Origin of the sequence: Cohnella pontilimi (assembly GCF_005049045.1) — a bacterium.
In the GTDB taxonomy this organism is placed as follows: domain Bacteria; phylum Bacillota; class Bacilli; order Paenibacillales; family Paenibacillaceae; genus Cohnella; species Cohnella pontilimi.
Map to the genome: position 1 here is coordinate 1 of NZ_SUPK01000003.1, position 57671 is coordinate 57671.

General features: G+C 49.7%; 55 protein-coding genes and 1 pseudogene (1 of these 56 running past the window's edge). 21 read left to right on the top strand and 35 right to left on the bottom strand.

Annotation, left to right across the window (positions count from 1 at the left end; translation table 11 throughout):
- Nucleotides 1-165: 165 nt before the first annotated feature.
- The 6 genes from E5161_RS21070 to E5161_RS06835 all read right to left on the bottom strand — a co-directional run bounded on the left by E5161_RS21070 (nucleotide 166) and on the right by E5161_RS06835 (nucleotide 6389).
- Nucleotides 166-402: a dihydrofolate reductase family protein gene (locus E5161_RS21070; RefSeq protein WP_342773845.1), complete on the bottom strand. Its 237-nt coding sequence runs from the start codon at nucleotides 400-402 to the stop codon at nucleotides 166-168.
- A 164-nt stretch (nucleotides 403-566) separates the two neighbouring features.
- Nucleotides 567-716 (bottom strand): hypothetical protein, encoded by a 150-nt coding sequence (locus E5161_RS21075; RefSeq protein WP_246042135.1) that lies wholly within the window; start codon nucleotides 714-716, stop codon nucleotides 567-569.
- Between the two features lie 90 nt (nucleotides 717-806).
- On the bottom strand, nucleotides 807-1142 hold the full coding sequence (locus tag E5161_RS06820; RefSeq protein WP_246042136.1) for an NAD(P)/FAD-dependent oxidoreductase: 336 nt from the start codon (nucleotides 1140-1142) through the stop codon (nucleotides 807-809).
- 275 nt (nucleotides 1143-1417) lie between these two features.
- The gene (locus E5161_RS06825) at nucleotides 1418-4723 is read right to left on the bottom strand and encodes a family 10 glycosylhydrolase (RefSeq protein ID WP_136776982.1); all 3306 of its coding nucleotides are present in this window, start codon (nucleotides 4721-4723) and stop codon (nucleotides 1418-1420) included.
- Nucleotides 4724-4978: 255 nt separating this feature from the next.
- On the bottom strand, nucleotides 4979-5782 hold the full coding sequence (locus E5161_RS06830; protein ID WP_136776983.1) for a protein kinase family protein: 804 nt from the start codon (nucleotides 5780-5782) through the stop codon (nucleotides 4979-4981).
- Between the two features lie 55 nt (nucleotides 5783-5837).
- The gene (locus E5161_RS06835; RefSeq protein ID WP_136776984.1) at nucleotides 5838-6389 is read right to left on the bottom strand and encodes a glutathione peroxidase; all 552 of its coding nucleotides are present in this window, start codon (nucleotides 6387-6389) and stop codon (nucleotides 5838-5840) included.
- A 300-nt stretch (nucleotides 6390-6689) separates the two neighbouring features.
- Here E5161_RS06835 and E5161_RS06840 point away from each other — a divergent pair, with 300 nt between their 5' ends.
- Together E5161_RS06840 and E5161_RS06845 are read left to right on the top strand one after the other, a co-directional pair.
- A complete protein-coding gene (locus E5161_RS06840; protein WP_246042137.1) occupies nucleotides 6690-7577 on the top strand; it encodes a DMT family transporter in 888 nt (295 codons plus the stop codon).
- 23 nt (nucleotides 7578-7600) lie between these two features.
- Nucleotides 7601-8077 carry a hypothetical protein gene (locus E5161_RS06845; RefSeq protein WP_136776985.1) on the top strand — a complete coding sequence of 159 codons (477 nt, stop codon included), beginning with the start codon at nucleotides 7601-7603 and terminating at the stop codon, nucleotides 8075-8077.
- Nucleotides 8078-8169: 92 nt separating this feature from the next.
- Here the strand turns inward: E5161_RS06845 and E5161_RS06850 are convergent, their stop codons facing one another.
- The 3 genes from E5161_RS06850 to E5161_RS06860 form a co-directional block, all read right to left on the bottom strand.
- Complete coding sequence (locus E5161_RS06850; protein WP_136776986.1) at nucleotides 8170-9276, bottom strand: sensor histidine kinase; 1107 nt, start codon at nucleotides 9274-9276, stop codon at nucleotides 8170-8172.
- A 277-nt stretch (nucleotides 9277-9553) separates the two neighbouring features.
- On the bottom strand, nucleotides 9554-10201 hold the full coding sequence (locus E5161_RS06855; protein ID WP_136776987.1) for a zinc dependent phospholipase C family protein: 648 nt from the start codon (nucleotides 10199-10201) through the stop codon (nucleotides 9554-9556).
- Nucleotides 10202-10264: 63 nt separating this feature from the next.
- Nucleotides 10265-10864, bottom strand: a complete 600-nt coding sequence (locus E5161_RS06860) for a class I SAM-dependent methyltransferase (RefSeq protein ID WP_136776988.1) — start codon at nucleotides 10862-10864, stop codon at nucleotides 10265-10267.
- Nucleotides 10865-11265: 401 nt separating this feature from the next.
- On the opposite strand from E5161_RS06860, the gene E5161_RS06865 reads away from it, so the two are divergent.
- Nucleotides 11266-11742 (top strand): C40 family peptidase, encoded by a 477-nt coding sequence (locus E5161_RS06865; RefSeq protein ID WP_136776989.1) that lies wholly within the window; start codon nucleotides 11266-11268, stop codon nucleotides 11740-11742.
- Nucleotides 11743-11773: 31 nt separating this feature from the next.
- On the opposite strand, the gene E5161_RS06870 is transcribed toward E5161_RS06865, so the two are convergent.
- Nucleotides 11774-12205 carry a GNAT family N-acetyltransferase gene (locus tag E5161_RS06870; RefSeq protein WP_136776990.1) on the bottom strand — a complete coding sequence of 144 codons (432 nt, stop codon included), beginning with the start codon at nucleotides 12203-12205 and terminating at the stop codon, nucleotides 11774-11776.
- Between the two features lie 26 nt (nucleotides 12206-12231).
- Nucleotides 12232-12909 (bottom strand): hypothetical protein, encoded by a 678-nt coding sequence (locus E5161_RS06875; protein WP_136776991.1) that lies wholly within the window; start codon nucleotides 12907-12909, stop codon nucleotides 12232-12234.
- A 125-nt stretch (nucleotides 12910-13034) separates the two neighbouring features.
- Between E5161_RS06875 and pdxR the strand changes: the two genes are divergently transcribed.
- Complete coding sequence (gene pdxR, locus E5161_RS06880; protein ID WP_136776992.1) at nucleotides 13035-14459, top strand: MocR-like pyridoxine biosynthesis transcription factor PdxR; 1425 nt, start codon at nucleotides 13035-13037, stop codon at nucleotides 14457-14459.
- A gap of 299 nt (nucleotides 14460-14758) precedes the next feature.
- Here pdxR and E5161_RS06885 read toward each other — a convergent pair whose 3' ends face one another.
- Both E5161_RS06885 and E5161_RS06890 read right to left on the bottom strand, forming a co-directional pair.
- Nucleotides 14759-15175 carry a VOC family protein gene (locus E5161_RS06885; protein ID WP_136776993.1) on the bottom strand — a complete coding sequence of 139 codons (417 nt, stop codon included), beginning with the start codon at nucleotides 15173-15175 and terminating at the stop codon, nucleotides 14759-14761.
- Between the two features lie 96 nt (nucleotides 15176-15271).
- Nucleotides 15272-15655: a DoxX family protein gene (locus tag E5161_RS06890; RefSeq protein ID WP_136776994.1), complete on the bottom strand. Its 384-nt coding sequence runs from the start codon at nucleotides 15653-15655 to the stop codon at nucleotides 15272-15274.
- A gap of 251 nt (nucleotides 15656-15906) precedes the next feature.
- Here E5161_RS06890 and E5161_RS06895 point away from each other — a divergent pair, with 251 nt between their 5' ends.
- Nucleotides 15907-16827, top strand: coding sequence for an aldo/keto reductase (locus E5161_RS06895; protein WP_136776995.1), 921 nt, complete (start codon nucleotides 15907-15909; stop codon nucleotides 16825-16827).
- Nucleotides 16828-17050: 223 nt separating this feature from the next.
- Here E5161_RS06895 and E5161_RS06900 read toward each other — a convergent pair whose 3' ends face one another.
- Nucleotides 17051-17761 (bottom strand): hypothetical protein, encoded by a 711-nt coding sequence (locus E5161_RS06900; RefSeq protein ID WP_136776996.1) that lies wholly within the window; start codon nucleotides 17759-17761, stop codon nucleotides 17051-17053.
- 138 nt (nucleotides 17762-17899) lie between these two features.
- On the opposite strand from E5161_RS06900, the gene E5161_RS06905 reads away from it, so the two are divergent.
- Nucleotides 17900-18742 carry an alpha/beta hydrolase gene (locus E5161_RS06905; protein ID WP_136776997.1) on the top strand — a complete coding sequence of 281 codons (843 nt, stop codon included), beginning with the start codon at nucleotides 17900-17902 and terminating at the stop codon, nucleotides 18740-18742.
- Between the two features lie 88 nt (nucleotides 18743-18830).
- On the opposite strand, the gene E5161_RS06910 is transcribed toward E5161_RS06905, so the two are convergent.
- From E5161_RS06910 to E5161_RS06925, 4 genes and pseudogenes are all read right to left on the bottom strand, one after another.
- On the bottom strand, nucleotides 18831-20105 hold the full coding sequence (locus tag E5161_RS06910) for a serine hydrolase domain-containing protein (RefSeq protein ID WP_169306597.1): 1275 nt from the start codon (nucleotides 20103-20105) through the stop codon (nucleotides 18831-18833).
- 233 nt (nucleotides 20106-20338) lie between these two features.
- Nucleotides 20339-21640: pseudogene (locus E5161_RS06915) on the bottom strand (glycoside hydrolase family 18 protein); the annotation flags it as partial.
- Nucleotides 21641-21876: 236 nt separating this feature from the next.
- Entirely contained in the window at nucleotides 21877-22599 is a 723-nt protein-coding gene (locus E5161_RS06920) for an SGNH/GDSL hydrolase family protein (protein WP_136777000.1), read from the bottom strand.
- Between the two features lie 36 nt (nucleotides 22600-22635).
- Nucleotides 22636-23688, bottom strand: coding sequence for an SGNH/GDSL hydrolase family protein (locus E5161_RS06925; RefSeq protein WP_136777001.1), 1053 nt, complete (start codon nucleotides 23686-23688; stop codon nucleotides 22636-22638).
- A 159-nt stretch (nucleotides 23689-23847) separates the two neighbouring features.
- On the opposite strand from E5161_RS06925, the gene E5161_RS06930 reads away from it, so the two are divergent.
- Entirely contained in the window at nucleotides 23848-24702 is an 855-nt protein-coding gene (locus tag E5161_RS06930) for an AraC family transcriptional regulator (protein WP_211246715.1), read from the top strand.
- Nucleotides 24703-24724: 22 nt separating this feature from the next.
- Here E5161_RS06930 and E5161_RS06935 read toward each other — a convergent pair whose 3' ends face one another.
- Nucleotides 24725-25312, bottom strand: coding sequence for an NAD(P)H-dependent oxidoreductase (locus E5161_RS06935; RefSeq protein WP_136777002.1), 588 nt, complete (start codon nucleotides 25310-25312; stop codon nucleotides 24725-24727).
- A 122-nt stretch (nucleotides 25313-25434) separates the two neighbouring features.
- Here E5161_RS06935 and E5161_RS06940 point away from each other — a divergent pair, with 122 nt between their 5' ends.
- A complete protein-coding gene (locus E5161_RS06940) occupies nucleotides 25435-25866 on the top strand; it encodes a MarR family winged helix-turn-helix transcriptional regulator (RefSeq protein ID WP_136777003.1) in 432 nt (143 codons plus the stop codon).
- 32 nt (nucleotides 25867-25898) lie between these two features.
- On the opposite strand, the gene E5161_RS06945 is transcribed toward E5161_RS06940, so the two are convergent.
- Entirely contained in the window at nucleotides 25899-27443 is a 1545-nt protein-coding gene (locus E5161_RS06945) for a glycoside hydrolase family 26 protein (RefSeq protein WP_136777004.1), read from the bottom strand.
- A gap of 206 nt (nucleotides 27444-27649) precedes the next feature.
- Here E5161_RS06945 and E5161_RS06950 point away from each other — a divergent pair, with 206 nt between their 5' ends.
- From E5161_RS06950 to E5161_RS06995, 9 genes are all read left to right on the top strand, one after another.
- Nucleotides 27650-28129, top strand: a complete 480-nt coding sequence (locus E5161_RS06950; RefSeq protein ID WP_136777005.1) for a CcdC family protein — start codon at nucleotides 27650-27652, stop codon at nucleotides 28127-28129.
- 604 nt (nucleotides 28130-28733) lie between these two features.
- Nucleotides 28734-29639, top strand: a complete 906-nt coding sequence (gene aepX, locus E5161_RS06960) for a phosphoenolpyruvate mutase (RefSeq protein WP_425456461.1) — start codon at nucleotides 28734-28736, stop codon at nucleotides 29637-29639.
- Nucleotides 29640-29756: 117 nt separating this feature from the next.
- A complete protein-coding gene (locus E5161_RS06965; protein ID WP_136777007.1) occupies nucleotides 29757-30932 on the top strand; it encodes a KamA family radical SAM protein in 1176 nt (391 codons plus the stop codon).
- Nucleotides 30933-30937: 5 nt separating this feature from the next.
- The gene (locus E5161_RS06970; RefSeq protein WP_136777008.1) at nucleotides 30938-32266 is read left to right on the top strand and encodes a YheC/YheD family endospore coat-associated protein; all 1329 of its coding nucleotides are present in this window, start codon (nucleotides 30938-30940) and stop codon (nucleotides 32264-32266) included.
- Nucleotides 32267-32279: 13 nt separating this feature from the next.
- Nucleotides 32280-33440: a phosphonopyruvate decarboxylase gene (aepY, locus tag E5161_RS06975; RefSeq protein WP_211246702.1), complete on the top strand. Its 1161-nt coding sequence runs from the start codon at nucleotides 32280-32282 to the stop codon at nucleotides 33438-33440.
- On the top strand, nucleotides 33440-34606 hold the full coding sequence (locus tag E5161_RS06980) for a 2-aminoethylphosphonate aminotransferase (RefSeq protein ID WP_211246703.1): 1167 nt from the start codon (nucleotides 33440-33442) through the stop codon (nucleotides 34604-34606). The genes aepY and E5161_RS06980 overlap by 1 nt, the downstream gene beginning before the upstream one ends.
- A gap of 17 nt (nucleotides 34607-34623) precedes the next feature.
- Nucleotides 34624-35316: a YheC/YheD family protein gene (locus tag E5161_RS06985; protein WP_169306598.1), complete on the top strand. Its 693-nt coding sequence runs from the start codon at nucleotides 34624-34626 to the stop codon at nucleotides 35314-35316.
- 4 nt (nucleotides 35317-35320) lie between these two features.
- Nucleotides 35321-36070, top strand: coding sequence for a YheC/YheD family protein (locus E5161_RS06990; RefSeq protein WP_136777011.1), 750 nt, complete (start codon nucleotides 35321-35323; stop codon nucleotides 36068-36070).
- 34 nt (nucleotides 36071-36104) lie between these two features.
- Nucleotides 36105-36878 carry a YheC/YheD family protein gene (locus E5161_RS06995; protein WP_136777012.1) on the top strand — a complete coding sequence of 258 codons (774 nt, stop codon included), beginning with the start codon at nucleotides 36105-36107 and terminating at the stop codon, nucleotides 36876-36878.
- A 55-nt stretch (nucleotides 36879-36933) separates the two neighbouring features.
- On the opposite strand, the gene E5161_RS07000 is transcribed toward E5161_RS06995, so the two are convergent.
- Both E5161_RS07000 and E5161_RS07005 read right to left on the bottom strand, forming a co-directional pair.
- Complete coding sequence (locus E5161_RS07000) at nucleotides 36934-37578, bottom strand: hypothetical protein (protein WP_136777013.1); 645 nt, start codon at nucleotides 37576-37578, stop codon at nucleotides 36934-36936.
- Between the two features lie 95 nt (nucleotides 37579-37673).
- Nucleotides 37674-39650 (bottom strand): S9 family peptidase, encoded by a 1977-nt coding sequence (locus tag E5161_RS07005; RefSeq protein WP_136777014.1) that lies wholly within the window; start codon nucleotides 39648-39650, stop codon nucleotides 37674-37676.
- Nucleotides 39651-39898: 248 nt separating this feature from the next.
- On the opposite strand from E5161_RS07005, the gene E5161_RS07010 reads away from it, so the two are divergent.
- Nucleotides 39899-40873 carry a YheC/YheD family endospore coat-associated protein gene (locus E5161_RS07010; RefSeq protein ID WP_169306599.1) on the top strand — a complete coding sequence of 325 codons (975 nt, stop codon included), beginning with the start codon at nucleotides 39899-39901 and terminating at the stop codon, nucleotides 40871-40873.
- A gap of 13 nt (nucleotides 40874-40886) precedes the next feature.
- On the opposite strand, the gene E5161_RS07015 is transcribed toward E5161_RS07010, so the two are convergent.
- Both E5161_RS07015 and E5161_RS07020 read right to left on the bottom strand, forming a co-directional pair.
- Nucleotides 40887-42041: a YheC/YheD family endospore coat-associated protein gene (locus tag E5161_RS07015; RefSeq protein WP_169306600.1), complete on the bottom strand. Its 1155-nt coding sequence runs from the start codon at nucleotides 42039-42041 to the stop codon at nucleotides 40887-40889.
- 36 nt (nucleotides 42042-42077) lie between these two features.
- Nucleotides 42078-42830 (bottom strand): YheC/YheD family protein, encoded by a 753-nt coding sequence (locus tag E5161_RS07020; RefSeq protein ID WP_136777017.1) that lies wholly within the window; start codon nucleotides 42828-42830, stop codon nucleotides 42078-42080.
- A gap of 191 nt (nucleotides 42831-43021) precedes the next feature.
- Here E5161_RS07020 and E5161_RS07025 point away from each other — a divergent pair, with 191 nt between their 5' ends.
- A complete protein-coding gene (locus E5161_RS07025; RefSeq protein WP_136777018.1) occupies nucleotides 43022-43396 on the top strand; it encodes an SET domain-containing protein in 375 nt (124 codons plus the stop codon).
- A gap of 67 nt (nucleotides 43397-43463) precedes the next feature.
- Here E5161_RS07025 and E5161_RS07030 read toward each other — a convergent pair whose 3' ends face one another.
- The 11 genes from E5161_RS07030 to E5161_RS07080 all read right to left on the bottom strand — a co-directional run bounded on the left by E5161_RS07030 (nucleotide 43464) and on the right by E5161_RS07080 (nucleotide 56841).
- A complete protein-coding gene (locus E5161_RS07030; protein WP_136777019.1) occupies nucleotides 43464-45299 on the bottom strand; it encodes a methyl-accepting chemotaxis protein in 1836 nt (611 codons plus the stop codon).
- A 50-nt stretch (nucleotides 45300-45349) separates the two neighbouring features.
- Nucleotides 45350-46429, bottom strand: a complete 1080-nt coding sequence (locus tag E5161_RS07035) for a protein-glutamate methylesterase/protein-glutamine glutaminase (RefSeq protein WP_136777020.1) — start codon at nucleotides 46427-46429, stop codon at nucleotides 45350-45352.
- Between the two features lie 20 nt (nucleotides 46430-46449).
- Entirely contained in the window at nucleotides 46450-47241 is a 792-nt protein-coding gene (locus E5161_RS07040; RefSeq protein ID WP_136777021.1) for a CheR family methyltransferase, read from the bottom strand.
- A gap of 13 nt (nucleotides 47242-47254) precedes the next feature.
- On the bottom strand, nucleotides 47255-48877 hold the full coding sequence (locus tag E5161_RS07045; RefSeq protein WP_136777022.1) for a methyl-accepting chemotaxis protein: 1623 nt from the start codon (nucleotides 48875-48877) through the stop codon (nucleotides 47255-47257).
- 24 nt (nucleotides 48878-48901) lie between these two features.
- Entirely contained in the window at nucleotides 48902-50908 is a 2007-nt protein-coding gene (locus E5161_RS07050; RefSeq protein WP_136777023.1) for a chemotaxis protein CheA, read from the bottom strand.
- A gap of 12 nt (nucleotides 50909-50920) precedes the next feature.
- On the bottom strand, nucleotides 50921-51349 hold the full coding sequence (locus E5161_RS07055) for a chemotaxis protein CheW (protein WP_136777024.1): 429 nt from the start codon (nucleotides 51347-51349) through the stop codon (nucleotides 50921-50923).
- Nucleotides 51350-51362: 13 nt separating this feature from the next.
- The gene (locus tag E5161_RS07060; protein WP_136777025.1) at nucleotides 51363-52331 is read right to left on the bottom strand and encodes an HD-GYP domain-containing protein; all 969 of its coding nucleotides are present in this window, start codon (nucleotides 52329-52331) and stop codon (nucleotides 51363-51365) included.
- Nucleotides 52332-52446: 115 nt separating this feature from the next.
- Nucleotides 52447-52809 carry a response regulator gene (locus tag E5161_RS07065; RefSeq protein WP_136777026.1) on the bottom strand — a complete coding sequence of 121 codons (363 nt, stop codon included), beginning with the start codon at nucleotides 52807-52809 and terminating at the stop codon, nucleotides 52447-52449.
- A gap of 12 nt (nucleotides 52810-52821) precedes the next feature.
- Nucleotides 52822-53277 carry a chemotaxis protein CheX gene (locus tag E5161_RS07070; RefSeq protein ID WP_136777027.1) on the bottom strand — a complete coding sequence of 152 codons (456 nt, stop codon included), beginning with the start codon at nucleotides 53275-53277 and terminating at the stop codon, nucleotides 52822-52824.
- A gap of 227 nt (nucleotides 53278-53504) precedes the next feature.
- Nucleotides 53505-54167 carry a response regulator transcription factor gene (locus E5161_RS07075; protein ID WP_136777028.1) on the bottom strand — a complete coding sequence of 221 codons (663 nt, stop codon included), beginning with the start codon at nucleotides 54165-54167 and terminating at the stop codon, nucleotides 53505-53507.
- Nucleotides 54168-54180: 13 nt separating this feature from the next.
- Nucleotides 54181-56841, bottom strand: a complete 2661-nt coding sequence (locus E5161_RS07080; protein ID WP_169306602.1) for a PAS domain S-box protein — start codon at nucleotides 56839-56841, stop codon at nucleotides 54181-54183.
- 420 nt (nucleotides 56842-57261) lie between these two features.
- Here E5161_RS07080 and E5161_RS07085 point away from each other — a divergent pair, with 420 nt between their 5' ends.
- Together E5161_RS07085 and E5161_RS07090 are read left to right on the top strand one after the other, a co-directional pair.
- Nucleotides 57262-57462, top strand: coding sequence for a zinc ribbon domain-containing protein (locus E5161_RS07085; RefSeq protein WP_169306603.1), 201 nt, complete (start codon nucleotides 57262-57264; stop codon nucleotides 57460-57462).
- Between the two features lie 122 nt (nucleotides 57463-57584).
- Nucleotides 57585-57671, top strand: the 5' portion of a protein-coding gene (locus tag E5161_RS07090) for a hypothetical protein (protein WP_136777031.1). It continues 1647 nt past the right edge of the window; 87 of the gene's 1734 nt are visible here — the first part of the coding sequence; the start codon lies at nucleotides 57585-57587; its stop codon lies beyond the right edge, outside the window.

Sequence of the window (57671 nt, forward strand, 5' to 3'; positions counted from 1 at the left end):
CATGCCCTCTAAGCGTTCCAGGCTACCGGCTCCTCCGTTTCCTTCTTATTCTCACGCTAATCTAAAGGTGAAATCCTGCGAATTCATGAGCTTGAGTGAGAAAACCAAATCATATCGAGGGAGCTTAACAAACTGATGTAGGGTTGTCTGTTTCCTTCGCAGCAGTCAACGAACGGGCGTATAGCGGAGCAGCACGACGCCGGAGCCGAAGGATTTGGTCCCGCTCAGCTTCAGATTCAGTCGATCACGAACTCCCCCCAATAATTGGGGGCCACGTCCGGCAACGATTGGCTGTACGAGGAAGTGATACTCATCCACCAAGCCTAGTTGTGCCAGGGTGGAACCGAGGCCGGGACCGCCGTTAACGACTAGGTTCTTCCCTTCTGCCGTAAGCTGTGGCACCTCCTCGGAAACAGGCCCCTTCAACAAGAAAGAGTTCTGCCACGACACGTGATCCAGCGTCCGCGAGAAGACGTACTTGGGTTTCCGATCGAGCTTGCGTGCGAAGTCGACCATGAATTGAGGTCCGTCGCCGCTGCTGGCAATGGCTGGCCAAGCACTTTCCATCAGCTGGTAGATTTCGCGTCCAAAAGCAGACCATCGGACTGGTCCATCAGGTCCACCGTATACTGGTGGAGCTCCTCATCCGCAATCACCTGCGTGTGGTCACAGCAACCGTCCAGTGTCACATTCATCATCAGGATTACACGTCCCATATGCAGCCTCCTTTTGTCTACATTTTATCATCCAAAAGCAGGCCCGGTTTCTCATGAATTGCTAATGTGCACAGTCCGGGCCCGAGACGATCACGCGGTAGTGAAGAGGTCATAATGAATTCGGGCATCATTTCCTTGCGCATCCTTATATCGAATCCGTTTTTCCCCGCTATCCACGGACGTAACCGTACCTTGCACGAATTCGACTCCTTCTGGAAACCAATGCGTCCAGGGAATCATAATTTCTTCCCCGCCCACAGCAGGCCGGAACAACAACACTTTGCGCACATGACCGGACTGCTTGTCGAACAGAACAAACCGAATCCGCCGTCCGTTCGCCATGCCCCGGGTCTCATCCTTTATCGCTTTGAGCGCGGCAAGCCCTGCATGACCGCCTCCGATGATAATGCATGTCAAGTCGTTCATTTTTCCTCAGCTCTTTTACGTTTTGCACATATAACAATGTAAGGCTCTGATTTGTGACATTGGAAACGAACGAATGAGAAACCTTGCATGAGCCCGTTTAATCAGCCGTTCTTTCGTGCCAGTTTGTTGAGTAATTTTGCACTTTAGTTGAGCGAACCGCACAGTTTACTCAAATAAGCAGTGGATCTGATCCGCCTATGCGCAGAGGCGGTCTACAATTGAAACACCCCGTCACTGCGCATCAGCGCGGGACGGGGTGTTCGCGTTGTATTCGGTTAACCTACTGCGAGTGCCTTGGCAAATCGGATCAGCACAGCGGCATGCTCCTCGGTCAGCTTTTTGCCGGCGAGTGCCTCAAGTTCATGGATGTAAGCTTCATAGTTTTTGTGTTCGAGTTTCTTCAACAGCGAGTTGACGATACCTTCGCCCCCCGACTCTTGCACGAACCGTTCCGTGAGGACAGAGAGGCTGTCGCGCGTTGCCTCAACCGAATACGTCGCCGTTGCCGTCGTTTTATTGCCGGTTTCGTCTTCCGCGGTGACCGTTACATCATGCACGCCTGCCTGCAGATGATATGCCGGAGTATGAACCAGCGGAAATTCGCAAGGATTGTTCACCAGCCCGGTTCCTTCATCGGTTGCCGTACAGGTGACGAGTACCGTCTCATCAATCGTATAAGCGCGGGCCCCTGTGAACTGAATCACCGGCGGGATTGTGTCGAGCGTATTCGTCAGGGTGATCGGATTGCTCGGAGCGCTCTCGTTGTGGATTCTGTCGACAGCGGTAACAACATAGGTATAGCTGCCGCCTTCCGCTGCCGATTGATCGATATACGTTTGACGCGAATCGGTATTTTTCCTTACCGTGGCGAGCAGCTTGGTTGCATCATCCGTGTTGACCGGCGACTCGGCGTCAAACCGGTATACGGCGTAGTAAGCCGTATCGCTGGCCGCCGCATGTTCCCAAACGATTTCCACGCCGGCCGTTTTACGAATTGCCTTTTTAAGTGCGGGCGCATCCGGAGCAACGGCATCCAAATGCGGCATCGCCGGCACCAACGCCGGATATCGATAAAATTCGTTCTTTAAACGGTCCGTAAAACCGAGCAGATTGGCCAGAATAGATTGAGTGCTGAAATATATGCTGCCCTTTACCTGTTCGAAGTTGCGGTCGTACGAGATCTGATTCGGCATCTCATCCGGGTTCAGCCACGCTTCCGCGGAACCGATCCGGTAGGCGGCTTTACCGCTGTACAACTGAACGTTGGTTCCCTGCGTGACCTGGCTCCACCATTCCAGCAGCTTATCGTATGCCGCCGGTGAATACCCCATATACCAGTAGATCTGCGGTGTAATGTAATCAATCCATTCCTGTTCGACCCATTTCTTCGAATCCGCATAAATGGCGTCGTAGCTGCTGAGCCCGTTCGTCTCCGAGCCGGCCGGATCTTGAGACTTGTTCTTCCAGATGCCGAAAGGACTGATGCCGAATTTCACATAGCTTTTTTCATGTTTGATGGATTCGCTGACACTGCGGATGAAGGTATTCACGTTCTCACGGCGCCAATCGGCTTTATTGGCAAGTCCTGAACCGTATTTCCGGTAAGTGGCTTCATCCGGGAAATCGACGCCTGCAACCGGATACGGATAGAAGTAATCGTCAAAATGCACCGCGTCGATATCGTAATTCTTGACCACTTCCATGATGCCGGCTTTAATGAATTCCTGCGCTTCCGGAATGCCGGGGTTGAAATACAGTCTGCCGCCGTAGCTGACAACCCAATCCGGATGCTGACGCGCAGGATGATCCGGTACGAGTTTATCCAGCCGATCCTGGAGGCTGATCCGGTACGGATTGAACCAGGCGTGGAATTCCATATTCCGTTTGTGGACTTCCTCAAGCATGAAGGCAAGCGGATTATAGCCGGGATCTTTGCCTTGTTCGCCCGTCAGCCACTCCGACCACGGACCATACTGCGACGGATAGAAGGCGTCGGCCGTCGGCTTGATCTGCACGATCACCGCGTTAATGCCGGCATTCTTCAATTCGTCCAGCATGGCGATAAAGTCTTGTTTTTGCTGCTCGGCGGTGACGACGCCTTTCACCGGCCAATCCACATTATCCACGCTGGCGATCCAAGCGGCGCGAAGCTCTCTCTTCGGAACTGTCGCTGCCTTGTTTACCGCCAAGTAGTAATCGGCTGTTTTGCCTTCATAAGTCGCCGTGATTCTGGCAGTACCCACGGCCAGTGCCGTGATCAAGCCGGACGAACTGACCGAAGCGACCGAAGGCACACTGCTCGTAAAAGCAACTCCGCTTGTTACGGCGACCGGCTCAGGAAGCCAGGTATAAGTGCCGAGCACCCGGACCTGCTGTATGTCGCCGATCGTCATCGCTTTCAGACCGGGCAGCTCGATTTTCTGCAATACCGGTACCGGTTCGGTGACCGTCAGTGCATACGTTGCGGAAGCGCCATTGTAGGAAGCGGTAATCGTCGTTTGACCGACTTGGCCGGTTGTCACGACCCCGTTCGCATCCACGGAGGCAACAGCAGGGCTGCTGCTTTGATATTGGATGCCGGTGAGGATGGAGACGGGTTCGGTCAAACCTGCATAAGCGGCGAATACTTTAATGCGGTCGCTGCTGCCCTTCTCCAATTTGACTCTTGCCTGCAATTCCAAACGCTGAGGGATCGGTGTTTCCTCCGAAACGATCAGCAGTTGGGAAGACACAGGTGCATCACCATATGTAGCTGTAATGGTCGCCATGCCCGGTTGCAAGGCTCTCACGGTTCCCGAAGCGTCGACCGTTGCTGCCTGCTCGTTGCTGCTTTGGAAGGTGACACCGCTCGTAACTGGAACAGGTTCAACGGAGCCGAGATAAGTGGCGAATACTTTGGCCTGAGCGGAAGTGCCGGCTTTCATCGGCGGCAGTCCGGCCAAGTCGAGACCGTAAACAGTGGTGTCGCTGTTAAACGCGCTTACTTGGTCGAAGTAGAGCGCTCCTTTGTTTTTGTTGTTATCTTTGGTCTCCGCTACGTAAATCTGGTTCAGCTTGACCGGACCGACCATGCCCGCCGGAAGATTGGCCGTAACGTACTTCCAGCCGGACCAGTTCAGACCCGTCGAGGAAGTGAAATCGATGGCCGTTTTGGCTCCGGCGCCATCCTGAACTTGAGCCCGCAGCCAATGGTTGGCCGCATCTCCATACACCCATACGCCGAGCTTTTTCGGTACGCCTTGCAGCGTTCTTCCAGCTGCTCCGCCCGGGTCTCTGAAGTTCAGATAAGCCGCGGAGGTGCCAGTTGTTCCTGTGAAGTCATAGGACAGCTTCGCTGCATAAAACCCATATGGCACCGGCTCCGGCCGGCTGATCGATTCCAGCTTCACTGAAACCGCATTGGCGGAAGACGGAGCTACAAGGGCGAGCGATTCAAAAGTTTCGACGGTTTGTACGGACGCAGGCGCCGCATTCGCATGTGGTAAAGCGCTTCCAAAAGAGAATAAGAAAGTGCCGACAAACAGGATCGCTGCCATTAGGATCGTCGTTGCTTTTCTTCCTGCTGTTCGTTCGTACAGCATTATGACCACTTCCTTCGTTAAAATGAATGCCTCGTCCCTTCACAACCGGTTGTTGTAGACTCACCCCTTTATTTTATGAAACATTATTTCAAACAATTTATACTATAATGAATTTTTATTTCGAAAAAAAGTAACTCACGACCCAATGAGTCATTGACAGGAAGAGGCTTCAGCCCCAGACTTTCGGCAAAAATCGCGCTTAGTGGGTTAGAAAGCGCCCGTAGATAAACGAGTTTAAGAAATTCCAGTTATAGTTCAATCCAACTTGATATACTCGATAATAGGCTTGAATGCCCGATACTGACTGATAAATAATTGATCATTATTTCCTTTGGCAAAAATAGCTGAAACCGCCAAACGAAAAATAATGGCTCGAATAATCATTTCTTTATAAAATTCATCGGTTGGAAGCATCTCGATCTCCGAAAGGCCGCTTCCTTGCCAAGCAATGCAATCACAAACTAAGATGGCTTCCGCATATTCCACCGGGGCAATTGTTGGGGAAAAATCAATGATTAAAGGTGACAAAACTTGGTCAAAAAGAATATTACCCGACAAATCACCATGAACGAGCTGCACCTTATATTGTCTTTTCAGACTCACCTTGCAGAGTAAATCACTTATAATTTCTTTTGCTACATTGGGTATATCCATTGGTAATTTATCGCTTTGCCATGCTATACGGTGCCCCTTGGACCAAGGGTTGACATGATAAGGAAAGTCATGAAACCGTACTGCGGCAAGGTCGCGATGAAATAATCTCGATACAAGAAGCTTTTCTTTTACTCGCCCCATCGTATCCTTCCCTGGCTCATATTGCGTGCAAGCCCATCCATTATGTACAAAAGTACCGAAAATACTTCTGATAGGCTTTGATACCCTGTATCCCTGAGGATCCAGATTGTAAATGACATTCGACACCCATTCTGTTTGCTCTTTGTTATCCACAGGTTTTATTACAGCGTTGCCGACCTTTATTGATGTATTCTGTCCACCACTTAATTGTACAGGATCTCCGAAAAGCATAAATGATTGTAAGATCTCTTTGGATATCCCCATTTTTTCACCTCTAAATAATCGTTCTCCGCTAGTCTAATCACCAAACAGAATATGTTCACTTTAAAAGAAGTGATTCAATAACTGACTCTATATCAAATGGTTCCGTCGTAGTTTCGTATCTATCAAATACATGGCCGTTCCGATCGATCAAAAACTTTGAGAAATTCCACTTGATCCCGTCACCGACGTATATGTCCGGATACTTTTCCTGCAGAAAATTCTGCATCCATTGACCGTCGGAGGTCTGAGTATTGAAACCTTGAAATGGTGCTTGCTGCGTTAGATATTGAAATAACGGATGAGCAGCCGATCCCCTAACCTCAACTTTCTCAAATAACGGAAACTTCACTCCGAAATTGCTCACACAATAATCATGAACTTCAGAGTTTCCCCCTGGTTCTTTCTCGTTGAATTGATTACAAGGAAAACCAAGTATTTCAAACTCCTGCTCATGGTGACTTTCGTAAAGCTTTTGAAGATCAGTGAATTGGCGAGAATAGCTGCACCTACTAGCAGTGTTGACGATAAGGAGAACTTTTCCACGGTAAATTGACAATTCCACTGGCTTACCGCTAATTGAGTTCACTTGAAAATCATAAATAGACATCAGATTTTGCCCTCCTCGTTCTTGTTATAAAAACATTATATGGATAGTAACCATTATTGGTCTAATATATAATAAATATGATCTTGATAGGTTATGACAATATAGAAATAACATTCAATCAGTAACCACTATATGAAGGATCAGTAGCCGCTTTTATCGTAATTAGAACAATAAGAGATGTTGAAATATAGAATATTTGCAAAGCGCTCACTTTCATCCTTCGATTTATATTGAAGGCCGTCCGAAAGAAGCGTATCATAACCCATGTTCGCCTATTTCAGACAGCAAGAAGGCATGAGAGTGAAGAAATCGCCAAACATACGCACTGCACTAATGATCTCGTTCCTGGTCCTCGTATGGGGAATCAACTGGCCGTTAACCAAATACGCGTTGTCTTATATGCCACCCGTACTATTCTCAGGCACGCGCACTTTGCTAGGCGGTCTCCTGCTGCTACCCGCCGCTCTTCCAAGAGCCCGCCGACTGCAGTTCCGTGCGACCTGGCCGGTTTATCTAATCTCAGCTTTGGTGAACGTCGTGCTGTATTATGGGCTGCAGACGGTCGGATTGGAATACCTGCCCTCGGGACTGTTCTCCGCGATCGTGTTCCTTCAACCCGTACTAGTCGGCATTTTCTCCTGGATGTGGTTGGGCGAGTCGATGAACGTGCTTAAAATTGCGGGACTCGTGCTGGGATTTGTAGGTGTAGGAGTCATTTGCGGCGGATCGGGCGGTTTGTCCGGTCATGTCTCCGCCGCGGGCATCCTGCTTGCGCTCGGATCCGCGCTCAGTTGGGCGCTCGGCACGATTTACATCAAAAAAACCGGGCCGAGGGTGGATCATATCTGGCTCGTCACGCTTCAGTTGACGATCGGCGGTTTATTTATGACGGCACTTGGCACCCGGACGGAAAGCTGGGTCGAAGTGCGTTGGACGCCGTCTTTCACGGGGACCTTGCTTTTCATTTCGGTTTTCGTTATCGCCATCGGCTGGCTAGTCTTCTATAAGCTGATGGAGGGCGGGGAAGCGAGTAAGGTTGCGTCGTACACCTTTCTCATCCCGCTTGTGGCGATTCTCGCAGGAACGCTGTTCCTTCACGAACCATTTACCGTTTCCTTGCTGGTGGGTCTCGTCCTTATCCTTATAAGCATATATTTCGTGAACCGCCCCCGCCTGCAAGACGCATGAATTCATGAAAAGGAGGCCCCACTATGTTGAGTTTTGAAGAGAAGCTTGCCATTGCGGATTCGTTCCCCGAATTGCAACGCAAGGACGTGTCTCTTGGACGCGTAAATTACCATTATGATCAAAGCGCCACCGATAAAAAAACAGTCATTTATCATTTCCACCCGAACGGCAACGGATATGTCTACGCCGGTGAATTACATGATATCCATTCAGATGACAAAGGCCTTGTGAATATACGGGAATTTACAGCCGAGGAGCTTCGCTCCTTGATCGAACGTTCAATCCGTTCGCTTAGCTTCTCCGGAGCCGGTACACCTGCACCAACAGGACAAGCCAAGGAAGAAAGATGGAAAAACGGCAAGGGACAAATACTTGAACTCAAATTCGAAGACGAGGATCAAATGTGGTACATTTTCTCCGGATTGAACCTGGATGCGACTTTCGATACGTACGTGGAAGCAAAGGAGTATCTCGAAGAAGAAGGTTTCCAACGCTCGTAATTGTTGCTTTCTCTGTTACCCTCCAGCCTAACCCAATTCTTTTGACATAAATGAATGATTTGGAAGTACCCGTTATCGTTCAATCCGCGTCCTCACGTTACGGAGGCTGCAAGATCATGATTTGCTGTCACGGCGTTCGATTCTTTCGAGCCCGATTCATCAGCATGAAGGGGCGAGTGTACTGGGATAATCAGAGAGAATCGGCTTCCCACGCCTTTCCTGCTATCGACCGTAACCGTGCCGCCAAGCAATTTCGCCAACTGCAAACTGACGGAAAGACCGAGACCGGTACCTCCATATTTTCGATTCACGGCCCCCTCTTCCTGGCGAAACGCTTCGAAAATATCCTGGTGCTTATCCGCGCTGATTCCGATGCCGGTGTCGGTCACGGTGAAGATCAACCTATCGTCAGCGGCAGCCACTTCGAGACAGACGCTTCCTTTTTCGGTAAACTTAAAGGCATTCATCAGAAGATTTCGAAGAATTTGGCGGACTCTCAGCACATCCGTCATGACCCCGTTGGGAAGGCCAGGACTTGTTATGATCTCAAAATGCAGTCCCTTGTGCCTCGCTATAGGTTCAAATTCGTACATGATGCCTTCAAATAGGTCATCCAGGGAAGCCCATTCCGTATTCAACTCCATCTTGCCTGCTTCAACCTTCGAGAGGTCTAGGATATCGTTAATAATACTCAGAAGGTCTTGGCCCGATGAATGGATGCCGCCCGCATAGCTAACTTCCTGCTCCTTGTAAGAGCCTTCTTCATTTTCTTTAATCATTTGGGATAGCAGAATGATACTGTTGAGTGGAGTTCTTAATTCATGAGATATGTTAGCGATAAACTCTGATTTGTATTTGGATGCCGTGAGCAGTTGGGCTGCTTGCTCCGCCAGCTCAGATTTGGCGGTGCGCAGCTCTTTGGTCTGCCGACGGAGAATGAGGTTCATCTTCCGAAGCTTCTGGCTGAGAAGCTGTTCTTTATAGAATTCACTGATAATAAACACAAAAAACAAACTCATTAGCAGAGTAGCCGGATAGCTGAAAGGAGCGACCGAGGTCAAATAATAATCTCTGGGCAAGGCTCCGAAGGTAATGATGCAGATTACCTGCAAAGAAATGATGGAGAAAACCGATATAATCGCTTTCTTCTTATAAGGCCATCCTTTGCCTTTAAACCATTTGACCAGCAATGCTCCCATACATCCGAGAAGAAACGCTGAAGACGGCCCATTGGAAGAATAGGAGCGCCTTCTCGTAATTTTACTGCTTAGAGAGATCTTTAAGCCTCGTTACCTCATCCTCGAGGCGACTTATTCGCCTGTTAAGTCGGTAGATAACAGGAATGAACAAAATAAGTATGATAATAAACCAACCGTACTCACTCATTTTTCCCACCCGCCTTTTCGTGATTTAGACCTCAACCTGAAGCATCTTTCGTTACATACGATGGTCCGATGAAACGCCCAGGATAACATGTTACAGATACCCTGCACGCTCAAATAAATGGATTAGACGACTTGCTGCATCGTTTATAAAAGTTCGTACTGAACTTTCAGTGATATATTGAGGTTGGATGTGAGGTTCTTTAGAAGTATCGTTGTACCAATCAAGGACTCTATGCTTCCACTTCTCGACTTCATCTTCCGAAAGCATCTCAGGAACCGGAATGGATGGGCAACTGTGCAGAGACCCCCATGCTTGCGCCCTCCAATCTTCGTTCCGAAATAAATTAAAATCGATTTGGTCGGTTTCCATATAATATAAAGTGCGGATATTATCAATCTGTTTATTTGCCGTTTGACTTTCGAAGTCGCGATAAACTGTATGAGACCAGATTAAATCAGTCAAAACGTGCGACATATATCCTTTGGCGAACATGCTCCATTCCTGATTGTCGGGAATAGAATCAACAAAATGACTCATCTTACTGTAAAAAAGATCTTCCACCGTGTAATCATCGTTGAAGTCGAAATGTGTTTTCTTTTTGTCCGCCCTAGTCGTGTTTTCTCGCATGTGAATAGCATCTGGTGAGATACTTCCCAATAGGAATATTGGATCTGGTTCTAAGCCTTTTTGTTTAAAAATGCTTTGAGTTATACTCATATGTACCATAGGCAAAGGCATAATCGTTCCCTCACTTTAACAATTCCCTTTATTGTTTCGTAATGTTATAGATTGAAATTGAGCTCACCTTGGACTGCACCACATTAAGTGAAGGATTCCGGACATGTAGCGCTCCGATTTCTTCACTTTAATTGGGGACTCAGCTAAAAGCTTCATTATGTCCCGGTTATGGTGACAGCCGAAAATTGCATAAGCAATTGGATCCAGTGCCGTCTGGGCAATTGAAATCGCTTTGTTTGAACTCGTTCCATGCTCCATCAACAGGATTTGGCCCCCGGGCTTGCACCAGCGGTTCATGTTGTGAAGCACCTTGTTCGGATCCCTGTAGGCACATAATGTCAAAGTTGAAACAACAGTATCGAATGCTTGGTCATTCAGAAGCAGAGAGTCGACATCCCCCTGAATAAATTCCGCATTTAAACCATAAAGTCGATCATTCGCGTCTTTTGCCTTTTCCAGCATAGACGGGCTGAAATCTACCGCTGTTAACTCCACTTCAGTCGGATAAAAAGGCAAATTACTTCCTGCTCCTATTCCTAGCTCTAATACTTTTCCCCTGGCTGAACTCAGAAGCCGCCTACGGTGAACGCCGAATTCAAACCGCTCTCTTTTTTTGTCATACTTGTCGGCTTGCTTCTCAAATTTTTTAATAATCGGATCCACTTTCTCATGCCCCCATCAGTATACTAGGTTGATGCCGCCGTACGCTGCCTTTTCTGGATCGCATTCATGCCCATGAGTATGTAAATTTTTTATTGAAAAATGCGATTCGGCTTCCCTCACCGGCATTGAAGAAATTATCCCGAAAATAGAGATTCATCTTGATCGCCCCCTTTAAAATGGATACGCTATGGCGAAATAAAAAGTTACATAAATTTACCAAGTCACCTTCTCAACTCTTGTATGAATATCTTCTCAAACGGTGATGAGAGGTTTATAACAGATTTTTTAGAAAGCGTATTTTTCGCTTTTCCTGCGTGATTTTCGTTCTTTTTGGAAAATTAGTGAAACCCCTCAATGTGTTATGCTTGCTTGGAAAATAAAACATCATCGGAGGAATGAGCATGCGCATTTCGAAGTTCTTCAAACATGTCTCAATTACCGCTGTAATTGCATCCATAGGATTTGGCACCGCAATCGCACCCGCTTCGGTGGAAGCGGCAACAGCTAAAACTATCAAACTCGTGAGCACTGGTAAAAAATATTTAGGTGTGCCGTATCGGTTTGGCGCACCGAGCGGTAAGTCTTCTGTATTTGATTGCTCCTCGTTTACACAATTTGTTTATAAAAAAATGGGCTTGTCCATCCCGCGCAGTTCAACAGCACAGGCCCGTATGGGCAAAAAAGTAACCAAAGGTTACATAAGCACCGGTGATCTTATTTTTTATAACACAAGCGGGAAAGGTATCAGCCATGTCGGAATCTACGCCGGAAACGGTAAAATGCTGCACGCCTCAAGCTCTCGAGGGGTTACGATTTCGAGCATTAAAACGAGTTACTGGAAATCAAAATATGTAACCGCACGTCGTGTGATTAGATGATCAATCTGCTCATTAAACTAATTGAAGGCTGCTATTCGTCCGAATTAGCAGCCTTCAAAATTAAGCTCTTAATATTTTTTCTCCACACTCCTCCTGAGCAAGGAAGGAATCCACAATTTTGATAAAACTCGTGATGTATTGAATCGTATGTCAGTGTTACGATCTCAATCCCAATACGTTCTGCCTCGAGAAGTAGTCTCTTCACTAGGGCTTGACCAATTCCTTTTCTCTGATGTGCCGGATGCACGATTATATCTTCCATGTATCCGTGTTGCAATCCCATTCCTGCTATATAACCAAATGCAATAAGCACGTTGTGTTCATCCCTAAGTCCAGCCCAAAAATTACAACGGTCAAATAAAGTCGGATAATCAGAGTGTCGACCATCCCACCCCACCTGTTCTCTTAAAGCTGGAACTTCGTCGGGTTCTATTGGGAGATTTATAATAATCTCTTGATACATGACCATGTCTCCTTCTAGGCCAGGTTTCATGAATTTGACCAAACACGAAGGGGACCAAGTGATTGCCATCCGGCAAGAAGGGCCATCTCTAAGTCTTTACCGTGCTCATATCCCACCATGGGCACCCCCGGAAATTCAAGTGAGGCTGCTTTGATGATGTCTGCCCACAGTTGCTTATCCACTCCTTGCGCAGAGAACACATTTGATATGCCCATTGTATCTGCTCCTAAATTCGCTATAAATCCCGATATACCGTCTCCTTCATTTTGAATGAAGATTCTCACGTCATCTCGGTTCAAAAGGCTTGGTTTTATGACATTTTCGGAAGCGTGCGCCAAATTCCACTTTTCTAATTCGTGTTCCGTCGTAACGACCCGCCATGCAGATGAGGTGTTTTCATCGAGGTGAATAGGGGCGTGATAGATCCACTCTGCGGAAAACAGCAGTTTAAAGCCGAGTGGTGTTAATTCCACATTCGCAAAACTATCTTTAATGGCACGGATTTCTCTGCTTCCAATGAAGTCCTGTATTTCTTGAACTGTCATATTTTTGTTCAGCGTAATCATATCCGGATAATAAGGAGGAGCATTCGAAAGTACCCCCCACAAGTGGCCCGAAGTTTTGCCAGCTACTCCATGGGATTGGCAAACCAAGTCACACCAAATGACGTTATTTTGTATTGCAGCGTCAATCCTATTGAGCACTTTGCTCCCCCCATTATAGATCAACTTTCGTTATCGGTTTTCCAATTCCTTCATGTGCCTTATAATAAATCTGACAGCTTGCAAGGAATCGGTTTTTATCTCTTTTCAAAGGCAGTGATCCTCCGATGTTCGAGATCCTCCTGTCAGATTCATCAGGCAACCCTCTCTATCTTCAGCTCTATACGCAAATCCGGAACCACATTCGAAGCGGTGTCATTCGGAACGGCACCCGCCTGCCTTCTACCCGGTCGCTGCAGCAGCAGTTGAACATTAGTAAAACCCCCATCGAAACCGCGTTTCAAATGCTATTGTCCGAAGGCTACATCGTCAGCAAGCCGCGATCCGGACTATTTGCGGTCAACCCGCATGAAAATAGGACGACTTCGGATCATTCCGTTGACTTGCAGCAACTAGGAGGTGCGCAATATCCTCGGACGCCATCCTCCGCCGCTCCGGAAATCCAGATCGACTTTAGGCCTGTCGGCGTGGACATTGACATGTTTCCTGTCCGCATGTGGCGAAAAACCCTCCATGAAGCCATCGAGAATCATTCGGCCGACATCGGCAAATACGGCAATCCCCAAGGGGAATATGCTCTGCGCGTCGTACTGGCCGATTATTTGAGGAAATCACGGGGCGTCGTCTGCTCACCGGAACAGGTCGTCATCGGCTCGGGCTTTGCGTACAGTTTCGGCCTGATTACCCATCTCCTGAAAGGTATTCACAGGATCGCCCATGAGGAACCCGGGTACGATCAGGTCAGGGAATTGTTCATCTTGAACGGATTTCATGTGCTCCCCATCCCCGTCGGTGCGAAAGGGATGTCGCTGGAAGCCCTGGAAGCGAGCGGAGCCCAGGCCGTCTATGTTACGCCATCGCACCAGCTTCCGACTGGGGCGATTATGCCTTACGCTGAGAGAGAATATTTGCTCGAATGGGCCAAATCCGCCGAAGCCTATATTATCGAAGATGATTATGACGGGGAATTCCGGTACTTCGGCAAACCGATTCCCTCGCTTCAGAGTCTTGACCGCACCGGCAGGGTGATTTACATGGGCACCTTCTCCAAAGTGTTCACCCCCGCCATCCGGATGAACTATACAGTCCTGCCGTTGGAATTGGCTCAAAGGCTGCCGGAACTTCTTCACATGCTTAACGCCCCATCGCGTGTCGAACAATGGGCGATGACGTCGTGGATCGAAGAGGGGCATTGGTATCGTCATATTCGGAGAATGCGCAACACGTACCGGAGGAAGCATCAACGTTTGTTGGAGCTCATCAAGACTCATTTTTCCAACCATGTTGAAATAACGGGACACAGCGCCGGGCTTCACATCCGAATGGAGCTGAAAACCCGTTTGACTGTCGAAGAATTGCTAAGATTGGCCGCTGAATACGGAGTGAAGGTGTATGATTTCCAGCAGTCGTGGATCAATTGGGTTGAGCCGGAGTTTCCGGAGATTTATCTCGGATTTGCGGGTATGAAGGAAAGCGCCATGGAAGAAGGTATTTTAAGGTTGAAAAAAGCTTGGGCAGGCGCTTGGTCGTAAAAATGCTCGAAGGTAGACCATCCCCCTGCAGAGTCAGTTTTGACTCTCGATCGAATTCTCGTAACTTCTGTTCGTAATTTTTCTCCAGTGCATAGGTGTACGTGTGCCACAGCATCGTATTGCTCACCCTTTCCTCAAAGTATATTTCATTCGCTATGATTACAATAAAATAAAACTGACCCTCCATCGATGGTCAGTTTCGAACAACATTTAAAGACAGATCATCGTTTGAATGAGCTCCAATTATAAAAGGCTAAGTGGAAGCACCACTTAGCCTTTAAACATACCTTTGTTCGATTTTACTCCTGAGAGAAAGCGCTCATGTCCATATATGCGATTTCCCAAAGATGTCCGTCCAGGTCCTCGAAATTTCTGACGTACATGAAGCCGTGGTCCGCCGGTTCTTTGGACTGCTTGCCTCCGGCGGTCAATGCCTTATCCGCCAGTTGGTCAACATGCTCCCTGCTGTCGGCGGAGAGTGCGATAATCCCTCCAGCGGCGCTGGCGACATCAGCAATCGGCTTGTTGATGAACGTTTGGAAATACGACTCAACAATCAGCTGAACGAACGTATTGTCATTGATCACCAAGCAGGCCGCTTTTTCGTCGGAGAACTGGGGATTGAATTCGAAGCCGATGCTGCTGAAAAATTCCTTCGTACGGTTCAAATCTTTCACCGGCAAGTTTACGTATGTATAGTTCGATTTGTAAGCCATCGCTCAGGTCACCTCCTTCCTCTCAACTTACTTTATTTACTATGATCAATTTAAAATAATTGTGACCTTTCATGGAGGGTCAGTTTTGTTAAATATTTAAAAGACAGATGTAAGACGTAGGCTCTTGAGCGCATCACGCTTCAGATACAGGAGGACAACGACAAACACCAAGGTTACCAGTGGAAACGCGGCATCCGCCACGCGGCCTGCGGCAAGGTTTGTCACGGTCGCACCGATCATGATGGCGATCATTACGATGAGCGATGCTGCCGCCGCCTTCTGACTGCGGAAACCGGCGATAAGAATGAGCGCGGCCAGCGTTTCGAACACTCCGACAGTGTAGATCAAGGCCACCGGCGTACCCAGCTTGTCGGTAAACATCTCCCTGATTTGATCGGAAGCCGAGAAGAGCTTCGAAGCTCCGGCAAACAGAAAATCCAACACCAATAAACCTTGCAGAATCCGTACCGTCCATTTCATTGTCAAACACTCCTTTTGTGTTGTTTGTTCTTGATATCACCTTAAAATAAATCTGACCCTCCTTGAAGGGTCAGTTTGAAACGATATTTAAAGACAGTGCAATGCAGGTTCCTATTCGTTCATTAAAGTGTTGATTGGATTTCGGTAGCCTCCTTGGGCCATCATCGGTTTCAGCGAAAACACCCGGTTTGTTTTTGAGCGAACAGAGTCTTATGATATTTGTGAAACGATTATGCGGAGAGGTGACGAGGGTGAAGTACAGACGCTTGGGGAAAACGGATCTGAAAGTTTCGGTTGTGGGAGTCGGAACGTGGCAGTTCGGCGGTGCTTGGGGCAAAGACTTCAACCAGCAAGAGGCGGATGTGGTTCTGGCCAAAGCCAAAGAGCTCGGCATTAACCTGATCGATACGGCGGAGTGCTATGGGCCTCATCACATGTCCGAGAGCTTCATCGGCAATTATTTGTCGCGAGATCGCCGGGAGGATTGGGTGGTCGCGTCCAAGTTCGGACACTCGTACCAAGAAAGCTGGGGACACGCCTGGGAAGTCGATCAAGTTCGGCAACAGCTTGAAGAATCTTTGAAAGCGCTTCGTACCGATTATATCGACTTATACCAGTTCCATTCGGGCTCGGATGAAGTCTTCGACAACGATGCTCTTTGGACCATGCTCGACAAGCAGCTTCAGGCCGGTAAAATTCGTCACCTTGGCATCTCGATCGGCAGCAATGACAACCTCCACCAAACGGCTAAGGCCACCGAGTTGAATGTCGGAGCCATTCAGGTGGTATACAACCGATTGGACCGTAAGGCAGAAGAGCGGGTGTTTCCTTCGTGCATGGAGCAGGATCTCGGAGTTTTGGCCAGGGTGCCGCTGGCGAGCGGTTACTTGAGCGGAAAATACAAGCCCGGCGCCACCTTCGACGACAACGTCAGGAAGGGACACAAACGGGAAGAGATCGACGAGAAACTGCGTGAAGTAGAACGGATTAGGCAAAATGAGCTGCCAGAAGGTGTTGACATGGCGTCATGGGCATTAGCCTGGTGCTTACAGCATCCCGCTGTCACATGCGTCATTCCCGGCTGTAAAAGTCCGGAGCAGGTCGAAGCGAACGCCAAGGCGGCGGAATTGGACATTGTGAAAACCGATCATCCACAGGCTTGGCGCGAATAGAATTGAGATAAAGAGACACTCCTCGGGTGTCTCTTTTTCTATTTCCCGCGTTTACTTTATGAATGGGCCGGCGTGACAGAGGGCGTTGCGCTTGGGACTGGCGTGGGAGTTGGCGGCGCGTCTGCCGGCTTGGCGAGCTCATAGCCAAAAAATAAAACTGCCGCGAGGCACAACGCAAGGATAATGAACATTTGTGTCTTTGACATAAGCTCACTCCGTTCCTTTAAGGCTGAAGCAGCATCCTAATTTGGGGGTCGACAATTCGGGTATCCCAAGGCGAAAAAAACACATTTGTACCATCATCGGCAATTGTGAATGCATTGGCAATCGGCTCACCGGTATAAAAAACCATGTGATAGTACGTCGGATCGCGTTCACGATTCTGCGGAGTGTAATTGGGGGTGTCTTTCCCGCTATCCAGCAACTGAATAAATCGCTCTTTGTCACCACCGGCCAAAGTTTTATATGGGGTTGTTTCCTCTAGTTGATAAAGCTCAATTTTCTCCACTTTATCTTTGGGTACATCTTTGTAGCTGCGCCGCACTTTTGGGGCAAAGCCATCTTCCAAGAATAAGCGATATCCGCCAATGCGCGTTTCATCTTTAGCGGCAATCATTTCATTTACCTCATAACCTTCAACGCGATACAGTTTAGTCCCTATTTCCAAAAATGCGGCGTCCCCGTCCTTCGTTATATACCCCGGATTCGTGACGACATCCGCGACTTTGAACTTCACTTCACCGACAACCTCATGAGTCACCAAATTCGGATTCTGAATGACCATTTCCCAAGATGCGTAATACGAATTCCCATTCAGCTTGATGAAATCAACCCAGTCAATCACGGCGTTTCCTTTAATCGGATTTGTAGGCATGCGGGAGCAGCCGCATAGGGCGATCAGTGCAATCAAAGCGGACAGCATTTTAATTTTCACACGAAGACACCTCCTTTTCTTTTGACGCGTTTTGAGAAAGTTATGTTCCAGTTACCTGGAAATTGATGTTGTTAATTGTTGTATAACTTTTGTAAGATATATACATATAGGGGTCGAATATCAAGTGGGGGCACCGTTATGAATACTTACCCTGGAGACTTTCAGACTTATACCGCTCGAGATGGCGCACATCTTCCATACCGGTTCTTTGAAGGCCCCTCGGATGTCGTACTTATTTTTATACATGGCATTACGGAACCCAGCCTCTACTTAAGGGAATTAGGCCAATATGTATCCGGTCAGAGGCAAGCCACCGTATACCTTCCCGATTTGCGCGGGTATGGCGATCTCCCTATTCGACGCGGCGATATTGACTACATAGGACAGTTTGACGATGATTTGGAAGACCTCTTCCGCTTTGTTCAGCAACGACATCCCGGTGCGCGGATCCTATTCGGAGGCCATTCTGCGGGAGGGGCAACTGCGCTCCGACAAACGATACGTCCGATTCATCAGGACATCGATGCCTATCTCCTGATTTCACCTGCACTCAGCCCCAATGCGCCGCTTGACCGTAAAGGCGGATCCGGAAATGAATCCAATGTGAGCATCCCCAAATATCTTTCTTTAATGTTGCTCAATGCACTTGGCATACGACGCTTAAACCACGCAGTGGTATACCGTAGACACACTCCGGTTGATCAATTACATGGGACGGAATCGTGCCGTCTCAGCTATCGGCTCGCCATGTCGCGCATGGTCGGGAATAACTACGGAAAGTATTTGTCACAGTTGACCCAACCCACCTTCGTGATCGTGGGAGCTGATGATGAAGTATTCGACGCCGAAGCGTATAAACCGCTGTACAATAAATTTTGCAAGGCTGAAGTCCGAATCATTGACGGCCAAAATCACGACTCAATCGTAAAGACAGAAAAGGCACTCTCGATCATGGGAGGCTGGCTGCAAGCGATCCGATGAAAGAATACGAGCCTGGGACGTATCGTCTCAGGCTCGGTTCTATTATTTAGCGCGATATTTCTTTTAGGGTTTGGTTCAACATGAATGACTAATGTTGTTCACCGAATATTCGATACGACAATTCCCGTAACTGTTCCGATTCCTGCCTGGCCCCCCTTTCAAACAAAGTATCCGCGATAAATTGAAGCTCAGGCTCGGACACTAGATAACGATCAAGTTGAGACGGCTGAATACTGCGGAACCTCTCCGCAGCCGCCTCGATGCCGTGTGACATCGTCCATCCTGCCAAGTCATGTGCAAGAGATTTCTTGATGTATGGAACCTCTTCGCCAAGAAGGAAATCCAAAACACTTTGCCACACAACTTTGAGTCCTTGATAGTCCGAATTTGTCATCACACAAACGGCAATGCCCTTATCCGGCAGTATCACCAGATGGCTTCGAAATCCCGTATCCCTGCCCGCGTGGGATACTAATCGGAGTCCTTTGTACTCGCCAAGAAACCAAGACAGGCCGATACCTTCCATCTCCGGCCCATAACCGGTATCGGCATACTTTCTCCACATCAAGTCATAGCAATCCGCAGATAAAACTTCCTGTTTGAGTTGAGCGATTGCGTAACTGCACATGTCTATGGCATTGGCATATAAGGTAGAGCTTGGACCATGTGCGCGATTATAGGGAAATACATCACTGACCCTGCCTCCGTACCCATTCTCTATGCCAAGTACATGAGGCGTCGCCAAAGAAGTGTCCGAAGCCTCTTGCTTAAGGAAGGTGCCATCGCGCATGCCAGAAGGCAGCAAAATATTTTCCCTCATGTATTGCTCGAAAGATACACCTGTTACTTTCGCAATTAAGTCCCCAAGTATCTCATAGCCGATGTTACTGTAATAAAAGTTTGTGCCTGGTTCCCATAACAAATGGCGGTCCTTGACGCTCTTCACATATCGCTCCAGGCTGAGCTCATCATACTGGGGTCGATCCCACTCAAATTCGTCTTCGTCCGGCAAGCCCGAAGTATGCGTCAACAGTTGTCGGATTGTGATTTTACGATATTGTCCGTCCGAGAGTGTAAAGTATGGGAGATGATCGACAACATAGTCGTCCAATGTTATCTTGCCAAGCTCCACCAGTCGCATGATGCCCGCCGCTACCAATGTTTTTGAAACCGAAGCCATATGATATAAAGTTGTTTCGTTCACTGCCTCACCAGTCTCGATGTTTTTCACACCAAAACCTTTGGCATAAAGCATCTTATTATCATAAATAATGCCCACGGATAGCCCCGTGACCGGTTCCTGTTCCACAAACTCCGCCAAAACACGATTCAGTTTTTCTTTGATCCGCTGATGGTCGCTCATCGTACCCTCCATGAAATGAACAATATATATCCGGCTGCGAATAAGTTATACCAACGGAATCACCTCTTCTTATACTTCTTATCCAGTATATACCAAGAGAGGGCCGATAGAGGGTAATAAACGTTTTTAGTTGAACAAGCCTGAGACAAACCGTCTCAGGCTCGTGTTTACCTTATTCACTCATCCTGATCTTCGTCGCCGTCATCATGGCCGCCATGCTTTTTCTGCGATAAGAGATCGGCCGCCAGTTTGCTGAGCAACGTGTTGTTGCGGTCGCCGCCAAGCTCCCAGAACATCGCGCCTGCCAGCTTGTTGGAGGCGATGTAGGCCGTCTTGTGGCCGACAGATTGTTCATCGTCATAACTGATGAAGGTTCCGTTGGTTGGATTGTACAAGAAAGGAACTTTGGATTTGTCGTTCCAGTAACGGGTATAGCCGTTCTTGTTAATATACTGGTCCTGAAGAACGCTGAAGTTCACGGATCCGGCTGCCGCCGAACCGCCTGCACAAACCTGGTATTCCCCGTTATTCAGCGCCGGGCACCCATCCCACCCGTGGCCGTAGAAAGGCATGCCTAGCACCAGCTTGCCCGCCGGCACTCCCGCGCCCAGATGCTGCCTGACCGCGGAGTGTACGCTGCCGCTGTTCACTCCGGCCGCCTTTGCAGCAGGATCGTCGTACAGCGGAGCATTATGAGCGCTTGTCTTTTGCCATGTGCCGTTAAAGTCGTAGGTCATGATGTTGATCCAATCGACCACTTTTGCTATTTTCTTTAACTCGGTATGGTTCACAAAGCTCTGAGAAGCCCCGCTCGCGATGGTCAACAAGTAATGTTTACCGTCCGCCTTACCGGCTGCATCCAGCTTTTTCCGTACGTTCTGCAGCAGAAGGGTATAATTCTGCTTGTCTTCCGGCCGTGCGCTGTTGCCGTCCAGCCCGCCACCGACCGGATACTCCCAGTCCAGATCGACGCCGTCGAAATGATATTTGCGCAAAAAGTCCACGGCCGAGTCGGCGAATTGCTCCCTCGTCTGCGCGCTGGCCGCGACGTCCGAAAACCGGTTCGACCAAGTCCACCCTCCGACGGAAATCAGCGTTTGCAAGTGCGGATTCGCCTGCTTCAGCTTCATCAATTGACTGAAATTGCCCCTTATCGGATCCGACCAAGTCTCGCCTTCATTCGGTTTCTGAACGTCTATCCAAGGGTCGCCCAGCACGATTGAGCCGTTGGGCATAGAGATGTCTCCGTTGACATCCTGGCAAGACCAGGTTGCCCCCGCATTCGGATTGCCATGTTGATTATCCCAGCAAATATCCGCGAACGCGTAGTTGATATGGGAGAGCTTCTTAGCGTCAATTTCCAGTGCCTGATAACCGGAGTAAGCGCTCCAAGAAGTATAGTAGCCGACAATTTTGTAATCTTGTTTTTCACCGCCTTTTGCCGCAGCAATAGACACCGGTAACATTGATAGAATCATAGTGAGAATCAGTACGATACTCCTTCTTTTCCGGATTGTGGTCGGTTTCAGGATCATCCAGTCATCTCCTCTCATTTTGGTTCATTCCGAAACAGCAAAGAAACCGAAATTCCATTGCGATCGGCATCACCTCCTGAAGGAGTTAGAAGGGAAGTGGTTACACTAATTCTATTTTATTCCAAATCTACTCTAGTTTAAAGAGGAACGCCCATTCCATTGCCTGCCAAAAAAAAAGCTCATGCTGAGCGGGCCTGCGGCCCTGTTCACATGAGCTCTTGCCTACCTAGAAATGGTTATCGATTCTTGTTCATCGCTTTCCAAAATTCTTGCGCAATGACTTTATATCCTTCTACATTCAAATGGTTATCTTCCGGATTCGGCATGTATTTTTGATAGTGTTTATCGATTCGATTCCCGGTGGGCACATACGTATCACCATTGGCCTGAGTACGACTTTCGATTTCCGAGTTCAGCGAGTCATTCAGGGGCACAAGAAACGCTTGAACTTGTTCGGGATAATAAGCAAACGGATTATAATAACCCATGACATACACATCTACATTCGGGTTCAACCCATCGATCGTGCTCAGTATCGTTTGCAAATTCACACTCGCAGCCGCGATGCCCTCATAAGCTTTGGACGGGTCCGTCAGTAGCTTGCGAAACATATCGTTGGCGCCAATGTCGATCGTGACGATCGTGCTTTCTTTGATTTCTTGTCTGATCATTTCATTATGCAAAATATCGTTTTTTAATTGTTCGGAAGTGTACCCCGTGACCGCAAAATTGTGATATTCGACCGCTTGATTTTGATATCTTTCCAGATGTTCCTTTACAAAGTCCGCATAACTGAGGTCCACCGTTCCGTAAGGCGTATACCCTGCCGCGATAGAGTCCCCTAACGCCACATAATGTACGGTTTGCACCCCTTCAGGCTCCTTTTCTTTAGCGAACGCGAATGGAACGGTACAAAAAATAGCGGCTGCGGTAAGCAAACTAACGGTGATCTTTCTCATCTCAAATCCTCTCCCTTCTTATTTGTCGCGCTTTTATTAGCGCGATTGCTGCTTTTTCATGACTAAAGCTATCGCCCGGGAATACTCATCGGCCAGGAATCGGTATCCTTCCTCACTCGGATGGATGCCGTCACGGGAAAGATATTTGGCGTAGTTGTCGTCATTCCACTTGCCGGACAAATCGATGAAGGTGCAATGTTCAACGAGGGAGCAAGCGTTCTTGATATCCTGATTGAATGGGTCCAGCGTCTCATCGGTCATGCCCCTGACGGATATAATCCCGCTGGCAAACACATGCGCGTTCGGCAGGGCGTCCGTTATCGACTTCAGATATGCCTCGTAGTCTGCCTGATATTCGCGATGAGAGGATGCGCCCGAATTGATATCCCGCATGGCATTGATACCGTAAACCGCTAGGACATAATCCGGCTTGTAGGCAATCACATCGCTTTGAACCCGCCTTAAGCCGCTTTGTTCGCCGCCGACGTTAACGTCCGTTCGTCCGATCCCCGTATTTAAACTTTCCATATCCAATTTATCGCCGACCAAGGAAGAGAACGAGACGAAGCCTTTGTTGTCGAGGCAGCATCCTTCCGCGTAACTCGCACCAGTGACGACGATTTTTTTCTTTTGTTCGATCGGCTTTCTCACGTCAGCACGCCGGTCGATGTATATCCCACCGATCTCATGATTGGAAGCTGAAAAGGCGACTTCAATTTTGTGCCATCCCGTCAGGTTCGCATAAATGGGAAGATAATGCCACGACTGATCCTTCGGAACAGCATGTGTAACGGCAAGTTTTCCGTCGATCGAAATTTGGATTTCTCCCCCGCTGCCCCGTTGTTTCAGCGTCGCGTGCCCGCTGTTCGTTTCGATTTTGGCCCGCGAACCCGTAAGCATTCCGACCATGACCTTTCCCAAAGACGGATCCACCGATGCTGTCCATGGTCCATTCGTGTAAAGCCAGGAGGCGTCGTCCGGAGCCAAAAATCGCTCTTTGCTCATGCGGCTGGAGACTCCGAATGCCAAAATCAGCAGCATGCCCAATGCCAGTACACTCAGACTCACAATCATGACGAGCCGGTTCATCGCACGCCGCCCTCCTCTTTGCAGCTCCTCATTGATTCATGCTACCATGCACGACAATTTCGATCCTGTCATTTTGTGCTCGTCGCGAACAGGTTTCTTCTTCTCTTGAAATGGCATAAAATAGTAGAAATGAAACGAGATCAGGCGGGGGCGAGAGAATTGGACGGGTTGGAACGGATGAGGAATGCGTTGGAGTTCATGGAGCGGAATATGGACCAGCCGTTGGATGTCGAAGAGATCGCCAAGGCCGCCTATTCATCTCCGTTTCACTTTCAACGCATGTTCCATATGTTGACGGGAGTAACGGTCGCCGAATATACCCGCAAACGCAAATTGACGCTGGCGGCGAACGAGTTGGCGACATCCTCCGCCAAGGTGATCGATGTCGCCCTGAAATACGGATACGAATCGCCGGAAGCTTTCTCCAAAGCCTTCCGCAAGCTTCACGGAATCACTCCGTCGCAAGCCAGGCATCCGGGAGCTTTCCTGAAGGCTTTTCCGCGCATTTCATTTCAGCTTGTATTGACGGGAGATCAAGAATTCATCTACAGGATCGAAGATAAACCGGCATTCGAGGTCCTCGGAAAATCCGTAAAATTAATTTGCGGGGATGAAAGCTATTCGAGGCAAAGCTTTTGGAGCGACTGTGAGCGGGACGGAACGCTCCGTAAGCTTGTGGCTGCAGAGCCGTATCCAGGCTTGATGGGGATTACGATGGATGTGCGGGAGGATTTTACTTATATGATTGCCAGGGAGGCAGCCGGAACGGCCCTCATGGAAGGATTAACCTTGCGAACGATTCCGGCTTGTACCTGGGCGATTTTTACGTCCGTCGGTCCGCTTCCGGAGGCCATACAAAGTGTGATCCGACGCATTTTCCAGGAGTGGTTTCCGGCAACGGGGTATGAGCATTCAGGAGGGCCCGAGATCGAGGTCTATCTCCCGGGAGATTCAAAGGCAGAAGATTACACCTGTGAGGTTTGGATTCCGATTGTGAAACAAGCTGAATCCTAGCCGTTCAGTTGCTCCCATGAGGTCATTGCGCTACTGTTCGAAAATAACAATAGATTTTATTTAATTTCTTATCATGGCGTCCTTTCGGGCTTTCCATATTGCCGAATTCAAAAAACTTCACCTTCTTGATGCCAACATAATGAAAAATAGCTCTCTTCATTAAAACTTTGTGTGCGTTATTCAGCCAGAACAGAGGGTAATGCGCGGGACCCCTCATCGTCGAAACACAATCCACGGTCTTTCCCTTCAAGAGTCCTTCCGGCAGAAGCCCGCCTTTGCTCCTGTAGGCGAAGTTTGAAGCAAACACCCGGTCAATAAATCCCAAGAGTATCGCAGGCGGGCGTCCCCACCAGATCGGATAGACAAAAACAATTTTATCTGCCCAGCGGATAAATTCTCGATACTTTTCAAGCTCGGGATCGGCATGCATATCCCTTCTTCGTTTGTTCTCATTGAACACAAGAACCGGATTAAACTTCTCTTCGTATAGATCCAGCACTTTTATTTCCTTCACTTGAGGATTCTCACTCAATCCCCGGATGACATTTTGTAAAAATGAATAACTTAAACTCTGATGATTAGGATGAGCATAAATAACGAGCGTGTTCATGACACACACCTCTTTAGTTATCATTTGATAAATAAATCGTAACACCATATTCATTTTGTTGTCAAATGATAATTGTTTTATGATAACTATTTTGGTACGGTTACAAGTAAGAGGTGGTATTTATGGACACAAAAAAACTGTTTCAAAAGTTCGTAGCCTTTACTACTGCGGTCCATCGGGTAAAGCATGAAATGACCAAAGATGTGAGAACCGGCGAGATTACCCCCGTTCAATACGACATTCTTGAATACATAGCGGTCAGTCAGCCTGTGACGCTTAGTGAGATCAGTGATTGTCAACATTTGTCCATGCCGAATGCCAGTCGTGAATTGAAAAAACTCGCCGAGAAAAATTTGTGTGAAAAATTTGCCGCATCCGAAGATAGACGAAAGCAATATATCCGCCTTTCTAAAAAAGGGGAAGCCATGATGAACAAGGTCTTTGAATCGGTAGAAGCCCGTTTCCTGGAACGGATTAAGCACGCCTCCGAGGAAGACCTGAAAGAAATAGAGCACGCGTTAGATGTGCTCCATGCGAAAGCATTTTATTCATAAAATAAAAAGGCTGCCGAAGCAGCCATTAGCATTCATGCCTTCTTATAAGGAAATTCCTTCGTCACGAGAATGCGGAACTGCTTGTCCAACACTTTCACCGTAAGCTTGCCCGAAGCCGGCAGCGCGTCAAAATCCACTTTCATTTCAAACGGCGGCGCGTATGCCCGCTTTAGGAGCAGCTTCGAACCAGAGTACAGGTGAACTGCATACGGTTGCTCCCCTAGCGGCAGCTTCACATATGTAAATACATTCACCTTGCCGCTCAAATTCTGTGCTTCGGATATGGGTTTGTACGTCACCGGGTTGTCCGGCATCGCCCCAGTTTCCACCTTCGTAAGGAAGTACGGCATCGAGGTGAATTTCTTGTACGCCTCCAGCATGGGCGGGCTGTCATGAAGGTCGTAGTTGTTATTCTGGTTGTCGTAGTTGGTCGTCCGCTTGTCCAGGTCGAAGTACGTGATCGCCTTCAGCCGGGGATACAGTCGAGGCATGTAGGCGTACATGTTCGCGAGCTGCCACACGCCCCAAGGCGTAAAATCCTGGCCGAGCTGATAGCTGTGGAAGGAAACCGCGCCTTCGGATACCATCATGGGCTTCTTGGAGTATTTCTCGTACAGTGGACGCAAATAGTCGATCGGGTTCCCCCCGAGCTTAAGCGCTCCGCGGGAGTACGGAATCGTGTAGAGAGAGAAGCCGACCCAGTCCACGTATTCGTCGCCCGGATAGTAGGGATCGATGTTGTCGCGTGGCAGGAAGTTCGGTGCCCATACCATCGCCACATTCGGCGCCTCTTCGGCCATGATGTCATGGACGAGCCGCCACTTCTCGACATACTTTTTCGGATCTCCATGCCATGGCGTCCAATCGCCGTTCATTTCGCAAGCGAAACGGAGAAAGACAGGTATGCCGGCCGCATTGGCTTCGCGCGCGAATTGGCGCATATACTCGTCGTCCTTCACTTCGTCCAGGCCCTTGTGCGGCTCCCACCCGATCTGCAAAGCACCGCCGAGCTGCTTAACTTCTTCTGCGTATTTCACCGGAAAAGCGTGTCCGCCTTCATATAACCGATTGAAGTGCGTATACGTCAAGTAAATCGCATGCTTCTTGCCGAACGCTTCCTCCGATTTACTCGGGCTGCCGGAGAACGTCTTGCCCGCCGGATACAATCCGACATAAGCGCCGGCAACAGGCTCGAATTTCTCCAACGCACGATTTTGTGTAATCGGTACCTCCGCGTACGTTTGAACGACCGTACGAATGTGGTCCGCTCGGATCGTGTTGTAGATGCCCCACTCCGGCTTCCCGTACTTTTCCCAGTATCGGGCGTTCAGATCGTAATATTGGGCTGCCTGGTCATAGATTTTACGATTGTCGTAATGGACCGCGATTTGTTTGGCATATCCGGCCGCTATGTTCCAAGCTTTCTCGTTAACGGCCTTGTTCATGCGGCTGATCAGGGTTTTCGCTTCTTTGTCGGGATCTGCTTTTGCCGTTACTTTTGAATCTATAGCAGATGTTGAGAAAATGGCTATGGCACAAAGTGCGACGGTGAAAATGGAATAGAGTCTCTTTTTCATGGCTGAATTCTACCTCTTTCTCCTCGTGTCCGGCTCCGTTTAAGAACGCTTCGTTTTGAAGTTACCCATAGGTCATAACGATTCTAACAAATAGATGGTTGCATCCTATGACTCTCTACATCTCGATCAAATGACGTTTGTCACTATTCAAAGACTGTCTCCTCCATTAAGATAAAAATATCCAATTCAACGAGGTGGCCGACTGAATGAACGGAACCGGTATTTATGTGATGATCGCTGCTATTGCAGCTTTAGTATTATGGAGAAGAACGAGAAGCATGTATCGTCCGATACGCGGCAGCGGAATCCGGCTGTTGATTCCAATGTTATTCATGCTTCCCGGTATGTCGCTTCTGCTGAACCCGAACGTGCATGAACCGGCTTGGGCTTTTGGCGCAGCATTAGGCCTCGGCATCGTGTTCTCGATTCCGCTGATTTGGACGACCGATTACGAAGTGAGAGAAGACAAGCTGATTTACGCGAAGAAAAACTGGGGATTTATCGCAGCTTTCATCGGCATTTTGATCGTTCGCTTTACACTTCGCCGGGAGCTTACCGACATCGATCCCGAAGGCATGATGGCATTATTCATGATGGTAGCGTTCGGCTATATCATTCCATGGAGAATTGTTTCGTTCGTCAAATTTCGGCGCGTGTTGAACCAGTTGAACGGAGTACACGAATAGGAACGGTACGGCAACCACTTTGATGTGTGGCTGCCGTTTTTTATTTTAGATGTACAGATGAACGGACAATAAATTTGGCCATGCCATACTTTATGAATGTGATGAAAAGACATCACAACCTGCCATTAATATGGAGGTGGGCGCGAAACCGCAGAGGCAGGACAAATAACGTCAGCGGATTATGTGCAAGAAAAGAGGTGAAAGCATTTATGTCTGGTCACTCTCATCGCCATTGCCCTCCGACGGCTAAGGTTGTAGGCAAACCGAAAGTGATTTTCCAAGATCAATTTCATGAGCAATTGGTTGAAGTGATTCATCCGGTCGAGATCGTTCTCCGGCATCATTTTGTACCCGTTCACACTCACAAATTTTCGTTCCACGTCAGAGAGGAAGTTTGCCCTCCTCCGACAGAACATCCGGCACACATCAAAAGGAACAAAAAACGATAATAAAAAAAGACAGGCATCCGATTTTCGGGTGCCTGTTGTCGTTGCGGGGATATCGAAAATTTAAACATTTGGACGAAACACCATGCAAGGAGACAGACCGTTACATATCTCTAAAAAATGAACCAAAACGGTTCGAGGCACGCTCGAGGAAAGGAATGAACTTATTGAATAAATCCACACAACTAAAACGAATGATTCAGTCGCAAAACCCGGATTTCATCATGGAAGCCCATAATGGGTTGTCCGCAAAAATCGTGGAGGAAACCGGATTTAAAGGCATTTGGGCCAGCGGCCTGTCGATTTCCGCTTCGATGGGCGTAAGGGACAACAACGAGGCTTCTTGGACGCAGGTGCTCGAGGTACTGGAGTTCATGAGCGATGCGACGACGATCCCGATTTTGCTTGACGGCGATACAGGCTACGGAAATTTCAACAACGCAAGACGATTGGTGAAAAAGCTGGAGCAGCGGCATATTGCGGGAGTTTGCATTGAGGATAAGCTGTTTCCGAAGACGAACTCCTTCATCAAAGGAGATGCCCAGCCCTTAGCCCCCATTGATGAATTTTGCGGCAAAATCAAAGCGATGAAGGATACCCAGACGAATGAGGATTTTGTCGTTGTCGCGAGAGTGGAGGCTTTGATCGCGGGGCACGGAATGGATGAAATGCTGAGAAGAGCGGAGGCTTACCGTCAAGCCGGCGCCGACGCCATTCTTGCGCACAGCAAAAGATCGGACATTGCCGAAATTGAAGCGTTCATGCGGGAATGGAGCGGCAGACTGCCGGTCGTCATCGTGCCTACGAAATATTACCGAACCCCTACGCACCGCTTCTACGAGCTGGGCGTTAATCTCGTGATTTGGGCCAATCACAATTTAAGAGCGTCGGTTCAGGCCATGCAAAACATCACGCAGCAATTATTCCGTGAGCGAAGTCTTGTCCAAATCGAAAACAACGTCTCCCCTCTCGAAGAAATTTTTCGTTTGCAGGATGCAGAAGAGCTTCAGGCGGCTGAAGACCGGTATTTAACCGCCGCGGCTGCACCGGAAGAGGACGAATGACGGTGTTCGGATTGCGGATTCTTGGCTTTTCCACCAATGACTAACACATGACTGTCCTTGCTTGCATTAATTGAGAGCAAACTCAAGTTTCCTTGCAGGAGAGGAGAATTCCATTACATGCCTGTAAAATACTTCACCGATCTGGACGAGTTACCCGGGCTAAGTGACGGTGAGAGGGCAGCATTAAAGAAGGTAACGGAAAAATTCGTTTTTCGGCTCAATGATTACTATCTCAATTTGATCGACTGGTCGGACCCCGATGATCCCATCCGCAGACTGGTCATTCCGAACGCCAATGAACTTCAGGAATACGGCCGTTGGGACGCTTCGGACGAAGACACGAACTACGTGGTCAAAGGCTGCCAGCACAAGTATGATACAACCGCCTTGTTGCTCGTTTCGGAAGTATGCGGCGCCTATTGCCGATTCTGCTTTCGCAAGCGGCTGTTCCGGACCGACGTGAAAGAGGCGATGCCGGACATTCAAGCCGGACTCGACTATATTGCGCAGACACCTCAAATCAACAATGTTTTGCTGACCGGCGGCGATCCTCTCATTTTGGCGACTCCCAAGATCCGCGGCATTTTGGAAGCCTTGCGGTCGATCGAACACGTGAAAATCATCCGGATCGGCTCCAAAATGCCCCTTTTCAACCCGATGCGGATCTACGAAGACGAGGAACTGCTCGATACGATCCGGACGTACTCCACGGAGGAAAAACGGATCTATGTCATGGCGCATGTGAACCATCCGAGAGAGATCACGCCGGAAGCGAGGAAATGCTTCAAGGCGCTTTACGACGCCGGAGCGATCGTGGTGAATCAGACTCCGGTGCTCAAAGGAATCAACGACGATCCCGCCGTGCTGGGGGAATTGCTGGACCGGCTTTCCTGGGCGGGCGTCACCCCCTATTACTTTTTCGTCAACAGGCCTGTCGCGGGCAACCGGGGATTTGTTTTAACGCTCGAAGAAGTGTACCGCATCGTGGAAGAGGCGAAATCCAGAACGTCCGGATTAGGCAAACGGATCAAGCTGTGCATGAGTCATACTTCGGGGAAGATTGAGATTCTGGCCATTGATGGCGGCAAGGCCTATCTCAAATATCATCAATCCCGTGACCGCAATTATGGAAAGCTGATGGTTCTGGATTGTCCCTCGGATGCCGCCTGGTTCGACGATTTGCCCGGCAACGAGCAATATTGGACCAAACCGGCCAAAAAAACGAACGAAATCATCTCCGTGAACGAAATGCCGGATATGCCCCTGAAAAAAAATAACGATCGATCGAGGTGACGCGAATGTACCTAACCAACGGGTCATCTATCACCGCTCGCCCGATCGTGGGCGTGTATCTGGGCAGCGGCTCCATGTCGATCAGCGAAATCCGCGATCACGAACGGATTCAGAAACTGGTCGAAGCGAACAAGGAAGCCAGGACGACGCTCACCTTTTTCACGTCCAAAGACGTAGACTTCACGGGCCGGCAAATTTCAGGAGCTTACTTCGACGAAGCGGACCGTAAGTGGAAGAGGAACCGGTTCCCGTTTCCGGATGTGATTTATGTCCGCGGAGGCGGAAGCGGAACCGACGAGCTGTTGAAAAAATTCGACGATCTGGGCATCAAACGAATAAATCCAATCCACGCCTTCAATAAAGGCGAACTCTACAATTATTTAAGCAAAGATAAATACTTGCGCGCTCACCTGCCTCAAACCATACCTGTCAAAACAATGAGCGATGTGAGAAGTACGGTTCTGAAGCTGCGGAAGGTGTACGTGAAGGCAGTTCGCGGGAGAAAAGGCCTTCAAGTGATGCGCGTGGATACGCTGCCCTCCAAATCCGGATACCTGTACAGCTACTCGATCATCGACAAACTGGTCCGCAGAAAGACGCACAGTATGGATGGCCTGCTGAGGGCCGTCCGATCCTTTTTCGGAGATCGAACGCTTATTGTACAGAAGGCGATCGAGCTTGTAAGGGTCAATAATAGTCGTCTCGTCGATTTTCGTGCGGAAGTGCAAAGAGACAAAAATAACGAAATCGATATTGTGGGGGTATGCGCGCGGGTCGGCAAAAAGTACTCCCCCATTACCACCCATTCCACCGCATATCGTTACGAGGATTATCTTTACAAGCTGTATCCCCGTTACACCTCTAAACAAATACGACGTTTGAAAAATAAAATCGATGATTTTCTGCGTCAGGTTTACTTGGCGGTGGAAAAAAACTACGGGAGATTCGGAGAAATCGGCATCGACTTCGCGCTCGATACCAAAGGCAAGCTGTGGCTGATCGAATGCAATGCCCAGTCGGCCAAGGTTTCCATCGCCAAAGCCTATGGAAATAAATCCAACCGCGTGTTCCTCAATCCGCTGTTGTATGCGAAAAGGATCGCCGGCCGAAGCGCGAACCCGCCAAGTGTACCGAGGAGCCAAGGAGCACGGGGCGGCCGCAGCGGCAATCCCGGCAGCAGAAGCAGCTACGCGAACAGAAGTCGCTTGAATAAAAGCACGTACAGTAACCGAAGCAGCTACAATAACCGAAGCACCGCCGCCAATCCCGGCAGTCTCATCAACCCGGGCAACCTGAATAACCCAAGCAACCCGTTAGGCAACTGGCTGCTCTAGGACGGTGCGAAACATGATCAATACCAGAAGCTTTGGGAACGAAATGAAAAGGCTGGGCTTCGACTTTTACACCGGCGTTCCGTGCTCCTTTTTGAAAAACTTGATCAATTACGCAATTAACGAATGCGAATACGTCGGGGCGGCGAACGAGGGGGACGCGGTCGCCATCGCTTCGGGGGCTTATCTCGGGGGCAAGAAACCGGTTGTTCTCATGCAAAATTCGGGGCTGTCCAATGCGGTTTCGCCTTTGGTCTCCCTCAATTATCCGTTTCGGATCCCCGTTCTCGGGTTCGTAAGCTGGCGAGGGCAGCCGGGTTACCCGGATGAGCCGCAGCATGAGCTAATGGGACAAATCACGACCAAAATACTGGATTCCATGCAAGTCAAATGGATGTACTTGTCCACCGATATGCGCACGGCCAAAAGACAGCTCTTGCTGGCCATGCGGTATATCGAGAAAGACAATCCCTTTTTCTTCGTGGTGAGAAAAGGAACGTTCGAGCAGGAGCCGCTCCAAAAACAATTGCGCCCCTTCAATTATCCGAGAATCTCGCATGCCTCGAAAGCGGAGAATGAGTTCCCTGCCCGCCAGGAAGCGTTAAGAATCATCAACGGATGGAAAGACGGCAAAACGATTCAACTCGCGACAACCGGATTGACAGGCCGGCAGCTGTACGAAATTGAAGATGCCTCCAACAACCTCTATATGGTGGGATCCATGGGGTGCGTCAGTTCCCTCGGCCTTGGGCTTGCGCTCAGCAAACCGGATTTCGATATTGTCGTCATTGACGGAGACGGTTCGCTGCTCATGCGGATGGGGAATCTGGCCACGATCGGGTACTACCATCCGCCGAACATGATTCACATTTTGCTGGATAACAACGCGCATGACTCTACAGGCGGACAGCAAACGGTCTCCCACAACGTGAGCTTTGTCGATATGGCTTCCGCTTGCGGCTATGCGAATTCCCTTTATCTCCGCAGCTTGGATGACCTGGACGCGTGCCTGCAGAAATGGAAAAACAAGAAGGGATTAACCTTTGCCCATCTCCAAATTTCCACGCGCAACGAAGATCCGCCGCGCCGCCCGGCGGTTAAACCGCACGAGGTCAAAGAACGGCTTGCTTCGTTCTTGAACCGCGGCCACCTCGAAGCTGAAGGAGCGGAAAGCTGATGCTGACTGTGCGGAGGAACATTTTGCTCACTCCCGGACCCGCGACCACAACCGACTCCGTCAAGCTCGCCCAAGTCGTGCCGGATATTTGCCCGAGAGAGCAAGAATTCGGCCGGCTGATGGAATCGGTTTGTACGGATCTGACGCACATCGTCGCAGATTCGGGCAGCTATTCGGCTGTTGTGTTCGGAGGTTCCGGCACGTCGGCGGTCGAATCGATCTTAAGCTCCGTCGTCCACGCCGGCGATCTTCTTCTCATCGTGAACAACGGCGCGTACGGCCGGCGGATGTGCGAAATGGCCGAAGCCTATGACCTGGACTCCATCGTTTTCCACAGCCCCCCGCATGTCGCGCTCGACTTGACCGCGCTTGAATCGACGCTTAGAAGCAGCCGGCGCAAAATCACTCATCTGGCTGTCGTCCATCACGAGACGACGACCGGACTATTGAACGACATTGCCGCGATCGGCGAGTTGTGCCGAAGGGAATCCGTCTGTCTGATCGTCGATGCGATCAGCTCTTTTGCGGCCATCCCGATCGACATGCGCCAAATGGGCATCCAATACCTCGCCGCCAGCTCGAACAAAAATGTTCAAGGGATACCCGGTCTCTCGATCGTTGTCGCGGAAACGGAGCTTTTAGAGAACAAACGGCAGCATAAACCTCGAAATTACTATTTAAATTTATACGACCAGTACCGCTTTTTCCTTGAAACGCGCCAAAGCCGGTTCACCCCGCCCGTTCAAGCTCTGTATGCACTGAGGCAGGCCATCGACGAGCTTAAGCGGGAAGGGATCGAGCAAAGGTATTTGCGCTATCAGAAATCGTGGCAGACGTTAATCGACGGCATTACGCGGCTGGGCTTGCCCTATATCGGCAGTGACCGGCTCCATTCCAAACTGGTCACGTCGATCTTCGAACCGGAGGCGCCAGGGTACAGCTTTCAAGAGATGCATGATTACTTGCATAGCCGAGGCTTCACCATATACCCCGGCAAGCTCGATCAATTCCGTACTTTCCGAATCGCGAATATCGGCGATATCACGAGCGACGATATGCAGTCCTTTTTGAACCTGCTGGAAGCCTATCTCCGGCAAATCGGATTTATACCGGGTGCCCTGAAGGGGGTGATCGCATCGAACACACGGTCATCAGAAGCAAAATGAAAAAGGCGCTCCCCCTCATGAACGACCCCTTCATGAAGCGCTATGTGCCGGATACCGATTGGTTTGGTTATGACAGCCTCGACAAAATGATGCGGCGATATGACTCCGTCTATATCAAGCCGGATGTGGGGAGACAAGGCGGCGGCATTATCCGGGTCAAAAAGCTGAGCGCCAAACAATGGGAAATCTCTTCGAAACAAACTTCGAGCCTGTTCGCACCGGACAAAGTCTATAAGCAAGTGAAACTGCTCCTTAATCCCAAAAAGAAATACATCGTGCAGCAAGGAATTGATTTGGCGACTTATCACCGCTGCCCATTCGACGTAAGGGTCGTGCTGCAGAAACCGCTGGGCTACTGGCGGGCAACGCTCATGTCCGCCAAAGTAGCTCCCCGCCCCTCCTCTCTCGTTACAAATGTCGCCAAGGGAGCGAAGGACCACAACGTTTATAAGGTGCTTAGAGGACTCGACCAATCCTTGAGCAGCTCGAATATTATGAGGGACTTGATGGATATTTCGCACCAAACCGCCCAAATCTTGAACTCCCGCTATTCTTTTAAAATTTTGGGCTTGGACTTGGCGGTTGATAAGAATGGCAAAGTATGGTTTATCGAAGCCAATACGATGCCGGATAACGCAGGATTGGAGAACGTTGACCGTTCGCTGTACAGCAAGTATCTCAAAGCCAGAAAACTAATGCGCAGCGGGTGATGGGATGGCGTTAGAGCAACATCATGTGAAAAGTAAACTCGCGGTGGCCTATCAGCTCACTTACACGCCCGGGCTGTCGGAATATATTCCCCCTACGGAGTTATTTAGGGAAAGCGCCTTTCGGCGGATGATCAAAAAATACGACAATCTCTATCTCAAACCGGACCGGGGACGAAAATCCAGAGGCGTGTATCGGATTGAAAGGGACAGCGGACAACGTTTTAAAATCCGTCGGGGAACCCATACGGAATACGTCCATGCGGATGACTTATGGAGAAAAGTGCGGTCTTTGACGGGAGACGACCGTTATGTGATCCAGAAAGCTGTGGACAGCGTGACGAAGGACGGCCGACATTTCGATCTCCGATGCCACGCTCTAAGAATAGACGGGAAATGGAAGGCCGTCGGCATGTGCGGGCGCCTTGGGGAGAAAGGAAGCGTCGTGACGACCTCTCATTACGGAGGCACCCCGACGTATCTCGATACCCTCTTCTCCCGGCATTTGAATTACTCCCGCAAGGAAATATCCGATATGAAGCGCCGATTGGAAAAATGCGTGGTTAAAACAGTAAGCAGAGTCAGCCAAATGTACCCGAACCTCAAAGAATATGCCGTAGATATCGGAGTTGACCGGAAGAAAAGAATATGGATCTTCGAAGTCAACATCGAACCGGCGATCGAAGGGAATTTCGGCAAGCTTCCGGATTTAAGCCTGTATCGAAAAGTGAAAAAGCTGAGAAAAATCGCCAAATAACCGAGCCTTATGCTCAACTTAAAGGAATGGTGACATGGCCTCCAAATGGGATCCTTCCAAGTGGGAGATACAGGAATTGTACTCCCGCCATCCCGAGCTCCGTAAGCTTTTGCCGCCAATGGCGATCCTGACCCCGCATTCGCTTTCGAAATTCCTGCACAAATATAAATCCGTGTACATCAAAGGAAGACACGAGCATACCGGCTCAGGAATCATTAAGGCTTGGAAAACGGAAACCGGGTATCGTTACGTCCGCGTGAAAGGCGCACCGGTGGACGTTCGCTCGATCGATGAATTATATGAGAAGGTCAAAGACGGGCGATCCGCACGATCGGTTCTCATCCAGAAGACGATCGACTTGGCTACAATGGATGGAAGACCGTTTTCCATCCGCGTCCAGGTCATGCGGGACCGCAACCGTGTCTGGCGATACGCCGGCATGATCGTGAAGGTTGCGGGAGAAGACAGCGTGGTGACCAATGTCCGGCGGGGCGGAGGGTATGCCGCGACAATCGAGCACGCTTTAGCCCGCTCTTTGGGCTACGGCCCCCTCAAGACCCGGCGTGTGAAGCGCAAGCTGATCGATTACGGCTACCAATTAGTACGCTATGCGGCTAAAAAAGGCATTCGAACGCACGAAGCGGGTCTTGATCTAGGAATCGACCGCGACGGGAACATCTGGGTCATTGAGGCGAATCTTGCTTATCCGTCTTATAAATTGTTCGACCGGTTGGAGGATAAAACGTACTATCGCAGAGTGAACCGCTTGGCCGCGGAGTATAAACTGGCCAAAAGAAAATCCCGTTGAATGCCAAGAAGCCGCCTTAATGGCGGTTTTCTTGATTTATCGACCTTTATCGTGATCAATACGATTCTCCGGCCATCATCTGCGAAACTTTCTCCCGAACGCTGTGTGCCAGCTCCGACGCCCTGACGGAGACGTTCCATTGCGCCGTCGATACCGACGATCGGGCAACCATCAACCCTTGCTGTGTGGCGACCGCAATGGTCCGCGAGGTTTGCTCCGTGAGGTTCACCGTGGCCGTATGCCGGGGCCCCGCCGCTCTGCGCAAATTGTCAATCGCTTCGGGGAGCCTCTGCCAGAGCCGCACAGTGGCAAGCATGCAGCCGACCATCAGCGGGAAATACGGTGTCCTCCCTCTTCCTGCAGCCAATATCTCAGCGGCCCCGAGCGCTGTATTCAGATGGTAACTCATCGGGACGAGGAACCGGCCGTGAAAGATGTTCAGCTCCGGCAATCCCCATACATCGGGGAGATAGCGAAATTCGGAGCTGATTCCGCACGCCAACGCCAACGCTCTGGAGGCGGTTTGAAGATGTTGATACACGTTCGCCATCGCTTGGCGAAACGCCGGCGTGCCCAGCGGCAGCGTTTGAAGTTGCGCGAATAACACGCTGATTTCCCGGTTCTCTTGCGTCAATTCCGGCTGCGGCCGCAAATCATATACCCGGTCGAACTCCGGATCCAAAGCTTGCGAATGATTCATAGACGTCTCTCCTCTTGCTGAAGTCTCTTCGTAGCAGGATATGCGTCTAGATTTCGCCGGAACCGGGCATGCACCCATTATTCGTCAACTTTCGCCTATGAATGATTGAGTCTCCGCTGAAACCAATGCAAAATCTGCTCAAGGCGGATCACCCGGTGCCGCGGTTTTCCTTCCCGCGACAGCTCGTGCGTTTCCGTAAGAAAACGGAGCATCCGCACATCCCGTCCAAGAAACTTGAGTGCCGTATAAAACTGCTCGCCTTGCTCAATCGGTACTCGAAAATCGCGGTCGCTATGAATCAGAAGCAGCGGCGTTCGTACATTCGCCACGTAAGTAATGGGAGACTGCCGGAGATAGGTTTGTGGAATTTGCCACGGGGGAGCTCCAAAGTCATCCACATGCAAATATCCCCCATCCGACGTGCCGAAGAAACTGTACAAATTGCTGATGCCCCGCATCGACACCGCAGCCTTAAACCGGTGGTTTTGCGTCACAATCCAATTCGTCATGTACCCGCCGTAACTGCCGCCTGCGACGCCAATACGGTCCGGGTCCAGCATGCCGCGCGACACGGCCGCATCCACTGCGCTCATGAGATCTCGATAGTCGAGGTTCCCCCAATCCCCCCCGATGGCGGCCGCAAATTCCTCGCCGTAGCCCATACTCCCTCTCGGGTTACTGCTGATCACGGCGATCCCGTTGGTCGCCAGGAGCTGAAACTCGAAAAAGAAGACGTAACCGTACATGACGGTAGGGCCGCCGTGAATTTCCAACACAGCCGGAACTTTGTCCGTCGGCCGGATTTGAGGGGGATAATGGATCCAGCCTTCTTCCCGCGGCCCGCCCGGCGAACGAAACGTGAAGCGTACCGGCTGCACCGCCACCGTACGATCCAACCACTCTTGATTGATCCGGGTTAACCGGCGTTCCTGAATACGGCCGCCGCGGATGTCACCGATCCAAATGTCATTCGGCAGCGTCGGAGCGGTAACCGCAAAAGCGACGCGTCCGTCGTCCGAACTGAAGCTGTAATTGTAGATCACGTACGTTCCGCGAGTCAGCGGGACCGCCCTTCCGTCCGACACGGAGAACCGCCAAAGATGAACGGCTCCGTGAGCACTCACACTCATATACAGATGCCGGCCGTCGCGCGACCAATGCGGCACCGCCGCGGGCTGCCCGTAACCGAGAAAATCTTTGATCGCATAATCGCCGACCGGGTATCGAAACCCGGCTGTCAATTCCATGGGCTCGCCGCCGCTGACCGGCACGATCCATATCCCGCGGTTCGAATAATACCCGGATCGCTGATTGTGACCGAGGTACGCAACGAACCTCCCGTCGGGAGACCATAAGGGATGGTCAGCGGGTCCCGTGCTGCGGGTGAGCCGCCGCGGCGTCCCGCCTGTCGCAGGAATCACCCAAATTTCGTTGATTAAATCAATTTCTGTTCTCGCCGGCAGCCGGTTGCCGGCTGCCGCTAAGAACCGGCCGTCCGGCGACCAAGCGGGCGAAGAGAAATTATAATCTTGTCCGAACGTCATTTGCCGGTATTCGCCTCGTCCCGGCCCTTGCGCTTGGACGATGAATACATGCCAATTCCGGTCGACCAGAAATCCGACGCTGTCGAGTTTATATCGAAGCCGGTCGATGACCAGCACATCCTTCTCATCGGAGCCGACTTCCACGATGCACGCTACGGATCTTCCGTCAGGACTCCACACCGGTGCGCTTGCAACGTCGCGAAGATCGGAAAGCAGTTCCGCGTCGCCTCCGGAAGCCGGCATGATCCATATTTGCGGCTCACCCGACCGGGTTGACAGGAACGCCAGAAAGCTTCCATCCGGCGACCAACGAGGCGCATAATCCAAACCCGGACCTGATGTTGCCCGTTTCGGTTCGCCGTCGCCTGAAGCGGATAGGATCCGAATTCGGCTGACATATCGGTTCGTATCCCGGTCCATCGTCGTCTCGACGAATGCGATAGTGGAACCGTCCGGCGATATTTGCGGGTCGCTGACCGCTTTGAGCTCGAACAGATCCTCCGGTCGGATCGCTCTTTTCACCGACATCCTCCTCACTCCTTTCCGTCCGTTTTGATTCACCTCTAAACTATATGACGGTTTTTTTAGAAGTACTCCGCATCCGCCAACACTTGTCACGCCAAGAAAGCATCCTTTAGAGGTATACAGTCGAATTGCGGGGTGTGAGCGTTATGGCAGCAGCCTCCGGTACAAGGAGACCGATCGTCGGGATGCTCGTTGGTCGGCGGCTTATCAAAACCAAAAGCATGATCACATTGATGCGAGCCAGTCACCGCGTGAATACCAGACTCTATTTTTTTGGCGCGGAAGGCGTCGATTTTAAACGTAAAACGATGACCGGGATTCGTTACAACAGCCGCCAACGGCGTTGGGAGAAAAAGACGGTCCGACTGCCCGACGTGCTTTACGTACGAGGAGGTTCAAGCGCATCTGTGCGGCGTGTCGCTCGCCGGATGGACCGGATGGGAATCCCCAAAATCAACGCATTGGTTCGTTTCTCCAAAAGCGAGTTGTTTGAAAAGCTGCAGCGAGACGAGCGGATACGCCCTTATTTGCCGTTTACGATCGCCCTTCGTGATCTCCAGGACGCAAGACAATATGTACGCAAACTGGGCAAAGTGTATATCAAAGCCATTTACGGCCGCAAAGGCACGAAGGTCATGCGTGTGGTGAAACGGAGCAGCGGCTATCATTACAGCTACGCCGTCATCGATCGGCTGGTGAGAAAGAAGGTTCGGCATTTTAAAGATCTCAAACAGCACATGAAGCACTTCTTCGGCGGCCGGAAACTTCTCGTGCAGGAAGCGGTCGACGTCGTTCGAATCGGCCGTCGGCAAGCGGTGGATTTTCGCGCCGAATTACAGAGGGACGGCGAAGGAGCCCTGCAAATCTCAGGCATCTGCATGCGGGTCGGCCGCAAAGGCTCCCCCATTACGACCCATAACGCCGCATATAAAATGAAAGATCATCTGCAAGAGTTGTTTCCCCACTACACGAAAAAAGAAATCCGCGATTTAAAACAAAGAATCGAAGGGTTCGTCATCCTGGTTCATCAAGCGGTAGAAAAATGTTATGGCGGGTTCGGAGAGCTCGGCATTGATTTTGGCGTGGATAAGCGCGGTCAAATATGGCTGTTTGAATGCAATGCCCAATCGGCCAAAGTTTCCATCCGGAAAGCATATGGCTCGCATACGCGCAAAAAAATCTATCTAAACCCCCTTCAATATGCCAAGTTCCTCGCGAAAAAGTGAAGAGGCACTACCGTTACCGGGAGTGCCGTCTTTTCTTCCGCTCTTTATCGTATAAGTACTTTGCAAACTCCAACGGGTTGAGAAATGCTCGCTGAAACGCGGCGGAATCATAAGCTTTCTGGAAGGAAACCTTGGCGGATTTCGCATTCGGTTCAATGAACCAAATATCCCCGTTTTTGTCGATGCCGAAATCAATGCCGATCTCGCCGAACGTTCCATAAATGTCTTCCAGCGCATGGTACGCAGTCCGTAGAAAATGACGGACCTTCTTCGTAAGAGAAGGGATTTCATGCTCGGGGATTAACTGATATTGCCGCAGGAACGATTCGAACGGGAACGCGGAGGAATGAATCGTGATCGGCGCTTTTTGCTGTCCCACTCTGGCCGACACGCCCAAGATTTCCAATCTTCCCTTGCCGTTTCTTTGCAGCTCCGCGCGAAAATCGACATTGCTGTTCTCTATTTGCAGCAAATCGATGGCCTTCTGCATGACAAACGGGCGACCGTCGAAAAAGCTCCGCACCTCCGAATTCAACTCGGCTATGCTTTCCGCTTTTCCCACATAAATCTGATCGACAAAATGACAGATCTCATAGGTTTTGTCCTCCAGTTCCACGACGCGCACAACCTGTTTCCCGCGTCCGCCGCGAACCGCTTTTAAATAAACCTGATCATGCTTGCCGAGGAACGAGCGCAGATCCTTTCTCCGTTCGTAAAATCGGGTGTCGGGAATATAACGGCTCGTTTCGGGCGCCCGGCTCAAATGCTCATAAACGTCCCATTTGTTAAAGTAAGACACGCTGTTGATCTTTTGCACCTTTTTCTCATCCAGAAAGGCTCTGACTTGCAAGGCCCTCTCGCGAGCTTTTCGTGTTCTCCCTGCGCCCCTTCGATCATACAGCACATCCGGCAGAGGATACCTTTTGCTCTTCCATTTCTGATGCTCCGTATCCCAATATATTCCTTTCACCGTTTCTCCTTCCAAGTCGACGGCTCGGGCGGAGAAATAATAGATCGTCACTTCGGCTTCCTGACTGGCATCCGCCAGCTGCTTGATCCGGATATAACTTCGAAAGTCGTTCAATTGTTTCTTTAATTTTTGGATCACCGCACGACTCACAAAAACTCCGACGATCGGCCTCTTGACTTGGACTTCTTTTATTCCCATCCCCAATTTCATCTCCTATTCCGTTCGGAGGCTTGTTTACGAGGATAAATTTTTAATTTCCCAATAACGTGCATACACCGACTCGTCCCCTTCAATCACGGCATCCGGAGCCATAGGAGCGATGTTGACCTCATAAATCCATAAGCGCCCGTTTTTGTCGATTCCGACATCAATTCCGTACTCCCGCAGCGGCGGGTACATACCGTTTACCGTCTCCGCAATCGATTCCGCGCACTTCGATAGATTTTTCAGCATGTCTCTCTTCCGCTTCTCGTTATATTGCAGATGTTCTTCGAACAAGGATTCCATCAGCACAGAAGTGCCGCCCTGCTTCACATTCGTGGTGACTTTGCCGGGCGAGTCCACCCTTCCGTACATCACGCCGGATCTCCATTTCCCATCTATCCGAAATACGTGAATTCGAATATCGAACGGGGCTCCACTACTCGTCGTGCTGCGTATGGCCTTCTGGATCACGTACCTCGAGCCATAAGTCAGTTTAGAGAGTAAGCCCCATAAAGTATCGAAATCGTAACAAACGGCCTTGTACGAATTCGAACGGATAACGAAGCGGTCTTCGGCTTTCTTCACGACCCGCAGAATGCCGATTCCTTGTACGCCTTTATCCGGCTTGATATAGACCTCCGAATAGGCCTCCAACATTTCATTTAAGGATTGTTTGAACAGCAGGCGGGTATCGGGCACATATTCCGCAGTCTCCGGCGTTTCCAGAAGCATATAGGATACCGCCAGCTTGCTTCTCACATGACGTCTCTTGATTTTGCCCAAGCGGGTCAGTCCTCCAGAACTGTTTTGGCATTTTATGTCGCCGAGGGAGGGTTGGACGCGACGTTCCGCCTGATGCAAATAACCATTCCGCGATCAAACCGGTCAATCGCGGAATTATAAGAGGTGTCACCACTTGTCCATCAATCTGGAAGCTCCGATTCCATACAATAAATCTAGTGAGGTGAACGAGAATGGTAAAGGTAGAGGAGAGTCCGGGGAAAGGACGGGGGGTATTTGCGGCGAGAGATATTGAAAAAGGGGAAATCATTGAGCGGTCACCCGTAATCGTGATCCCCAAGGAACAACGAGGCTTGATCAGAAAAACGGTGCTCAGAAGATATGTTTTCCGATGGGGAGCAACCATGAGAGATTACGCCATTGCGCTGGGAGTCGGTTCTCTGTTCAATCACTCCTACAATCCAAAAGCCGTTTACAGAAACAATCACGAAGAGATGTGTATGGAGTTTGAGGCATTGGTGGATATTCCCGAAGGTACCGAGATTACGGTGAACTATAATCGGGACCCGAATAGTAATAAGCCTTTGCCGTATGATGTGATTGACTAGGCATCGCCGCGGCAAAAAGAAAGAACCCTTGCTATGTAAGGGTTCTTTCTAAATTCACTCTTGCTCGTTACTTCACTTTAAAGACGGAGACGGAATGGTGCAGTCCTTCTGCAAGTTGGGCAAGCGATTGAGACGTCGCCGCTGTTTCTTCCGAGGCGGCTGCCGCTTCTTGGCTTGCTGATGAGATGCTTTCTACGGAATGCATCACTTCGTTCGATTGTGCCGCCTGTTCTTCGCTCGCGGCAGCAATTTCGGTCACCTTCTGCTCCATCTGTTTGATCATTCGCATGATTTGTTCAAATGCTTGCCCAGTTTCCTTCGTATGGCTGACGCCTTCTGTGACAGCCAGCACACTCCGATGGGTGTTTTTTTGCATTCCCGTGATAATTTCTGTGATTTGTTTCGTTGCCTCCCCGCTTCTTTCCGCCAGTTTCCTTACTTCCTCTGCGACAACTGCAAAGCCTCTTCCCTGTTCCCCGGCTCGAGCAGCTTCGATAGCAGCATTCAGAGCAAGAAGGTTGGTCTGTTCCGCTATGTCGTTGATCACTTCAATAATCTCACCGATTTTGCCGGAGTCCTCCTCCAGTTGCGTCATCTGAGCATTGACCTGGTCCATGCTTTCCACCGACTTATTCACGATCTGACCTCCTTGATACGCGGTGGCGGATGTTTTTGCCGCCAAATCCGATGCCTCTTCGGCGCTTTTCGCAACGGCATTGATCGCGGAAGACAACTCGGCGAACAGTTCCTGTATGTTTTGAGCGGCGCTTGCCTGTGTAGTGCTGCCGCTGGCCATCTCCTCTGTGGTGGCGGAAATTTGCTGCGAAGCCGCCGCAACATTTTGGGAGGAATGTACGACCCCTGCGATTAGCTCACGTAATTTGTTCATCATGTTGTTAACCGATCTGGCTAACTGGGCTAACTCATCGTTGGATCGTATTTCAATTTCTTCCGTCAAATCGCCCGAAGCAATCTTTTCGGTAGCATACATAAGATTCTGAAGAGGTGTCGTAATCGAACGAATAATCAAATAAATGAGCGCCGTGCCTACGAAAATCGCGAGCGCAATCACCGTTAAGGTCGTGTACAGAATACCTTGCGTTGCGCCGGCAATTTCGGACATTTCGATGGTCGCAATTATTTTCCATCCCGTAAGTTCATTTGTTACGAATACGGATCTTTTACTTTTTCCTTGAAAGGTATAATCGACGGTTCCCGTGTCCGTTTTATAAAAGTTGTCCATGAAGGCTTCGCCGTTGACATCGCCCGCCTTCTGAGTAGGATGCGCGATGTATTTGCGGTCTTTATCCATGATAGAGGCGTAGCCTTGTTTCCCGACTTTAATCCGGTTCACTTGTTCCGCGAGTTTGCCTAGATCCAAGCTCCCTCCGACAACTCCCGACCCGTCATCGGTTGTTTTGGAGGGATTGACGGTAATATTCCCGCTTACCTGGGAGAGCATTGGATCGCTTACAACCGCTTTGCCTGTATTCTGTACTGCATTCGTAAACCAGGGTCTGGTCGTCGGATCATAACCGTCAATCTTTTGATCCGGCGAGAAAAACATCTGCTTGTTTTTCGTTCCGAAATAAACGATCTCATATTCGGGATGTAAAGCTTTATACTGGTCGAGTATTTGCTTGATCGCCGGGCTGGTGTCTCCTTGTATCATATTTACATTTAGTTTTTTCGCCAAATAGTCCATATCGTAGAAGCTTCTTGAGATTAATTCGTTTATTTGATTATTCGTAAACTGGACGGTTTGACTTGCATTGTCCATGATGGCATGGGTTACTTCATTTTTTGCTTTCTGATAGGAAAACCAACCGATTGCACTGCACGGCAGGATAAGAATGGCCAAGAAGGCGAAGACCAAGCGGTTTTTTACAGTCATTTTTATCATTCTTTTGTCCCATCCCTTGTCGAGATTCGTTTTGGTATGACCGAGTAGTCTTAATGTGTTTTGGTTACATCCACGATTTTGCCCGCAATACGGTCCAACGGGAGAAGATGATCCACACAGCCAAGTTCGACGGCACACTTCGGCATCCCGTATACCACACAAGTTTCCTCGGCCTCTGCAATCGTCGTAGCGGCTCCCGATTCCTTGGCCAGCAGCATCCCCTTCGCGCCGTCGCTGCCCATTCCGGTCATAATCACAAGGTGACGTTTGAGATTGCGCAGCTTCGCAACAGATTCGAACAAAACGTCTACCGATGGGCGGTGGCCGCTGCGCAAAGCTTCCTGGCTGAGCTGAATACGGAGTTCCCCATTGATTTCTACGGCCTTCATATGGGAATCACCCGGCGCAATATAGGCGGTTCCACTCTGGATCAATTGGTTATCCTCCGCCTCCACGACGCGGACACCCGATGAGGCGTCCAGCCTTCTGGCCAGCGTGTACGTAAATTTTGGCGGCATATGCTGCACCACAAGAATCGGATGCGCAAAGTTTTCCGGCAGTGACGAAATCACGGTTTCAAGCGCCCTTGGTCCCCCGGTCGACGTTCCGATGGCCACGATTTCGTTCACGATCATCCGCTTTTGGTTCATTTGCAACGCTCCGGCCGAACCGGCCGCTCCAGCCGGAGAAGCCATCCTCGCTCTCGGAACAGGTGAATACCGGACAGGTTTACTTTGGGCTGCCGCTTTAATTTTGCCCGCCAATTCTTCTTTGACCTTGTACAAATCTACAGAAATGGATCCCGCAGGTTTCCGGATAAAATCAACCGCACCATGCTGCAAAGCGGTTATGGTTGCCGCGGCGCCGTCCTCGGTTAACGAACTTAGCATCACAATGGGAGTCGGACGCTCCTTCATGATTTGTGCTAAGGCGTCCAATCCGTTCATATACGGCATCTCGATGTCCATGGTGACAACGTCGGGCAACAACTCTTTCGTAAGCTTGACCGCTTCCAAGCCGTTCATCGCGGAGCCGATCACCTTCATCGTCCCATCCTCGTCGATCAAACGCGTGATCAGTTTGCGCATGAACAAAGAGTCGTCCACGACGAGCACCTTAATCGCGGGCATAAGCACACCACTTTCCCGTCTTAAATTTTCCGGTAAAAAAATGTGTCCAGAGGCTCCAGCCCATATTTGAGCGGTACGAAAATCTGTTCCGATCCTCCGATGAACAAATACCCGCCTTTTTTTAGCGATCTGCTGAATTTGTAAAACAGCTCTTCCTTCGCGTCCTCGGTGAAATAAATCAGCACGTTGCGGCACACGATCAAATCGAAGTTGGGTTCAAACGGGTCGGACAACAGGTTGTGCGGCTTGAACGTCACGCATTTTTTTATGTCATCGTTGACCCTGTACTGCTGCCCTTCCACCGTAAAGTGCTTGTTCAGCATGGCTTTCGGTACTTCTTTCACAGAGGCTTCCGGGTATACCCCTTGTTTGGCTTTGGCCAACACGCCTTTATCGATATCGGTGGCCAGCACCTGGATTTCATTCAGCATGAGGAACTTAGACAATACCATGACAAGGCTGTATGGCTCATCACCGGTGGAACAAGCTGCGCTCCAGAGCTTCAGGCTGCGGCTTGACTTCAATAGTTCCGGAATGACTTTTCGCTCCAGAACCCCCCATCGATTCGCATTCCGGTAAAATTCCGAAACATTGATCGTCATGTGGTCCAGCATTTGCTCGAAAAGCTCCTTGTTCTGCTGCATCGCTTGAAAAAAATCCGTAAACGTGCGGTAGCCCTTACTCTCTCTCATGGTGTTCAACCGGCGTTTCATCTGAGGTTCTTTGTATAAGCTCAGATCAATCCCCGTTTTGTTCTTCAACTGCTGCGTGAACTGGGCAAAGTCTCGATCCGGCTGCGCTATAAGTGTCATACGTCACCCCGGATCACTCGATCTTAAACACAGAAACCGAATGATTCAGTTCTTCCGCGGAGTGGGCCAGCGATTGCGAAGCGCTAGCCGTTTGTTCGGCTGCAGCAGCCGCTTGTTCGCTGATGGACGAGATCGATTCTACCGAACGCATGACGCCGTCCGCCTGCGCCGACTGCTCTTCGCTCGCGGCTGCGATTTCCGTTACACGCTGCGCGGAATCGTTCACCATCGTCAAAATTTTCTCGAACGCTTTGCCGGTTTCTTTCGATTTGTCTGCGCCTTCCGCTACGGACTCGACGCTTTCTTTCATGTTGTTCTGCATGCCTTTAATGATCGTCGTAATCTGTTTGGTCGCTTCGCCGCTTCTTTCCGCCAACTTGCGCACTTCATCCGCCACGACCGCAAACCCTCTTCCCTGCTCGCCGGCGCGTGCGGCTTCAATCGCGGCGTTGAGTGCCAGCAGGTTGGTTTGCTCGGCGATATCGTCAATCACTTCAATGATTTCCCCGATTCTCTTCGAATCCATTTCCAAACGAGTCATTTGCTCGTTCACTTGGTTCATTCCTTCAATGGACTGGGAGACAACTTCTCCGCCCTCCAGCGCAGTTTTGGCTGTGCTGTTCGACAACTCGGCTGCTTCTACCGCCGATTGCGTCACACTGTTAATGGCAGTCGACAGTTCCTTAAACAAATCCAAGATGGACTGCGACGCGTGGGACTGATTGACGGTTCCGCTTGCAATCTCTTGCGTGGAAGCGGAAATTTGCTGCGAAGATGCCGCCACATTTTGTGAAGTGCGGAGAATGCCGCCGATCAACTGCTGAAGCCGGTCAATCATATCGTTCACCGATGCCGCCAACTGTCCGACTTCATCTTTGCTTCGAATGTGCAGCTTTTCCCGCAAATCTCCGTCTGCGATCCGCTTCATATGCGCGGCGATCACTTGCATCGGCTTGCTCAATTGTCCGGAATATACGAAAGTGACGAATCCGCCGATAATCAGCGCTGAAACCAGCGTCACGAGCAGTGTATTGAAAATACTGTTGGCGCCTTTGTTGAAGTCCGACATGTAAGTGCCGGCGCCAACAACCCAGCCCCAATTCGGATCCAGCTCGGAGTAGGAAATTTTAAGCGCGGTTTTGTTCGGATCGCTCGCCAGCGCGTTTTCGTATTTGATGTAATCGCCACCCTTTTGGGCGTTTTTGATTAATTCTTGCGTTATGAGAATACCGTCCGGAGAAACCGCGTCCCAGCGCTGTTGCCCTTCCAAATTAGGGTGAGCCACAGTATTCCCTTTGACATCGTAAATGAACATATAGCCGTTCTCGCCAAGATCGAAACGATCGGTAATGGGCCGTTTGCCTTCGGAGTTTTTCTCGCCGAGAATGATTTGTTTCACGCGTTCTTGCGCGTCATCGAGCTTGATGGCGCCGCTTTTGACTTGCTCGTCCAAGGCGCCGATCATGGCGATCACATAGCGAACATCGTTTTTCAATTGGACCTTGCCGCTGTCATCCAATGCGGATTTGGCTTTTTCATAGCCCACTAGTCCGGTAATCACCGTCGGAATGAGAAGCATGATCAAACAGAGGACGATCAATTTGGTGCGAATAGACCGAATGGCCAACATTTTCATAAGGTTTAACTCTCCTTCGTTCTCCTATTTGCCGCTAATTCGATTGAATAGAGCGGATATTTCCAAAATGAGCGCTACACTTCCGTCACCCAAAATCGTAGCCCCCGCGATACCCTCGACTTTCCCGATATAGGAGCCGAGAGATTTGATCACAATCTCCTGATTTCCAATCAATTCGTCGACCACTAACGCGAGACGCTTCTCGGCAGAACCGACGATCACAAGCGGAATACGGGATTGCTGTGTTCTATCGGCCTTAAATTGGTCATGAATGTCAACAACCGGAATCACCCGATTGCGAAGCAAAATAACGGATTGTCCGCGTACAATCTCGATCTCGCCGGAAGTGACTCTCACAATCTCTGCGATATTGCTCATCGGAATGATCAGCGTTTGTTTCTGCAGCTTAACCTGCAGCCCGGCGATGATGGCGAGTGTGAGCGGGAGTTTGATTTTGAAGCACGTGCCTTCTCCCAGTTTCGTCTCGATATCGATCATACCGTTCAGCTTCTCGATATTGCTTCGGACGATGTCCATTCCGACGCCCCGTCCGGATACGTCGCTAACAACCGCGGCAGTAGAAAAGCCGGGACGGAAAATGAGCTCGATCGCTTCACGCTCGCTGAACTGCTCGGCTTCTTCCGGCGTTACAAGTCCCTTCTTAATAGCCGAAGCCTTTATTTTCTCAGGATCGATGCCCGCGCCGTCATCCTGCACATAAATGACGACCTGATTGTCTTCGTGTGCCGCCCGGATCACGAGCGTACCTGTGCGGTTTTTGCCGGCATCCGCCCGTTTGTCGGGTCCTTCGATGCCGTGATCGATCGCGTTGCGGATCAAATGAATGAGCGGGTCCGCGATTTCTTCGATCAGTGTCCGGTCCAGCTCCGTATCTTGGCCTTCTATGACAAGATCGATCTCTTTGCCCAAATCGCGGGATAAATCCCGGATCATTCGGGGAAAACGGTTAAACAGCTGCTCGATCGGAAGCATTCTGGCCTTCATGACGCTTTCCTGCAAATCGCCGATAATGCGTGACAGATGATCCGAAATGTGTCCGAGCTCGTTGACCGATTCGTCGGAAACACGGCGCCGCTGCGTTCTTTCCACTTGATGAATCCGGGTCTGATCGATCACCAGCTCACCTACGAGGTTCATAAGATGATCGAGGCGTTCCACGCTGACCCGAATCGTTTGGGATTTGATTTTCGCTGTTTGCTGGACTTCTTCACCGGCCGATTTCTCCGAGGCTGCCGGCGGTTGCTGGGAGAGTGTGGTTTCTTCGGGATGAATCGGCTCTACATTCACCGACTCAACATCCGTCAAACCGGACACAAGAACGCTTAACTCTTCGGATGACTGTGTGCCGCCGTACAGCAACGTAATCTCCGAAAATTCGTTTGACTCGTCCAAATTTTCGAGATCGGGAGACGCGAGCAATACCTCTCCCCACTCCAGCATTTTCGAATGGATTACGTAAGCCCGCGCGCCTTTGATTAAACAATCGGATGCAATGCTGACCCGAACCCAAAAAACATGCTGCCCTCTTTCTTGTATTTGCTGAACTTTTAGCCGATCCGACATCGTAAGTCTCAGTTTGGCGATTCCGGATTCTCCGGGATCCGAAGCGGATGCGGCCGTCGGACGGGAAACTTCCGAATTTTCGGCAAATGTTTGCAGCTTTTCGATACATAGAGAAATATCTGTGGAAGATGGATCGTTGCGCAAAATATCTTCTTTCAACAGCTTCAGGTTGTCGAGGGCCAGAAACAACAAATCAATAAGTTGTGCAGTCACAGGCCGTTGACGGCTTCTCACTTGATCCAGCAGCTGCTCCATACGGTGCGTCAACTGCTTCATTTCCTCGAATCCCATCGCCGCGGATGAACCTTTCAGCGTGTGTGCGGCGCGGAAAAGACTTTGGACCACTTCTTCCGAGTCCGACTGTTCCAGCTTCATGATTTCGTCATCCATCAACTGGAGCTGCTCTTCCAACTCCTCGATGAATACCTCTCGATAATCAAATGACATTCGCGTCAACTCCTAGTCATGAAGCAAAACTTCATCCAGTCTCAAAATGCCGACCAGTCCGCTGCCCGACAACCCGATCCCTACGAAAAAGTTTCCGCTGATCCCGCCCACACGGTCCGGCGGAGGCTGAATGTCGGTGAATGTCGTCACTTTGCTCACACGGTCTACGATGATGCCCACTGTATCTTCACGGTGATGAACGACGACGATTCGAGTCGTTTTGGTGTATGCTTTTTCCTCGATTTCGAACAAGCTGCGCAAGCTGAGCACCGGAACGATTTTGCCGCGGAGGTTGATGACACCTTTCACATATGGCTTCACGTTCGGGATTTGTGTAATTTCCTGCATTTTAATGATCTCGTGAATGTCGTGAATCTGAATCGCATATTGCTCGTTTTCTATTCCAAATTCCACATACTGTTCCTGTTCGGTCGCTTTCATGCCCGCACTCCTTTTAGATGGATCCGGCGATCATAATGGTCGGCTCATCGGCGAGCGAGATCTCTTCGCCCGTGGTCAGACGACGGACAACCGGTCTTTGCATATGGCTTGTGATCTTCGTTACGATGGCTTCCTCGCCCGCCTGCAGCCGAATTTTGGTTCCGGGAGGATAGGCGGGCACAGCGCGCACAAAAGCCTGGACTATCTCCACCGAATAAGCCCTCCCGCTCCATGCCATCACCATCTCCATCGCCTCATGGGGAGGAACCTTTTCGATGAGATTCTCATACGCGTTACACAACCCGCACACTTGCGCGTACTGAACAAAAGCGTTTCCTTGGATTCCTCGGGGATACCCTTGCCCGTCCATCCGCTCGTGATGTTGAAATGCGACATGGGCGGATAACAGATTCAGCTCCCGGACGCTTCGCATAATTTCAAACCCTGCTGCCGGATGTTCCTCATTCTCTTTGCCTGTCGCCTTGCCGATGTCATGGAGAAGACATCCGATAGCCAAATCCCTCAGCATCAATTCGTGATAACCGAGCAGCTTCCCCACTTGCAAAGCCATGATCGATACATTCACTGCATGGGCGTATGGCCTTAAATTCTCGGCCAGCGTAGAAGGCGGCACCCCAAGCACCAACTGCCGGCCCTGCATTTCCTTGATCAACCGGCCTGCGGCTTGTTGAATGCCGCGCAAAGGAAAAGTTTTTCGAGCGGCAACGGCGTCGTAAGTTTCCTGAACGGCCTGCACCACATCGAGCCAGGACGGAATATCCATCATTTCCTCCAGCGTAATTCCTCTGGATTCGGCGTCTTCTACGAACAATGTTCGGATCCCAACCTCCTGAAGCTTCGCCAAATACTTCGGATGAATGAATTGAGGCGCCGACAGAAGGATACGGCGCTGACGATCATACACCGGTTGGGCCAATTGCATCGTGCTTTCATGGTATTGCGTGATAGGAATGACTCTCACAAATTATTGCTCCTTCGAATTCATTTGCTGCCGATCTCGGATTCCAATTCTTTCAGAATGTCATCAATCTCTTCAGGGGTTAATACGGTCAATTCGCCCACACTCGCTTCCTCTCTCAATTGCTCAATACTTTTCTTACCGATTCCAGTACCCGTTCCTCTTGAAACGGTTTTACGATAAAATCGATGGCCCCGGCTTCTATGGCTTGTATAATCATCAACTGTTGTCCCATGGCGGAACACATGAGAATTTTGGCATTTGGATCGAATTCCTTTATATGCCTCACGGCCTCTATTCCTTCCATAACCGGCATGGTAATGTCCATGGTGACCACTTCGGGTTGTAAATTCTTATATTTCTCAATGGCGTCCAAACCGTTTTCCGCTTCACCGATAACTTCATGTCCGCCCTTCATCAGAATGTTTTTCAACATCATTCTCATAAATGCCGCATCATCCACGATCAAAACCTTGGCCATTCTTCCCACTCCTCAGTGCTGTGTCAGCAAAATGATGTTGATTTCCCCCGCATTCTCCAAATGCACGGTAACGGAGATCCCTTGTTCAATCCCGTATAATTGCAGGTGCCCTACCATGACTGTGGGCGGTGTGATATCGATCGTTTGGCCTTTTGACGACATCAACGTTGAGGTGTTGCCTGCAACCATATTCGCCAGCTCGCCTACGAAACTGTGCAGCATTTCTCCCTCCAGCGGCATCCCGAACATCGTCTCACCGATCTTGCCGAATACTTCACTCGGACCTTGAATGACGATCCTCCCGTATAGGTCACCGGTAAACCCGACTAAAACTCCAATATCGCTCTGAGCGACAGAATTCTGGAATACTTCCGGAATTTGAGCCGCCGCAGGAACGGGAATCACTTGACGAACCGAAGTCAACAAAGTTTCTAGTATGATATCCGTCACGGCTTCAAGAGTTTCCATCTGTCACGCTCCGTCTTGGGTCTTTTGTCTTGTTTCATCTATTAAGTTAGTATTTTGGAACTATGACCATCATAATTTGCCGGCTTTGAACGTGTAACCGAAAAAATGTTGCGTGTAGGCGCATTTATTTTGCGGAATCCTGCAGAATCTTGTCGAAAATCTTTGGAGGAAATAGAAAAGCCTCCTACTCGCTTATCGCGAGTGGAGGCTCATTCGGCCTTTCATCATTACAGAATGTCAAGCGCGAAATCCACGTCGTCCAGCAACTTCAGTTCCTTCGCCTTGATGGCGGCTTCAAGTCTGGATTTTACGTTCAACTTATGAAACAGATTGGTTAAACCGTATTCCAAGGAGCGTTGACTCATGTGCAAATCTGTAGCGATCTCCTTATTACTTTTGCCTTTGGCGATTTCTTTAAGAATTTGCTGCTCCTTCGCGCTGACGGCCTTCGTTTCCAGCTCGGTTCTGTTCGCTTCTGGCCGGGTCAGTCTCCTCAGTTGTTTCACGAGATCCAGCGGCAAGATCGCTTCCCCGCGCAAAGCGCATCGTACGGACGTTACAAGTTGTTCCTTGTTTGCGGTTTTAGACACAATACCGGATATTCCCGCATCGATGAGCGTATTAAAATGATCTTTTAAATCATTCCCCGAATATATCAGAATCGTCGCTTCGGGAATTTTAGCCAGAACCTTCTTGGCCAATTCAATCCCGCTCATTTCCGGCATAGTGAGGTCAAACAGCATAACATCGAACACTGAATCGTTGAGGATATCGAGTGCCTTGGAAGCAGACTGCTCAATGACGACTTTCATATCCTCTTCTTGTTCCAGAAGCAATTTCGTTCCTTCCATTACGGATGGGTGATCGTCCACTAATAATATGTTGATCAACAACGATTCCTCCTCATGCATCCAAGGTTCTCGATTCCGGCGAAACAGGCAGGAAAATGTAAACTTTCAGACCGTGTTTGGGAGAGGAATGCATCTCCATTTTACCGCCCAGGCTTCGAACCCGCTCCTTCATGCTGTAGACGCCCATGCTTTTGAATGTGCCTTCCGACCGCGAAATTTGCATGCCGACGCCGTTATCTTCATAGTTCAGTTCGATACAATCGCTATGAGACATAAGTGAAATCCTGACCTCCGTAGCACTGGAGTGCTTGGTGGCATTCGACAACAGCTCTTGCACAATCCGATAAAGGCCGATCACTTGGTCGTCGCTTAGCAATGTATGAAAATCGGAAGCATCGAATTGGGTTATATAATTGGAACGAATTTGCGTGAATTCGAACAACGACTCCAGAGACGACACCAGACCCTCTTGCATCAGCATCGGCGGCCTTAATTCGTTGCAAGTGATCCGAATCTGGTAAATCACGTTGAGCAGGCCCTCAATGATTTCCTTGAGCGGCTCTCGAAAATGATCGGGAAAAGCAGAATCCGCTGACAGTTGGTCCAGCTTTCGGTACCAGATGATCTGCTCCTGAAGGGCGGCATCGTGGAGATCCTGTGACAACCTTTTCCGCTCATGCTCGGATATTTTAAACAGGATCCGAAGAAGCCAGGACGGAGCTGACTGAGAACTCGTAATTTCCTCTAATTCTTTGGTCAAATCCTCAATGACGCGAAAGTTGTCGTATAGTACGCTGACGTACCGGGATATCGTCTCTAACCAAACCCTTTTGGGTTGTACCGCAAGCATCGGAGGCGTCTCCCCTATGCACAGCAAATAAACTTTTCCTCTAAAATGACCAAGCTTTAAAAAATGACCGTTTGACGTGTCGACCAGCGTACATACCGGATACATTTCACTCCAGGCAAACAAGCTTCGTTCTTTGCATTCAAATGCGTGTTGGCCGGCCCTGACATAAAACCGGTTCGTGCGTTCCAGCTCAATGATGCTGACGTTGGTCGCCTTTATCACTTTCTGAACTTCTTTTACAAGCCTGCTCTCCAGCTCCTGAATCTTCAGAACGCCGAACAAATCGCTTGAGAACCGGTCTAAACTTGACTGCAGGCGGTAGTAACGGTCCTGGCTATCCTGTAACGCTTGCTCCGCCTCTTTGCGTCGTTCTTCCGCTTTTTTACGCTCTGTGATATCCCGCATGACTGTAATACAAGCATTCCCGCCTTGATAAGAGATCGGAGCGGAGATCACTTCCACGTCCACGATGCCGGCATCGAAGCGTACAATTTTCTGTTCTATAAATGGACTCGTGCAGGATTCGTCGTGGACTTTTTGGAATCTTACTGCTGCTTGTTGTGCAAAGTCCGGATGAATATTTTCGAATACGGACAATCCGGCGATCTCTCCCTGAGCCCCTAACAAAGCGTGGGCTGCAGGATTTGCGAAAATGTATTGGCGGCCGTTGTGAAGGATAATCGCTTCCGGCGACATTTCAACGAGCCGGCGATTCATCTCTTCGCTTTCCTTTAAGGCGAACTCCGCTTTTTTTCGTTCGGTGATGTCATGAAGCACGAGGAGAATCGTTTCTGTTTCCTCATCATAGATACTGGCTACCTCAGCAACGATGATCTGTCCGTCCAGTCTTACCAGCCGATATTCCAATGACCCTTCGAATCGTTCAGTAAATATTTTGGCTATCCGATTTTCGGCTACCCTCTGATAGTCCGGATGAACGATACTATATATGGATTCACCAATGAGCTCCGAACCGTCCGATGCACCTAGAAGTTTAAGGCCGGCAGGATTAATAAAACTGATCTTGCCTGCCCGTTGCGCGATCATCGGCTGAGGAGAAAGCTCGATCAATCTCCGGAACCGCTTTTCGCTTTCCAATAATTTTGTTCGAACCCGGACTTCCTCTGTAATGTCCCTCCCGACGAAGACCAGGCTTTCTACCTTACCCTGATCATCGGTCACGGGAGTACCCAAAAAATCGATATGTATGGAATGCCCGTTAGCATGCACCATTCGAAGCTGCAGCTGCCTGCTTGTTCCGGTGTGCGCGACATCCGTAATTGCTTGAAACGCTTTGTTCCGGTCATCCGGGTGTACGTAATCCAAACACGATGTTCCCGCTTCCGCCCCGCAATCGTGGCCCAACACTTTATTGTGGGAAGGAGAAGCATATAACAAACCGCCGCTAATATCGATTATGGCTAACAGATCTTTCGTATTTTCCGCTATCAATTGATATTGGGTCTGCGTTAGTGCGTACTTCCGTTCACCGCGGCTCAATTCTTCTTCGGCTTTTTTACGGGGCGATATATCGGTAATCACGCCATCGAATCCCATCACCGTTCCGGATTCGTTTTTCGAGACGTTGACCCGGATTAAAACCCATCGAATCTGTTCGTTCGCGTCTATGATTCGAAGTTCCGTCTCCTGCACGATTCCATGCCGGATGACGGCCAACCATATTTCGAACAAGTCCGCATCTTCAGGATGTATGATCCTTTTCCATGAACTCAGATGGGGAAACAAGCGCGTTGGATATCCCGTTATGGAAGCGAAGGCTTCCGTGAAATGTTCGAATTTATTGGTGCTGAAATCAAAAGACCAAACGGCCACACCCAGACGATCAAATATTTCATTGATCAACGCAGTGTTCTCCGATGAGGATCGATGTGAAAATAACATAGAAGACGTCAGCTCCCCACTATGAACAACTTTCATTATTTTACATTATCCGACACAACCCATTATGCTCTAAAAGTCCGTGAACGGTTTGTAGTCCTATAGGTATTATCGTAAAAAATCAAGTTCAATATTAATCTTACGTAGAGAGATAATGGAGAGGACCGCAAATCATCTGCGCCCGCACGCAAAACATTTGCTTAACCGCGCAAAGTCCTTTCGGTACATAACAAAGAACCCTTGCCGCCGCAAGGGTTTAGGAATATTCATGGTGGATTGCAGCACATTTACCGTGCTTCTCCCGATAGTATGACCTTTTTTTTGTTTAACTTAATAGTAAATGGAGATTCGCTTCCAAATCTCATCCGAAGGTGGGGGAACGTCATGGCCAAAATTTGTCCGAACTGCAACGAGCAATTCGACGACGATGCCGTAGCGTGCAAATATTGCGGAAGACCGACCGAGCGATTGGAGGAAGGAAGTTCCGCGGTCATGCACCGTCACGCGAACACAACGTACTACTACATCGGTGCGGCAATCCTGCTTCTTCTCGTGGTCTTGATTCTGACGACCGTCCATTTTTAACGCGGTCACTCTCGGCAAAAGGGCTTCCTTAACGGGAAGCCCTTTTTGCGTAGTTCTCGAAATCCTTCCATTCTCATATCGTTAAGGAGGCTATACACCAACTATTTAAAAGGAGGAAGTGAATGGGAGTATCCCTTAAAAAAACCGGGGTGGCGGCCATAACGGCTTTAGCCGTCCTATTTAGCTTTGTCGTCATGCCGGTTTCTGCT

Coding starts and splice junctions, on each gene's coding strand:
- E5161_RS06940 (WP_136777003.1), top strand. CDS start 25,435: ATGGACACAAAAAAACTGTTTCAAAAGTTCGTAGCCTTTACTACTGCG.
- E5161_RS06870 (WP_136776990.1), bottom strand. CDS start 12,205: ATGTATCAAGAGATTATTATAAATCTCCCAATAGAACCCGACGAAGTT.
- E5161_RS06925 (WP_136777001.1), bottom strand. CDS start 23,688: ATGAACCGGCTCGTCATGATTGTGAGTCTGAGTGTACTGGCATTGGGC.
- E5161_RS06985 (WP_169306598.1), top strand. CDS start 34,624: ATGAACGACCCCTTCATGAAGCGCTATGTGCCGGATACCGATTGGTTT.
- E5161_RS06970 (WP_136777008.1), top strand. CDS start 30,938: ATGTACCTAACCAACGGGTCATCTATCACCGCTCGCCCGATCGTGGGC.
- E5161_RS06830 (WP_136776983.1), bottom strand. CDS start 5,782: ATGGGGATATCCAAAGAGATCTTACAATCATTTATGCTTTTCGGAGAT.
- E5161_RS06910 (WP_169306597.1), bottom strand. CDS start 20,105: ATGAGCGACCATCAGCGGATCAAAGAAAAACTGAATCGTGTTTTGGCG.
- pdxR (WP_136776992.1), top strand. CDS start 13,035: ATGTTCGAGATCCTCCTGTCAGATTCATCAGGCAACCCTCTCTATCTT.
- E5161_RS07035 (WP_136777020.1), bottom strand. CDS start 46,429: ATGCCCGCGATTAAGGTGCTCGTCGTGGACGACTCTTTGTTCATGCGC.
- E5161_RS07025 (WP_136777018.1), top strand. CDS start 43,022: ATGGTAAAGGTAGAGGAGAGTCCGGGGAAAGGACGGGGGGTATTTGCG.
- E5161_RS06965 (WP_136777007.1), top strand. CDS start 29,757: ATGCCTGTAAAATACTTCACCGATCTGGACGAGTTACCCGGGCTAAGT.
- E5161_RS07070 (WP_136777027.1), bottom strand. CDS start 53,277: ATGGAAACTCTTGAAGCCGTGACGGATATCATACTAGAAACTTTGTTG.
- E5161_RS06920 (WP_136777000.1), bottom strand. CDS start 22,599: ATGAGAAAGATCACCGTTAGTTTGCTTACCGCAGCCGCTATTTTTTGT.
- E5161_RS06855 (WP_136776987.1), bottom strand. CDS start 10,201: ATGCCTTTGCCTATGGTACATATGAGTATAACTCAAAGCATTTTTAAA.
- E5161_RS07030 (WP_136777019.1), bottom strand. CDS start 45,299: ATGATAAAAATGACTGTAAAAAACCGCTTGGTCTTCGCCTTCTTGGCC.
- aepY (WP_211246702.1), top strand. CDS start 32,280: ATGATCAATACCAGAAGCTTTGGGAACGAAATGAAAAGGCTGGGCTTC.
- E5161_RS06890 (WP_136776994.1), bottom strand. CDS start 15,655: ATGAAATGGACGGTACGGATTCTGCAAGGTTTATTGGTGTTGGATTTT.
- E5161_RS21075 (WP_246042135.1), bottom strand. CDS start 716: ATGGGACGTGTAATCCTGATGATGAATGTGACACTGGACGGTTGCTGT.
- E5161_RS06935 (WP_136777002.1), bottom strand. CDS start 25,312: ATGAACACGCTCGTTATTTATGCTCATCCTAATCATCAGAGTTTAAGT.
- E5161_RS06885 (WP_136776993.1), bottom strand. CDS start 15,175: ATGGCTTACAAATCGAACTATACATACGTAAACTTGCCGGTGAAAGAT.
- aepX (WP_425456461.1), top strand. CDS start 28,734: ATGAACTTATTGAATAAATCCACACAACTAAAACGAATGATTCAGTCG.
- E5161_RS06905 (WP_136776997.1), top strand. CDS start 17,900: ATGAATACTTACCCTGGAGACTTTCAGACTTATACCGCTCGAGATGGC.
- E5161_RS07055 (WP_136777024.1), bottom strand. CDS start 51,349: ATGAAAGCGACCGAACAGGAACAGTATGTGGAATTTGGAATAGAAAAC.
- E5161_RS07050 (WP_136777023.1), bottom strand. CDS start 50,908: ATGTCATTTGATTATCGAGAGGTATTCATCGAGGAGTTGGAAGAGCAG.
- E5161_RS07015 (WP_169306600.1), bottom strand. CDS start 42,041: ATGGGAATAAAAGAAGTCCAAGTCAAGAGGCCGATCGTCGGAGTTTTT.
- E5161_RS07040 (WP_136777021.1), bottom strand. CDS start 47,241: ATGACACTTATAGCGCAGCCGGATCGAGACTTTGCCCAGTTCACGCAG.
- E5161_RS06995 (WP_136777012.1), top strand. CDS start 36,105: ATGGCCTCCAAATGGGATCCTTCCAAGTGGGAGATACAGGAATTGTAC.
- E5161_RS06820 (WP_246042136.1), bottom strand. CDS start 1,142: ATGAACGACTTGACATGCATTATCATCGGAGGCGGTCATGCAGGGCTT.
- E5161_RS07045 (WP_136777022.1), bottom strand. CDS start 48,877: ATGAAAATGTTGGCCATTCGGTCTATTCGCACCAAATTGATCGTCCTC.
- E5161_RS07000 (WP_136777013.1), bottom strand. CDS start 37,578: ATGAATCATTCGCAAGCTTTGGATCCGGAGTTCGACCGGGTATATGAT.
- E5161_RS06845 (WP_136776985.1), top strand. CDS start 7,601: ATGTTGAGTTTTGAAGAGAAGCTTGCCATTGCGGATTCGTTCCCCGAA.
- E5161_RS06850 (WP_136776986.1), bottom strand. CDS start 9,276: ATGGGAGCATTGCTGGTCAAATGGTTTAAAGGCAAAGGATGGCCTTAT.
- E5161_RS06990 (WP_136777011.1), top strand. CDS start 35,321: ATGGCGTTAGAGCAACATCATGTGAAAAGTAAACTCGCGGTGGCCTAT.
- E5161_RS06865 (WP_136776989.1), top strand. CDS start 11,266: ATGCGCATTTCGAAGTTCTTCAAACATGTCTCAATTACCGCTGTAATT.
- E5161_RS06945 (WP_136777004.1), bottom strand. CDS start 27,443: ATGAAAAAGAGACTCTATTCCATTTTCACCGTCGCACTTTGTGCCATA.
- E5161_RS06980 (WP_211246703.1), top strand. CDS start 33,440: ATGCTGACTGTGCGGAGGAACATTTTGCTCACTCCCGGACCCGCGACC.
- E5161_RS07065 (WP_136777026.1), bottom strand. CDS start 52,809: ATGGCCAAGGTTTTGATCGTGGATGATGCGGCATTTATGAGAATGATG.
- E5161_RS06950 (WP_136777005.1), top strand. CDS start 27,650: ATGAACGGAACCGGTATTTATGTGATGATCGCTGCTATTGCAGCTTTA.
- E5161_RS07005 (WP_136777014.1), bottom strand. CDS start 39,650: ATGTCGGTGAAAAGAGCGATCCGACCGGAGGATCTGTTCGAGCTCAAA.
- E5161_RS07085 (WP_169306603.1), top strand. CDS start 57,262: ATGGCCAAAATTTGTCCGAACTGCAACGAGCAATTCGACGACGATGCC.
- E5161_RS06835 (WP_136776984.1), bottom strand. CDS start 6,389: ATGTCTATTTATGATTTTCAAGTGAACTCAATTAGCGGTAAGCCAGTG.
- E5161_RS06825 (WP_136776982.1), bottom strand. CDS start 4,723: ATGCTGTACGAACGAACAGCAGGAAGAAAAGCAACGACGATCCTAATG.